General features: G+C 70.8%; 29 protein-coding genes and 2 pseudogenes. 18 read left to right on the forward strand and 13 right to left on the reverse strand.

Translation table 11 applies throughout. The annotated features are described in order from the left end of the window. Both ADK64_RS29145 and ADK64_RS29150 read right to left on the reverse strand, forming a co-directional pair. Positions 1-907, reverse strand: a 907-nt coding sequence (locus ADK64_RS29145; protein WP_199829736.1) for a beta-ketoacyl synthase N-terminal-like domain-containing protein, incomplete at its 3' end; no start/stop codon positions are given. Positions 908-942: 35 nt separating this feature from the next. Further along, positions 943-10,479 (reverse strand): type I polyketide synthase, encoded by a 9,537-nt coding sequence (locus ADK64_RS29150; protein ID WP_053663705.1) that lies wholly within the window; start codon positions 10,477-10,479, stop codon positions 943-945. A 351-nt stretch (positions 10,480-10,830) separates the two neighbouring features. Between ADK64_RS29150 and ADK64_RS29155 the strand changes: the two genes are divergently transcribed. Then, the gene (locus ADK64_RS29155; protein ID WP_053663707.1) at positions 10,831-11,868 is read left to right on the forward strand and encodes a 3-dehydroquinate synthase family protein; all 1,038 of its coding nucleotides are present in this window, start codon (positions 10,831-10,833) and stop codon (positions 11,866-11,868) included. 140 nt (positions 11,869-12,008) lie between these two features. Here ADK64_RS29155 and ADK64_RS29160 read toward each other — a convergent pair whose 3' ends face one another. From ADK64_RS29160 to ADK64_RS29175, 4 genes are all read right to left on the reverse strand, one after another. Beyond that, positions 12,009-12,896: an ROK family protein gene (locus tag ADK64_RS29160; RefSeq protein WP_234384742.1), complete on the reverse strand. Its 888-nt coding sequence runs from the start codon at positions 12,894-12,896 to the stop codon at positions 12,009-12,011. Positions 12,897-12,938: 42 nt separating this feature from the next. Next, entirely contained in the window at positions 12,939-15,473 is a 2,535-nt protein-coding gene (locus ADK64_RS29165) for an amino acid adenylation domain-containing protein (protein ID WP_053663711.1), read from the reverse strand. 45 nt (positions 15,474-15,518) lie between these two features. Then, entirely contained in the window at positions 15,519-16,445 is a 927-nt protein-coding gene (locus ADK64_RS29170) for a GNAT family N-acetyltransferase (protein ID WP_053663713.1), read from the reverse strand. A gap of 95 nt (positions 16,446-16,540) precedes the next feature. Further along, entirely contained in the window at positions 16,541-16,960 is a 420-nt protein-coding gene (locus tag ADK64_RS29175) for a type II 3-dehydroquinate dehydratase (protein WP_234384743.1), read from the reverse strand. Between the two features lie 368 nt (positions 16,961-17,328). On the opposite strand from ADK64_RS29175, the gene ADK64_RS29180 reads away from it, so the two are divergent. The 8 genes from ADK64_RS29180 to ADK64_RS29215 all read left to right on the forward strand — a co-directional run bounded on the left by ADK64_RS29180 (position 17,329) and on the right by ADK64_RS29215 (position 29,311). Beyond that, positions 17,329-18,492, forward strand: coding sequence for a DegT/DnrJ/EryC1/StrS family aminotransferase (locus ADK64_RS29180; protein ID WP_053663717.1), 1,164 nt, complete (start codon positions 17,329-17,331; stop codon positions 18,490-18,492). Further along, on the forward strand, positions 18,489-19,619 hold the full coding sequence (locus ADK64_RS29185; protein WP_053663719.1) for a Gfo/Idh/MocA family protein: 1,131 nt from the start codon (positions 18,489-18,491) through the stop codon (positions 19,617-19,619). Before ADK64_RS29180 ends, ADK64_RS29185 begins: the two co-directional genes overlap by 4 nt. Before the next feature lie 104 nt (positions 19,620-19,723). Further along, the gene (locus tag ADK64_RS29190; RefSeq protein WP_053663721.1) at positions 19,724-20,422 is read left to right on the forward strand and encodes an HAD-IA family hydrolase; all 699 of its coding nucleotides are present in this window, start codon (positions 19,724-19,726) and stop codon (positions 20,420-20,422) included. A 248-nt stretch (positions 20,423-20,670) separates the two neighbouring features. After that, complete coding sequence (locus tag ADK64_RS29195; protein WP_063789970.1) at positions 20,671-22,005, forward strand: 3-deoxy-7-phosphoheptulonate synthase; 1,335 nt, start codon at positions 20,671-20,673, stop codon at positions 22,003-22,005. Between the two features lie 83 nt (positions 22,006-22,088). Continuing rightward, positions 22,089-25,094: a 3-phosphoshikimate 1-carboxyvinyltransferase gene (gene aroA / locus ADK64_RS29200; protein ID WP_053663723.1), complete on the forward strand. Its 3,006-nt coding sequence runs from the start codon at positions 22,089-22,091 to the stop codon at positions 25,092-25,094. Positions 25,095-25,174: 80 nt separating this feature from the next. Continuing rightward, positions 25,175-26,344 carry an acyl-CoA dehydrogenase family protein gene (locus ADK64_RS29205; RefSeq protein WP_053663725.1) on the forward strand — a complete coding sequence of 390 codons (1,170 nt, stop codon included), beginning with the start codon at positions 25,175-25,177 and terminating at the stop codon, positions 26,342-26,344. Continuing rightward, positions 26,341-27,183, forward strand: coding sequence for an SDR family oxidoreductase (locus ADK64_RS29210; RefSeq protein ID WP_053663727.1), 843 nt, complete (start codon positions 26,341-26,343; stop codon positions 27,181-27,183). The genes ADK64_RS29205 and ADK64_RS29210 overlap by 4 nt, the downstream gene beginning before the upstream one ends. Positions 27,184-27,211: 28 nt before the next feature. Then, on the forward strand, positions 27,212-29,311 hold the full coding sequence (locus tag ADK64_RS29215) for an FAD-dependent oxidoreductase (protein ID WP_053663729.1): 2,100 nt from the start codon (positions 27,212-27,214) through the stop codon (positions 29,309-29,311). 57 nt (positions 29,312-29,368) lie between these two features. Here ADK64_RS29215 and ADK64_RS29220 read toward each other — a convergent pair whose 3' ends face one another. Together ADK64_RS29220 and ADK64_RS46185 are read right to left on the reverse strand one after the other, a co-directional pair. Further along, positions 29,369-32,158 carry a helix-turn-helix transcriptional regulator gene (locus ADK64_RS29220; RefSeq protein ID WP_053663731.1) on the reverse strand — a complete coding sequence of 930 codons (2,790 nt, stop codon included), beginning with the start codon at positions 32,156-32,158 and terminating at the stop codon, positions 29,369-29,371. A gap of 1,776 nt (positions 32,159-33,934) precedes the next feature. Then, positions 33,935-34,108: a hypothetical protein gene (locus ADK64_RS46185; RefSeq protein WP_159046359.1), complete on the reverse strand. Its 174-nt coding sequence runs from the start codon at positions 34,106-34,108 to the stop codon at positions 33,935-33,937. Positions 34,109-34,686: 578 nt separating this feature from the next. On the opposite strand from ADK64_RS46185, the gene ADK64_RS29230 reads away from it, so the two are divergent. The 4 genes from ADK64_RS29230 to ADK64_RS29245 all read left to right on the forward strand — a co-directional run bounded on the left by ADK64_RS29230 (position 34,687) and on the right by ADK64_RS29245 (position 40,985). Further along, positions 34,687-35,460, forward strand: a complete 774-nt coding sequence (locus tag ADK64_RS29230; protein WP_053663735.1) for an SDR family NAD(P)-dependent oxidoreductase — start codon at positions 34,687-34,689, stop codon at positions 35,458-35,460. A 975-nt stretch (positions 35,461-36,435) separates the two neighbouring features. Then, a complete protein-coding gene (locus tag ADK64_RS29235; protein WP_053663738.1) occupies positions 36,436-37,902 on the forward strand; it encodes an aldehyde dehydrogenase family protein in 1,467 nt (488 codons plus the stop codon). A 51-nt stretch (positions 37,903-37,953) separates the two neighbouring features. Then, positions 37,954-39,525: a GMC family oxidoreductase gene (locus ADK64_RS29240; RefSeq protein ID WP_053663740.1), complete on the forward strand. Its 1,572-nt coding sequence runs from the start codon at positions 37,954-37,956 to the stop codon at positions 39,523-39,525. Continuing rightward, positions 39,522-40,985, forward strand: coding sequence for an APC family permease (locus tag ADK64_RS29245; RefSeq protein WP_053663742.1), 1,464 nt, complete (start codon positions 39,522-39,524; stop codon positions 40,983-40,985). The genes ADK64_RS29240 and ADK64_RS29245 overlap by 4 nt, the downstream gene beginning before the upstream one ends. A gap of 169 nt (positions 40,986-41,154) precedes the next feature. Here ADK64_RS29245 and ADK64_RS29250 read toward each other — a convergent pair whose 3' ends face one another. Beyond that, on the reverse strand, positions 41,155-41,592 hold the full coding sequence (locus tag ADK64_RS29250) for an SRPBCC family protein (RefSeq protein ID WP_234384744.1): 438 nt from the start codon (positions 41,590-41,592) through the stop codon (positions 41,155-41,157). A gap of 356 nt (positions 41,593-41,948) precedes the next feature. On the opposite strand from ADK64_RS29250, the gene ADK64_RS48505 reads away from it, so the two are divergent. Then, a complete protein-coding gene (locus tag ADK64_RS48505) occupies positions 41,949-42,083 on the forward strand; it encodes a hypothetical protein (RefSeq protein ID WP_267888573.1) in 135 nt (44 codons plus the stop codon). A gap of 91 nt (positions 42,084-42,174) precedes the next feature. On the opposite strand, the pseudogene ADK64_RS47640 reads toward ADK64_RS48505, so the two are convergent. Both ADK64_RS47640 and ADK64_RS29255 read right to left on the reverse strand, forming a co-directional pair. Then, positions 42,175-42,372: pseudogene (locus ADK64_RS47640) on the reverse strand (IS5/IS1182 family transposase); the annotation flags it as partial. Between the two features lie 456 nt (positions 42,373-42,828). Beyond that, complete coding sequence (locus ADK64_RS29255; RefSeq protein WP_053663745.1) at positions 42,829-43,308, reverse strand: DinB family protein; 480 nt, start codon at positions 43,306-43,308, stop codon at positions 42,829-42,831. Between the two features lie 50 nt (positions 43,309-43,358). Between ADK64_RS29255 and ADK64_RS47645 the strand changes: the two genes are divergently transcribed. Next, positions 43,359-43,700: a helicase associated domain-containing protein gene (locus tag ADK64_RS47645; protein WP_420713051.1), complete on the forward strand. Its 342-nt coding sequence runs from the start codon at positions 43,359-43,361 to the stop codon at positions 43,698-43,700. 83 nt (positions 43,701-43,783) lie between these two features. After that, positions 43,784-44,062 (forward strand): annotated as a pseudogene (locus tag ADK64_RS29265) (N-acetyltransferase); the annotation flags it as partial. 168 nt (positions 44,063-44,230) lie between these two features. Here ADK64_RS29265 and ADK64_RS43630 read toward each other — a convergent pair. Next, on the reverse strand, positions 44,231-45,067 hold the full coding sequence (locus ADK64_RS43630) for a hypothetical protein (RefSeq protein ID WP_159046360.1): 837 nt from the start codon (positions 45,065-45,067) through the stop codon (positions 44,231-44,233). Here ADK64_RS43630 and ADK64_RS49145 point away from each other — a divergent pair. Then, on the forward strand, positions 44,991-45,434 hold the full coding sequence (locus ADK64_RS49145; RefSeq protein WP_078992903.1) for a transposase: 444 nt from the start codon (positions 44,991-44,993) through the stop codon (positions 45,432-45,434). The genes ADK64_RS43630 and ADK64_RS49145 overlap by 77 nt on opposite strands. A gap of 240 nt (positions 45,435-45,674) precedes the next feature. Next, positions 45,675-46,913: a DUF2993 domain-containing protein gene (locus ADK64_RS29275; RefSeq protein WP_078992904.1), complete on the forward strand. Its 1,239-nt coding sequence runs from the start codon at positions 45,675-45,677 to the stop codon at positions 46,911-46,913. A gap of 294 nt (positions 46,914-47,207) precedes the next feature. Here ADK64_RS29275 and ADK64_RS29280 read toward each other — a convergent pair. Next, positions 47,208-47,510: tectonin domain-containing protein (locus ADK64_RS29280; protein ID WP_324614446.1), on the reverse strand; the 303-nt coding region annotated here is incomplete at its 5' end.

Here is a 47,510-nt window from a genome sequence, read left to right on the forward strand (position 1 = left end):
CCTGATTCACCGCCGAACCCCGCACCACCGCCAACACCTCATGACCACTACGCCGCGCATCCGACAACCGCTCCAACAACAACACCCCCACACCCTCGGCCCAGGCGGTGCCGTCCGCCGCGGCGGCGAACGCCTTGCAGCGTCCGTCGAGGGCCAGTCCGCGCTGGCGCGAGAACTCCACGAAGGCGCCCGGGGTCGACATCACGGCGACGCCGCCCGCGAGCGCGAGCGAGCACTCGCCGGAGCGCAGCGCCTGTGCGGCGAGGTGGATCGCCACCAGGGACGACGAACAGGCGGTGTCCACCGTCACCGCGGGGCCCTCGAGGCCAAGGGTGTACGACACGCGACCGGACACGACGCTGCCCGCGCCGCCGGTGAGGACGTAGCCCTCGATGTCCTGGGAGCCGGTGCCCATGCGGGGCGCGTACTCCTGTCCGGCGACGCCGGTGAAGACGCCGACGCTCTCGCCCTTGAGGGTGGAGGGGTCGATTCCGGCGCGTTCCAGGGTCTCCCAGGAGGTCTCCAGGAGGAGCCGCTGCTGCGGGTCCATCGCCAGCGCCTCGCGTGGGGAGATCCCGAAGAACTCGGCGTCGAAGCCGGCGACATCGTCGAGGAAGCCGCCCTCACGGACGTAGGACTTGCCGGACGCGTCCGGGTCGGGGTCGTAGAGGCTGTCGAGGTCCCAGCCGCGGTCCGCCGGGAAGGCGCCGACGGCGTCGGTGCCCTCGGAGACCAGTCGCCACAGCCCCTCGGGGGAGGTCACCCCGCCCGGCAGCCGGCAGCCCATGGCCACGATGGCGATGGGTTCGGTGCGCCGGCCCTGTTCCTCGCGCAGCTTCTCTCGCGTCTGCTGCAGCTCGGCCGAGACCCGCTTGAGGTAGGTGAGCGCCTTCTCGTCGGTGGTCATGGAACCTGATCTCCTCTTCCCGGTTGCCTGGCGGGTCAGCCGAGCCCGAGCTCGTTGTCGATGAAGGCGTAGACGTCGTCGGCGGTGGCGGCTTCGAGTTGCCTGGCCCGGTCGGCGGTCTCGGTGGAGCCGTCGCTGTGCGCGGCCTCTTCGAGCCGCGATCCGAGGAACTTCAGCCGGGCGTGGATGCCGGAGTGCTCCAGTTCCTCCGCCAACAGGGCGTCGAGCGCCGCTTCCAGGGCCTCGAGCTTGGCCGCGACCGGGTCGGACTCCTGGTCGAGGGCCTTGAGCAGGTATTCGGCGAGCACGGTGGGCGCCGGGTAGTCGAACACGGCGGTCGTGGGCAGCCTGGTACCGGCGGCCTTGCCGAGCCGGTTGCGCAGCTCCACCGCGGTCAGCGAGTCGAACCCGGCTTCCTTGAACGCGCGGTCGGGTACGACCAGTGAGGCGTCGGAGTGGCCCAGGACGGTCGCCGCCTCCGTGCGGACGACGTCCAGGACGAAGGCGGCCTTCTCGTCCGCGGAGAGTGCGGCGAGCCTGTCGGCCAGGGTGCGCCCGGGGACCGTACCCGCGGCAGCGGCGCGGCGTGGAGCCCGGACGAGTGCGCGCAGCAGCGGGGGGAGCCCGCCGGATGCGGCCCGGCCCCGCAGCACGCTCAGGTCGAGCCGGGTCGGCACGAGGGCGGGTTCCCCGGCGGTGAGGGTGGCGTCGAAGAGGGCCAGGCCCTCTTCGGCCGACATCCCGAGCATGCCGTCGCGTTCGGTGCGCCGCAGGTCCGCCTCGGTGAGGTTGCCGGTCATGTCGCTCGCGTGCGCCCACAGGCCCCAGGCGAGCGACACCGCGGGCAGTCCCTCGGCACGGCGGGCGCGGGAGAGTCCGTCGAGGAAGGAGTTGGCCGCCGCGTAGTTGGCCTGTCCGGGATTGCCGAGGACACCGGCGGCCGAGGAGAACAGCACCCAGGCGGCGAGGTCGAGGCCCCGGGTCAGCTCATGCAGGTTCAAGGCGGCGTCGACCTTGGGCCGCAGGACGGTGGCCATCCGTTCCGGGGTGAGCGCGGAGAGCACGCCGTCGTCGACGACGCCCGCGGTGTGCACCACGGCCGTCAGGGGCGCGGTCGCCGGGACGGACTCCAGCAGCCGGGCCAGGGCGGCGCGGTCGGCGGCGTCGCAGGCCGCGATGCGTACGGTCGCTCCGAGGGCGGTGAGTTCGGCGGTGAGTTCCCGCGCGCCGGGCGCGTCGGGACCGCGCCTGCTGGTGAGCAGCAGGCTGCGGGCGCCGTGTTCGGTGACGAGATGGCGAGCGACGAGCGCACCGAGGGAGCCTGTGCCGCCGGTGATCAGGAAGGTGCCGTTCGGGTCGGGCCGACGCGGCAGGGTCAGAACGGCCTTCCCCACGTGGCGGGCCCGGCTGAGGTGCCGGAAGGCGTCCGGAGCCTGCCGTACGTCCCATGCCGTCACCGGCAGCGGGGTGAGGGCTCCGCGGTCGAAGAGGCCGCCCAGCTCGTCGAGCAGCTCCCGTATCCGGTCGTCGTCCGCCTCCGCGAGGTCGTAGGCGCGGTACCCCACTCCGGGGAAACGTTCGGCGACCTCGGTGGCGTCGCGGATGTCGGTCTTGCCCATCTCCAGGAAGCGGCCGCCCCGCGGCAGCAGGCGCAGGGAGGCGTCGACGAACTCGCCGGCCAGTGCGTCGAGGACGACGTCGACGCCACGGCCGCCGGTGGCGTCGAGGAAGTGCTGCTCGAAGTCGGTGGTGCGGGAGTTGGCGATGTGCGCGTCGTCGAGTCCTCGGGCACGCAGGGTGTCCCACTTGCCGGGGCTGGCGGTGCCGTAGACGTCGGCGCCCAGGTGTCGGGCGATCTGGACAGCGGCCATGCCCACGCCGCCGGCCGCGGCGTGGATCAGGACCGTCTCGCCGGTCCGGACGCCGGCCAGGTCGCGCAGCCCGTAGAGGGCGGTGAGGAACGCGATGGGCGCGGTGGCGGCCTGCGCGAAGGTCCATCCGGCGGGGACGCGGACCAGCCTGCGGTGATCGGTCACGGCTTCCGGGGCGAACGCCCCGCCGGGGAACAGGCCCATGACCCGGTCGCCGGGCGACAGGCCGGTCACGCCGGGGCCGGTCTCCAGGACGGTGCCGGCGGCCTCGCCTCCGATCGCGGCCCGGCCGGGGTACATGTCCAGGGCGATCATGACGTCGCGGAAGTTCATGCCCGCGGCGCGGACGGCCACGCGGACCTGGCCGGCAGCCAGAGGGCCGGAGGCGGTGTCCGGCACGAGGGCCAAGTTCTCCAGAGTGCCGGGCCCGGTGGTGTCCAGGTGCCAGGCTCCGGTGCCATCGGGAACGGTCAGGCCCGTATGGGTGGCACGGACGAGGCGGGGCACGGACACCTCGCCGTCACGCACCGCGAACTGCGGCTCGTCCAGGGCCGCGGCCACCGCCGGGATGCCGGTGAGCACGTCGCGTGAGGCGTCGTGTCCGTCGATGTCGGCCAGGACGAAGCGGTCGGGGTTCTCGGACTGGGCGGAGCGCACCAGGCCCCAGACCGCGGCGCCCGCCGGGTCGGTGACACTCTCGCCGTCGCGAACGGCGACGGCGCCCCTGGTGATCACCAGCAGCCGTGCGGTGTCGCCGCCGGGCTCGGCCGGCAGCGCCTGGAGGTTCTCCAGTACGCGGGTGGTGAGTGCGTGCACGTCCTCGGCCGAGGTGCCGACGCCGCAGCCGTCTCCGGTGGCGTCGAGGACGCGGACGCCGTCGAGTCCGTCCGCTCGCGCCGTGACCGGCAGAGTCTTCCACGTCGTACGGAACAGGGATTCGTGGCCCGCTTCGCCGGCCGGACGCAGTTGTCCGGCGGCCACGGGGCGCAGGACGAGCGAGTCGACGTCGGCGACCGGGGCTCCGGTCGCGTCGGTGATGCGCAGGGACACCGTGTTCTCTCCGGCGGGGGTCAGCCGGACCCGCAGGGTCTTGGCACCCGAGGCGTGCAGCCGTACGCCGTTCCAGGCGAAGGGGAGCAGACGGCTCCCGTCGCCGGGTTCGGCAATGCCGCCCAGGGCGCTGGGGTGCAGCGCGGCGTCGAAGAGGGCCGGGTGCAGGCCGAACCGGTCGGCGTCGGCGTGGTGTTCGTCGTCGAGGGAGATGTCGGCGAGGACCTCCTCGCCGAGGGTCCACGCCGCGCGCAGTCCCTGGAAGGCGGGGCCGTACTCGTAGCCGGACTCGGCTCGTTCCCGGTAGAAGTCCGTGACGGGCACGGGCTTGGCATGCGAAGGGGGCCACGGGGCCGGGTCGGTGCCGGGAGCGTCGTCGGGGTCCGTCCGTGCCAGGGTGCCGCTCGCGTGGCGTGTCCACGCCGCGCCGTCGCCGTCGCCGTCGCCGTCGGGGCGGGAGTGGACGGCGACGGGGCGGTCGCCGCTCTCGTCGGGGGCACCGACGTGCACGCGGATGCGCACCGCGCCGTCGGCGGGCAGGACCAGGGGCTCAGCCAGGACCAGTTCGCGGACGACTCCGTACCCGACCTCGTCGCCGGCCCGGACGGCCATCTCGACCAGGGCGGTACCGGCGAGCAGGACCGTGCCGCCGACCGCGTGGTCGGCGAGCCAGGGCTGGTCGGCCGGGCACAGGCGTCCGGTGAAGGTGACGGCGTCGGCCTCGGGCAGGTCCACCGCCGCGGTCAGCAGCGGATGGCCGGCCGCGGTGATACCCGCGGCTCCGAGGTCGCCGGGGCCGGCGGCGTCGAGCCAGTAGCGCCGGTGTTGGAAGGCGTATGTCGGTACGGCGGTGCCGCGGGCGCCGCTGCCGGCGAACAGGGAGGGCCAGTCGACGCGGGCGCCCCGGGTGTGGGCCCGGGCGACGGCCGTGAGCAGCGTCCTCGGCTCCGGCCTTCCGTCGCGCAGTGCGGCCACACAGTCGACGTCCTCGGGAAGGCAGTCGCGCGCCATGGCGGTCAGCACCCCGCCGGGCCCGAGTTCGAGCACGGTGGTGACGCCCTGCTCGTGCAGGGTGTGCAGGCCGTCGGCGAAGCGGACCGTGCCGCGGACGTGACGCACCCAGTAGTCGGGGGCGCACAGCTGCGCGGGGTCGGCGAGGGCGCCGGTCAGGTTGGAGACGACGGGCACGACGGGGGTGCGGTAGCTCAGTCCGGCGGCGACCTCGTGGAACGCGTCGAGCATCGGGTCCATGCGCGGCGAGTGGAAGGCGTGCGAGACGCGCAACCGCTTGGTCTTGCGGCCGCGGGCCGCGAACACGGCGGCCACGGCCTCGACGGCCGGCGCGTCACCGGAGAGGACCACCGCCTCGGGGCCGTTGAGCGCCGCGACGGCGACTGCCTCGGTCAGCTCGGCGGCGACCTCGTCCTCGGTGGCCTGGACGGCGATCATGGCACCGCCCTCGGGCAGCCGCTGCATCATCGCGCCGCGGGCGGCCACCAGCGCCGCGGCGTCCTCCAACGACCACACGCCCGCCACGTGGGCGGCGGCGAGTTCGCCGATGGAGTGCCCGGCGACCAGGTCGGGCCGCACGCCCCAAGACTCGACCAGCCGGTAGAGGGCCACCCCGACGGCGAAAAGGGCTGCCTGGGTGTAGGCGGTCCGGTCGAGCAGGTCCGCCTCCGGGGTGCCGGGTTCGGCGAGGACGACGTCGCGCAGCGGGCGGTCGAGCCAGCGGTCCAGGGTGGCGCAGACCTCGTCGAAGGCGCGGGCGTACACAGGGAACGACGCGTACAGTTCGCGGCCTGTCCCGGGGCGCTGCGCGCCCTGGCCGGAGAAGACGACGGCGAGCCTGCCGTCGGTGGCCGTGCCCGTCATGTCGTCGGCGGCGGCGAGGGCGGCAAGGTCGTCGCGGGCCTCCTCGGGGGAGCCGGCGACCACGACCGCACGGTGCTCGAAGGCGGAGCGGCCGCTGAGGGTGAGGGCGACGTCGGCCAGGTCGGGCGCGGGCTCCGCGTCGAGAAGGGCGGCGACGCGTCCGGCCTGGGCGCGCAGGGCCTCAGGGGACTTGGCGGAGAGGACGAGCGGGACGAGCCCGTCGGGCAGGGCGCGCTCCGGTGTGTCCGCCGGGTCCGCTCCGTCGGCGGAGGGTGTGGCGGGTGGCACGGCGGGCTGTTCGAGGACGATGTGGGCGTTGGTGCCGCTGATGCCGAAGGAGGACACGCCGGCGCGGCGCGGGCGCCCGGTCTCCGGCCAGTTCCGTGCCTCGGTGAGCAGTTCGACCGCGCCCGCGGACCAGTCCACCTCCGGTGTCGGAGCGTCGACATGGAGTGTCCGGGGCAGCACACCGTGCCGCATCGCCTGCACCATCTTGATCACGCCTGCCACGCCGGCGGCGGCCTGCGCGTGGCCGATGTTGGACTTGAGGGAGCCGAGCCACAGCGGGTGGCCGTCGCCGGGCCGTTCCTGACCGTAGGTGGCGAGGAGGGCCTGCGCCTCGATGGGGTCGCCGAGGGCGGTACCGGTACCGTGCGCCTCGACGGTGTCGACGTCGGCGGGGGTCAGGCCGGCGTTGGCGAGGGCCTGGCGAATGACGCGCTGCTGGGAGGGGCCGTTGGGCGCGGTCAGCCCGTTGGAGGCGCCGTCCTGGTTCACGGCGATGCCGCGTACGACGGCCAGGACCTCGTGGCCGTTGCGGTGGGCGTCCGACAGCCGCTCCAGCAGGAGCAGACCCACGCCTTCGGACCAACTGGTGCCGTCCGCCGCGGCGGCGAAGGCCTTGCAGCGTCCGTCGGCGGCGAGGCCGCGCTGCCGCGAGAACTCGACGAAGCTGCCCGGGGTCGCCATCACCGCGACACCGCCGGCCAGCGCCAGGGAGCACTCCCCCGCGCGCAGCGCCTGGCTGGCCAGGTGCAGGGCGACCAGCGAGGACGAGCACGCCGTGTCCACTGTCACCGCGGGGCCTTCGAAGCCGAACGTGTACGACACCCGCCCGGACACGACGCTGCCCGCGCCGCCGACGCCGAGGTACCCCTCGATCTCCTTCGCGGGACGCACCGCCCGGCTGGTGTAGTCGTGGTACATGACCCCGGCGAAGACACCGACGTCCGCGCCGCGCAGGGCGGTCACGTCCAGGCCGGCGCGTTCGAAGACCTCCCAGGAGGTCTCCAGGAGGAGCCGTTGCTGCGGGTCCATCGCCAGCGCCTCGCGCGGGGAGATCCCGAAGAACTCGGCGTCGAAGCCGGCCACGTCGTCGAGGAAGCCGCCCTCACGGACGTAGGACTTGCCGGCGGCGTCGGGGTCGGGGTCGTACAGGTCCGCCAGGTTCCAGCCCCGGTCGGCCGGGAACGGGGAGCGGCCGTCGGCGCCGTCGGCGACCAGACGCCACAGGTCCTCGGGCGAGGTGACGCCGCCCGGCAGCCGACAACCCATCGAGACGATGGCGATGGGCTCGTCGGAGACCGCCGCGGCGGGGGCGGGCGGGCCCGGGGCGTCGGCGGACTCGCCGTAGACCTCGCCCAGCAACCGGTGGGCCAGGGCTTCGGGGGTGGGGTAGTCGAAGGCGCTGGTGGCGGGGAGCCGCAGTCCGGTGGCGGTGCCGAGCCGGTCGCGCAGCGCGACGACCATGACGGAGGTGAAACCCAGCTCCTTGAAGGCCCGGTCGGCCGGGATGTCCTCGGTGTCGGTGCGGCCGAGGACTGCGGCGGTCTCGGCTCGTACGAGCCGCAGCAGGGTCTTCTCGCGCTCCTCGGCGGGCAGGCTCTCCAGTTGGCCGAGCAGCTCCGCGGTCGCGGCGGGCGTCCGCCGTGCCGAGGTGTCGATCAGGCCGCGCAGCGGTGCGGGGACCGGGCCGTCGAGCAGGGCGGCGTTGTCGAGGCGCATCGCGATGAACGCGGCCTCGCCCGCGGCGTGTGCGGCGTCGAACATCACCAGGGCCTGCTGTTCGGCGAGTTCGCCCGCCGCGAAGGGGACCGCGCTCCCGGCCGTGCCGTCCGGCCAGGGTCCCCAGGCCAGGGACAGCGCGGGCAGGCCGTGGGCGCGCCGGTGATGGGCCAGTGCCTCGAGTGCGGCGCTCTCGGCCGCGATCTCGCCGGCGCCGGGGGCGCCGAGGACGCCGAGGGGCGAAGAGCACAGGACGAACGCGGTCAGGTCGCGGTCGGCGGTCAGGTCGTGCAGGGCGTGTGCCGCGGCGGACACGGTACCGGTTCCGGTGACCTCCTCCGCGTGCACCACGGCTGTCAGCGGCGGCCGGTCGCCGTCCGCCAGCAGCCCGGCGAGCGCGGCTCGGTCGCCCGGGTCGCAGGCGGCGGCCGTGGCGCGGGCGCCGGCCCCGGCGAGTTCGGCGCACAGGGCCTGCACGCTCTCGGCACCGTCTTCGGGGCCGAAGGTCAGCAGCAGGTGGCGGGCGGCGTGCGCGGTCACGAGGTGGCGGGCCAGCGCGGCGCCCTGGGCGGTGGCCGCGCCGGTGACCAGGACCGTCCCGTCGGGGTCGAGCAGCTCGGGCGGCTGCTCCTCCCGGTCCATGGAGACACGGGCGAAGCGCGGCAGCAGGGCGACGCCGGAGCGAATGGCGAACTGGGGCTCACCGGCGTGCAGGGCGGCGACCAGGGGCCGGGCCCCGTCCTCGCCGAGACCGTCGGTGTCGAGGTCGGCGAGCACGAGCCGGCCGGGGTGCTCGGTCTGCAGCGCGCGGATCAGACCCCACAGCGGGGTGTGCGCGGGGTCCCTGACGTCCTCGCCCTCGCCGGCGGCCACGGCGCGCCGGGTGAGGACCACGAGCGTGACGTTCTCGTTGCGGTCGTCGGCCAGCCAGTCCGCGAGGGACGTGATGAACTCCTCGATGCCCGCCGCGGAGTCGTAGCGGGTCCGGTCCACGAGGAGGACACCGGTTCCGCCGTGGGCCGCGGGGCGGGCCGCCGTGCGGGCGGCGGCCGGGTCGGTGTGGACCTCGCACGGTATGCCGACGTCCGCCAGGGCGGCGGCCAGACCGAGCGAGTCGGTGCCCGCCAGTGCCCAGTCGTCCGGCTCGCCCGGGGCTCTGCCCAGGGCGAGCGGGGAGCTGGGTATCCAGTCGACGCGGAACAGCGAGTCGTACAGGCCGCTGCTGGTGGCGCGCAGCCGGGCGGGCGTCTCCAGCAGCCGATGCCGGATGATCTTGCCCGAGGCGGTACGCGGGATCGAGTCGATCTCGTACAGCTCTTCGGGCACCTTGAAGTAGGAGAGCCGGTCGCGGCACTCGGCGAACAGCTGTTCCGTGTCCGGTCCCTGGGGGCCGGGGACGATGAACGCGACCGGCACCTCGCCCAGCACGTCGTGCGGCTTGCCGACGACCGCGACGTCGGTGACGCCGGGGACGGTGCGCAGGACCTCCTCCACCTCTCCGGGGTGGATGTTCTCCCCGGCGCGGATGATGAGTTCCTTCTTGCGGCCGGTGATCGTGAAGTAGCCGGCCATGTCACGGCGGGCCAGGTCACCGGTGCGGTACCAGCCGTCGTGGAAGGCGGCCGCGGTGGCCTCGGGCTGGTTGTGGTAGCCGGCCATGACACTCGGCCCGCGTACCCACACCTCGCCCTCCTGGCCCTCGGCGACGTCCTCTCCGGTCCGGGTGTCCACCAGGCGTACGCCCAGACCCACCACCGGCAGGCCGCAGGAGCCCTCGATCCGGGCGCCCGAGGGCCAGTTGACGGTGATGGAGCCACAGGTCTCGGTGGAGCCGTAGGCGTCGATGAGGGGAACGCCGAAGGCACGCTCGAACGACCGACGCAGCGAGGCGGTGGTGACCGCGCCGCCGACCAGGGCCACGCGCAGCCGGGGAGCGGTGAAGCCGCGGTCGCGTGCCGCGTCGAGCAGGTAGTGCAGCAGGGTGGGGACGCCGGCCAGGAAGGTGGCGCGCTCCTCGTCCAGTGCGGTCAGCACGTCCTCGGCCGACAGGCCGTCGACGATGCGGGCGCTGGCGCCCACGGCCACCACAGAGAGCACGCAGGCGATGTGCGAGAGGCTGTGGAAGAGGGGCAGCGGCCAGACGACGCGGTCCTCGGGGCCGAGTCCGGGCACCGGCACGTAGCAGGCGGCCACCGACCACAGGCAGTTGCGCTGGGTGGAGAGCACGCCCTTGGGCCTGCCGGTGGTGCCCGAGGTGTAGAGCATCCACGCCAGGTCGTCCAGTCCGAGGTCGTCGCGGGCCGGGGTGGCGGGTTCCCGGGTCGCGAACGACTCGTAGGGCAGGAAGTCCGACGGCACCGGCTCGTCGCCGACCAGGACGGCCGTCAGGTGCGGGCGGTCCGGCAGCAGGCGCCGCAGCTGTTCCACGTGCAGGTGGTCGGTGATGACGATCCGGGCACCGCTGTCGTCAAGGATGTGGGCGAGTTCCGCGTCGCTGCTCTGCGGGTTGACCGGGACGCCGATGGCACTGGCCCGGGTGATGGCGTAGTAGCTCTCGACGATCTCGACGCGGTTGCCCAGGCAGATGGCCGCGCGGTCGCCCGGTTGCAGCCGCAACTCCGCAAGGTGTCCGGCCAGTCGCCGGGTCCGCAGTTCCAGATCGGTGTAGCTCACGCTCCGTTGGGCGTCCCGGTAGGCGACCTTGCCACCGAAGTGCCGAGCCTGGTGGACCAGCAGCTCGGGAAGCGGTCGGATCAGCTCCGTGCGCAACATGTGTCGTCATCCCTCCAGGGCGACAGCAGACGGGCAGCCCGTAATGGCTGATGGTTCGCCCTGCCCGGCACAGTCTTGCCATCCGACGCTGCCCCACACCCCCCTCATCACCCCCCTACACATCCCTAACTTGAGGAGTGACGAGAATTAATCAGCAGGTGTTTGGTGCGGCGGTCCGACGGCATTAGGCTCCGCCGCCGTACTAACAGTCATCTCGTTATCGGCTATCGGCCAGAAATACACCCGTGATGAGCGGCAAGCGCATTCCCGCGAGTGCCCGGGAAGCGGGATTCCTTTCCCCGACAGCCTTCCCTCCGCGGCAGGACCGCAGAGAAAGGGACATCAACTGAAATGACGGATTCCGCACACCATCACACCCGTGTCCAGGTGGATCTCGGCGACCGCTCGTACCCCGTCGACATCGGCCCCGGGGTGCGGCACTCGCTGTCCGGGATCGTCGAGCGGCTGGGAGCGCGGCGCGCGGCGGTGGTCTCCGCCCGGCCGGACGCCTGGATTCCCGACCCGGGCGTGCCCTCGCTCGTCCTGCGGGCCCGTGACGGCGAGCCGGACAAGACGCTCGCCACGGTCGAGTCGCTGTGCCGGGAGTTCGTGCGCTTCGGCCTGACCCGTGACGACGTGGTCGTCTCCGTCGGCGGCGGCACCACGACGGACGTCGTGGGTCTCGCCGCCGCGCTCTTCCACCGCGGGGTGCCCGTGGTACATCTCCCGACCACGCTGCTCGCTCAGGTGGACGCCAGTGTCGGCGGCAAGACGGCGGTGAACACACCCGAGGGCAAGAACCTCATCGGCGCCTACTGGCAGCCCAGCTCGGTGCTGTGCGACACCGACTACCTGGAGACCCTGCCCGAGCGGGAGATGCTCAACGGCTACGGGGAGATCGCGCGCTGCCACTTCATCGGCGCCGGCGACCTGCGGGAGCTGCCGCTGCGGGAGCAGATCGCGGCGAGTGTGGCGCGCAAGGCACAGATCGTGTCCGCCGACGAACGCGACACCGGCCTGCGTCACCTGCTCAACTACGGCCACACCCTCGGCCACGCGCTGGAGCTGGCGACGGACTTCAGGCTGCGGCACGGCGAGGCAGTGGCGATCGGCACCGTGTTCGCGGGGCGGCTCGCACGGGCCATGGACCGGATCGACGAACAGCGGGCGGTGGAGCACCTGGAGGTGGTGCGCCACTACGGACTCCCCCACGAGCTGCCCGCGGACGTCGCACCGGCCCGGCTGATCGATCTGATGCGGCTGGACAAGAAGGCGACGTCGGGGCTGACCTTCGTGCTGGACGGCGAGAACGGCGCCGATCTGGTGGCGGACCTGCCGGAGAACGTCGTCGCGCGGGTGCTGGCGGAGATGCCGCGCACGGCGGCCTGAGAGGGGTCGCATGCGACAGGCGGTCCGCGCCGGTCCGGACGAGGGATTCGTCCGGACCGGCGCGGACCACGTCGTTTCCGGCCGGGGGGGGCGGGACACCGCCGGCCATGGCGGACGTCGGCCCCCTGACCCGCCCGGCCTCAGTGCTCCAGTGGCCGCCCCTTCGCCAGCAGGACGGCCCCGTACAGTGAGGAGAGTCCGCCGAGACGGGCGGCCTCCACGGGAGGCAGAGGGTGGCCGGAGCGGGCCAGCCGCGCCATCTGCCCCGCAACCGTGGCGGTGAAGCCGGGCAGGCCGTCGGCGAATCCGCCACCGACCACGACCAGGGCGGGGTGGAGCAGTTCGCTCACCCCGACGGCGGCCGTGGCCAGCGCCGCGCACCCCTCGCGCACGGCGTCGGCGGCCCACCGCGTGCCGTCGGCGAGGGCCTGCGCCAGCTCGGCGAAGCTCACCTCGGTGCCGCGGGCGCGAGCGGCCCGGCGCAGTACGGCGGGGCCCGAGGCCACGGACTGCACACAGCCGCGGCGCCCGCAGTCACAGCGCTCCCCGGACCGGTCCACGACCAGGTGGCCGATCTCGCAGGAGCCCCGGGACGGGCCGGGCATCAGCCTGCCGCCAAGGACGATCCCGCCGCCGACGCCGGTGCCGACGCCGAGGTACAGCAGATCGGGACGGCCCGCCGCGTGTGCCTCGGCGAGCGCGGCGAGGTCGCCGTCATCGGCACAGACCACCTCAGTGGTGCCGAAGATCCCGCGCAGGGCGCTGCCGAGGTCGACGCCGGTCCAGCCCGGACGGTTGGGCCAGGCGGTGACGACTCCGGCCGCGTCCAGGGTGGCGGGCATGGCCACCCCGACGCCCGCGCACGAGTCCGGGGCGCCGCCGCACAGCTCCCGGACCTGCCGAGCGAGCAGATCGAGGTCCGCCGCCGCGTGCGCGGGCCGGTCCGCGGCCCGCGGCCACCGGAAACCGGCCTCGCGTACGGTGCCGTCCGGGTACTCCGCACGCAGGGCGACCTTGGTGCCGCCCACGTCGATGCCCAGGTGGTAAGGGATGGCTGCCTCCTGGCCGGGTCAGTCCCCGAGGTGATCGGTGACGATCTCTGCGACCCGGCGGAGCACGCGCGGGCTGCTGAGCATCTCCTCGTGACCGCAGCCCAGTTCGTGGCGCACGATCTCGCCCACGACGTACGGCGCCCAGGCCTCGCTGGAGGCCGCTTCGGCCACCGGGCTGGGATCGGCCGCGAACAGGTGCATGGCGCCGCTGTACTTCTCGGGCGTGTGGGCCTTCCAGGCGCCGAGGTCGGTCAGCATCGTCTCGACGAAGGTCTCGGCCGCGCTCTTCCGGCCGTGCCAGGCGTAGTTGGTCGCCATGTCGGCGAACTCGGCGATGTCCTCGTACCTGAGCGGGCGCTCGTACTCGGTGAGGTCCTTGCCGTTGATCAGCAGGATCAGCTCGATCAGGCCCTGTTCGTCACGGTCCTCCTTGTCCGTGATGTGCGGGTTGGTGTTGAACACGCCGAGGAACTCGATCTCTTCACCGCGTTTCTGGAACTCGGCGGCGACGGCGTGGGCCAGGATGCCGCCGAAGGACCAGCCCAGGATGCGGTAGGGGCCCTCGGGCTGCACGCCGCGGATCCGGTCCGCGTAGTCCGCCGCCATCGCCGCGATGCTGTCGACGGGCGTGTCGAACTCCTGGAAGGTGTGCGACTGGAGGCCGTAGATCGGGTAGTCCAGGCTGAAGTGCTGGGCGAGAACGCCGTAGCACCAGGCGGTGCCCCCGAGGTGGCGCATGCAGAACAGCGGCCGGGCGGAGCCCCTGGTCATCAGCGGCAGCAGGACGTCGAAGGAGTCCTGCGGTTCCTCACCGGTCAGCCGCCTGGACAACTCGGCCGGCGTCGGGGACTCCACGAGCATCCGGATCGAGAGTTCCAGCCCCATCTCGGAACGCACCCGAGCAAGCAGCCGTGCCGCGAGCACCGACGAACCGCCGAGGTCGAAGAAACTGTCACGTGGTCCGATCTGCTCCACGCCGAGCACCTCGGCGAAGAGCCGGCTGAGCATCAGCTCCGACTGCGTGAGGTGCGTCTCGACCATGGCTGTCTGCGCGACGACGGGTGCCGGCAGCGCCTTGCGGTCGAGCTTGCCGTTGGGGGTGAGCGGGAAGTCCTCCAGGGCCACCACGGCGGAAGGCACCATGTACAGGGGCAGCGTGTCCGCCACGAGGTTCCGCAGCTCCTTGACGTCGGGCACACGGCCGGAGGCGGCTGTCACGTACGCCACGAGGCGCCGGTCGCCGGGCCGGTCCTCCCGGACCGTCGCGGCCGCCTGGCCGACGTCCTCGGACCGCTCCAGGGCGGCCTCGATCTCGCCGAGTTCGACCCGGAAACCGTGCAGCTTCACCTGATGGTCGGCACGGCCGACGTACTCCAGGGCGCCGTCCGCGCGCTGTCGCACCACGTCGCCGGTGCGGTACATCATCGCGCTGCCGTCCCCGGAACGGTCGGGCAGGAAGCGCTCGGCGGTCAGCTCCGGCCGGTTGAGGTAGCCACGGGCCACGCCCGCGCCGGCGATGAACAGCTCGCCCTCGGTGCCGGGCTCGACGGGCACCAGTTCCTCGTCGAGGACGTACAACCGGGTGTTGCGCAGCGGCTTGCCGATGACGGCCGCGTCCTCGGGCCCGGCGACCGGGTGCACCGTGGACCACACGGTGCTCTCCGTGGGCCCGTACCACTGGATGACCTCGGCGCCGAGGTCGAGCAGTGTCGCCGCCAGCTTCTCCGACAGCGCCTCGCCGCCGATGAGGATGCGCAGGCCGCGCAGCACCTCGGGGCAGACGGTGGCCAGCATGTGCCAGTGGGTGGGAGTGGCCTGAGCGGTGCCGATCTCCCCGCGGACGATCAGGTCGCCCAGCGCCTGCGGGTCCTGCCCGGTGGCACGCGGCGCGATGACCGCGCGGGCACCGGTGTAGTACGGCAGGAACAGCTCGGGCACCGACATGTCGAACGTGGCGGTGGTGACCGACAACATGCGGTCGCCGGGTCCCAGGGAGAGCCGCTCCCGCATCGCCTCCAGCAGGTTGTGCAGGGCGCGCACCGGGATCTCGACGCCCTTGGGGGTGCCGGTGGAGCCCGAGGTGTAGATGACGTACGCGAGGTCTTCGGGCTTCGGCGGGGCGGCCCGCTCGGCGTCCGTCAGATGCCCGGCGGGCAGCGCGGCCAGCGTCGCGGCCGTCGCGGGATCGTCCAGCACGATGCGGGGAACGCCCACATCGGTGCGGTCGGCGTCGATGCGGGTCGACGTCACCAGGGCGACCGGGGCGGCGTCGCGGACCTGGAAGGCCACGCGCTCGGCGGGGTGTTCCGGGTCGAGCGCGAGGTAGGCACCGCCGGCCTTGAGCACCGCCAACAGCGTCACCAGCAGTTCTGTGGAGCGGGGCAGCATCACCGCGACGACGCTGTCGGGCCCCACTCCCCGGGCTACCAGGTGGCGGGCGAGCCGGTTGGCCTGCTCGTGCGCTTCCCGGTACGACAGCTCCACACCCTCGCATTCGAGGGCCGTAAGGTCCGAAACGGAGTCGGCCCGCTCCTCCAGCGCCTTCACCAGCATGTTCCCCTCCACAGGGCTCGTACGTCATTCTCGCCAGGGGGCCGCTCAGGCGGCCGGGGTGCGCATCCAGCGGTTCCAGTACGGCCGCCAGCCGTGGCGGTGCCAGAACGGCGTGGAGATCGGGTTGAACATGGCGTGGTAGCCGACCGCGGCACCGATGCCTATGGCGTCCAGATCGGCGTGCACGTGGTGGGCGAGGGAGGTGCCGATGCCCAGGCTGCGATAGCCCTCCTTGACTGCCTGGCAGACCAGGTGCGCGACCGGGGCGGCGGTGATCTTCGTCGCGAGCCATGCCTGCTGCGGCTCGGAGAAGTCCTCGCCCCGGTGCATGCCGACGATCGCGCCCTCGTACTCGGCGACCCAGATCAGCGGTTCGTCGCGCTTGAACGACGCGGTGATCTCCTCGCGCAGCAGCGCCTCGGTGGTGGCGCGTTCGACGGCGCCGCTGACCGCGGCGTCGAACCGGGTCTCCACCATCTGCAGTTCGAACACCGCCTCGCTGTCCTCGACGGTGGCCCGGCGCACGCGGACCCGGCCCGACTCCGGCACGAGTTCGGTGCCCTTGAGCCGACCGATCATCACGAACTCGGGAACGAACCCGAAGGCGCGCAGGACCCGGGTCATGGCGACGTCGCGGCTGGGCCACTCGACGGCGGCCATGGAGTCCGCACCGGGGCGTTCCGGGTGGCTCTCCATGTACTGCCGCCAGCGTGTGAGCAGAGCGGCCATCTCGTCGGGCCCTGAGACCTGCGGGGTGAGCTCCCAGCGGTCCAGTGGGCCGAGCACCGCCTCCAGCGCGTCGGCGTCGACGCGGGTGTGCGTCAGCAGGCCACGTGCCCCGTTCACCTCCAGCAGCTCTTGGCCGTCGGAGGGCTCCGGCAGCGCTTCGGCCGCCGGAATCATCCGGTCGACGGCGCGCAGCCGGTCGCGGTGGGCGGCCAGTACTGATTCCGCCGTCTGTCCCTGGAGCATCGTGTCGTGTCCTCGGCTTTCAGTCGTATCGTGGCGAAGTCACGGAGGGGCGGCTCCGCGGGAACAAGGGGGTCTGTCGCGGCGGGTGGCACCGCTCAGCGGTCGGTGACCTTCTCCAGCAACGCGCGGGCCGCGAGCCGATAGCCCGTGGCGCCGAGGCCGAAGATCACTCCGGCGGCGAGCGGTCCGGTCACCGATTCGTGCCGGAACTGTTCGCGGGCCCAGACGTTGGAGAGGTGGACCTCGATCCACGGGCGCGGGTAGTTGGCCAGCGCGTCCCTCAGTCCCCAGCCGGCCATCATCAGGGCCGCGGGATTGATGATCGCGCCGACGGTGTCGTAGTTGCCTTGAACGGTGCGGATCATCTCCGCCTCACCGTCGTGCTGGAACGCTTCAACTTTCCAGCCGCGGTCGGCCACTTCCTCGGCGACCCATCCTTCGATGTCGGCGAGCGTGTCCGTTCCGTAGATCTCGGGCTGACGGCTCCCGAGTATGCCGAGATTCGGTCCGTTCATCAACAGGAGCCTGCTCAATACACACCATGCCTTATACGGAGCCACTGGGAAGTCGTTTTTGTAGCACGCACATTGACAGGTAAACACCGGCACTCGGTATGCCCGCAGTCACAAGGGGGAACATAGGGGGGTCACCAGGGGAATGACGCCTCGCCAACCACTGGGTTAGCGTGCTAATCGCGACGACCGACCCCGCCCGGAGACCGCCGGCCTGCCCGGCCGGGCCCGCGGACCGCACCGAGGTCGTGTTCCGGTGCCGGCGTCCGCGTGGACACGCCGGTCCGTGAGGAGCGGTTCCGTGTCGTGCCTCCGTGACGATCGGTGCGGCAGCATTCGCACGCGCATAGACCGAAGGAGCAAGGAACAGCATGAGCAGTGGTGTGCAACTGGGCTCAGACCTACCGGCCTGGCCGCAGTACGACGACGCGGAGCGGACCGGCCTGATCCGTGCGCTGGAGCAGGGTCAGTGGTGGCGCATGGGCGGCGCAGAGGTCGACGCCTTCGAGCGGGAGTTCGCCGAGTACCACGGCAGCAAGCACGCACTGGCGGTCACCAACGGCACGCACGCCCTCGAACTGGCCCTGGAGGTCATGGGTGTCGGCCCCGGCACCGAGGTGATCGTGCCGGCCTTCACCTTCATCTCCTCGTCCCAGGCCGCTCAGCGCCTCGGTGCTGTCGTGGTGCCGGTGGACGTGGACCCGGAAACCTACTGCATCGATCCGGCCGAGGCCGCGAAGGCCGTCACCTCGAAGACCCGCGCCATCATGCCCGTACACATGGCGGGCCAGTTCGCCGACATGGACTCCCTCGACAAGGTGGCCGCCGACTCCGGCGTGCCGCTGATCCAGGACGCCGCCCACGCGCAGGGCGCCACCTGGAACGGCCGGCGGGTCGGCGAGCTGGGCTCGGTCGCCGCGTTCTCCTTCCAGAACGGCAAGCTGATGACGGCCGGCGAGGGCGGTGCGGTGCTGTTCCCGACCGCCGAGATGGCGGAGCACGCCTTCGTACGGCACAGCTGCGGACGCCCGCGCAACGACCGCGGCTACTTCCACCGCACGTCGGGCTCCAACTTCCGACTCAACGAGTTCTCCGCCTCAGTGCTGCGCGCCCAGCTCGCGCGCCTGGACGGGCAGATCCAGACGCGCGAGGAGCGCTGGCCGCTGCTGTCCTCACTGCTCGCCGAAATCCCCGGCGTGGCACCTCAGCGGCTGGATCGCCGGGCCGACCGCAACCCGCACTACATGGCCATGTTCCGGATCCCGGGCATCACGGAGGAACGGCGCGCACAGGTCGTCGACACCCTCATCGAGCGCGGTGTCCCCGCGTTCGTCGCGTTCCGCTCGATCTACCGCACGGACGCCTTCTGGGAGATGGGCGCGCCGGACCTGTCGGTGGACGAACTGGCCCGGCGCTGCCCCCACTCCGAGGCACTGACGTCCGACTGCCTGTGGCTGCACCACCGGACGCTGCTCGGCACCGAGCAGCAGATGCACGAGGTCGCCGCCGTCATAGCCGACGTCCTCGGCTCATGAGCACGGCACACCACGACGGCCGGCCGGTCCGCACCGCCGTGGTGGGGCTCGGCTGGGCAGCTCGGTCCATCTGGCTGCCGCGGCTGCGTCACCACCCCGACTTCGCCGTGAGCGCGGCGGTGGACCCCGACCCGGCCTCGCGCGCGGCCGTCACTGCGGACGCCCCTGATACCCCGGTCCTGGCAGCCGTGCACGATGTGGACCCCTCAGAGGTGGACCTGGCCGTCGTGGCCGTCCCCAACCACCTGCACTGCGAGATCGCCGGAGACCTGCTCCGCAAAGGCATCCCGGTCTTCCTCGAGAAGCCGGTGTGTCTGACATCGGCAGAGGCGGAGCAGCTGGCCGAGGCCGAACGCGTCGGCGGTGCGCGGCTCCTGGCAGGCAGCGCCGCCCGCCACCGTGCCGACGTCCGGGCCCTGCTCGCGAGCGCCGGCGACCTGGGCGCCGTCCGCCACATCGAACTGTCCTGGGTGCGTGCCCGGGGCGTGCCGGACGCGGGCGGCTGGTTCACGCAGCGTCGCCTGTCGGGCGGCGGAGCGCTGGTGGACCTGGGATGGCATCTGTTCGACATCGCCGCGCCCCTGCTGGGCTCGGCGGAGTTCGCGCAGGTCACCGGTGCGGTCTCGGACGACTTCATCGCGCGGGACACCGCACGGGTCTCCTGGCGCGCCGAGGGGACCGCGGAAGACCAGGAGAGCGAGCGGGCGACCGTCGGCGTCATCGACGTCGAGGACACCGCCCGCGCGTTCCTCGTCACCGATGACGGTGTCTCACTGTCACTGCATGCGAGCTGGGCCTCGCACGAGGAACGCGACATCACCCGGATCCGGATCGACGGCAGCGCGGGCAGCGCGACCCTGCGCTGCACGTTCGGCTTCAGTCCCAACCGCCTGGAGCACCCGGAGCTGACGCGCACCGACGACGGGCGGACCCGAGCGGTCACGGTGCCCGAGGAGCCCATCGGCACGGAGTACGACCGGCAGCTCGATGAGTTGCTCGCCCAGCTGCGGGACCCGGCCGGTCCACGCCGGGCCATCGAGGAGGCGCGCCGCACCATCAGCGCCATCGAGCGGATCTACTCCTCAGCCCGCGCCGCGCAGCAGAAAGCCCAGCCGCACCGGGTGTGACCGGCACGACCGACCGCCGAATCGGCCCGGGCTGCCGCCCGTATCGGGCGGCAGCGGTCCCGCACCCGAAGCCGTCGCCCCACGAAAGAGAGCGTCACAGCGCCATGGACAGTCTTGGAACCAGCCAAGGCCTCGCCGCCTGCGACAACCGGGCGGAACCGATCAATGCGGTCGTCTTCGACCTCGACGGGGTGCTCGTCAACAGTTTCGGCGTGATGCGCCAGGCGTTCACCGCCGCTTACGCCGAGGTGGTGGGCGACGGCGATCCACCGTTCGAGGAGTACGAGCGGCATCTGGGCCGCTACTTCCCCGACATCATGCGGATCATGGGGTTGCCGCTGGAGATGGAGGCCCCGTTCGTCCGTGAAAGCTACCGGCTCGCCCACCTCGTCCCGGTCTTCGACGGCGTACCGGAGATGCTCCGACAACTGCGGGCGCACGGTGTCCCGCTCGCCGTCGCCACCGGCAAGAGCGGACCACGGGCCCGTTCGCTCCTCGCACAGCTCGGTCTGCTGAACCTGTTCACCGTTGTCATCGGCTCCGATGAGGTGGAGCGCCCCAAGCCGGCTCCCGACATCGTGCTGAAGGCCCTGGGCGTGCTCGGCTCCGACCCCGCGCGGACTGTCATGGTCGGCGACGCGGTCACCGACCTCGCCAGCGCCCGGGGCGCCGGCGTCACCGCCGTCGCCGCCCTGTGGGGCGAGACCGACGAGGAGATCCTGCTCGCGCAGAACCCCGATGTCGTACTGCGCACACCATCGGAACTGCTCGAGATGTGCGTCGGCAGGTCCCGCACGCCCTGATCCCGCACACTCACGCGCCGACCCGTCCTTCGGGCTTCAATTCGTCCGTTCCGTACAGGGAATCCAACCACAGATGATCACCGTTCCAATAATCCGACGGAGGAGAATCCGGTGGGATTCACGAGGCTGCGGACACAGACCGTTCCCTACCCGTTACGGCGTCCAGCAGGGGCTATCGGAGAGTTTTCGACCATGTTTCTCCAATGTTCTCAGTCATATCTCGACCGATATTTCACCGGAGACTCGACGTGGGAAACGCCGTGACGGAAATCCGTAAGCCTGCCCTGCAACAGCCCGAGTGGGACGACCCGTCACAGGCCCGGCGCATCCGGGAGGTACTGGCCGCACGTCCGCCGCTGGTCAAGGCGGAGGACGTGCGTGCCCTGCGGACGCTGCTGGCCCACGTGGCCCGTGGCAACGCCCTTGTGGTGCAAGCCGGTGACTGCGCCGAGAACCCGGGTGAATGCGACGCCGAGTACGTGTCGCGCAAATCCGCAGTGCTCGACATGCTCGCCGCGACGCTGAAGATGGCCACCCACAAGCCGGTCGTACGGGCCGGACGCATCGCGGGCCAGTTCGCCAAGCCGCGCTCCAAGCCTCTCGAACGGATCGGAGACCTGGAACTACCGGTCTACCGGGGCCACATGGTCAACGGTCCGGAGCCGACTCCGGAATCCCGTCGGCACGATCCGCTGCGCCTGCTGACCTCGTACATGACGGCCAGCGACGTCATGGAGCATCTGGGCTGGCGCGGCCCCGCGCGCTCCGGTCACCAGCCGCTGATCGAACCCCGGATGTGGACGAGTCATGAGGCACTCGTCCTCGACTACGAGTTGCCCATGATCCGTGAGCTGGGAGACGGACGCCGCTGGCTCGGCTCCACCCACTGGCCGTGGATCGGCGAGCGGACCCGTCAACTGGACGGCGCCCACCTGGACCTCGTCGCCGACATCGTCAACCCGGTCGCGGTGAAGGTCGGTCCGACCACCACCGTGGAGGAGATCACCATCCTGTGCGAACGGCTCGACCCGCTGCGGGAACCGGGCCGTCTCACCCTGATCGCTCGCATGGGCGCCGAAGTGGTCTCCGGCAGGCTACCCGCGCTCGTGGAGGCGGTCCGGCTGGCCGGCCATCCCGTGATCTGGCTCAGCGACCCCATGCACGGCAACACCGTTGCAGGACCGGACGGTCACAAGACTCGCCTGCTGGAGACCATGGCACGGGAGATCCGGGGATTCCTCGTGGCCGTGACCGACGCCGGCGGCACGGCGGGCGGACTGCACCTGGAGACCACGCCCGACGACGTCCTCGAATGTGCCACGGACGTCTCCGAGTTCGAGGGGCGGCCCGTCCGGCGCACCAGCCTGTGCGACCCCCGGCTCAATCCGGAACAGGCCGTTGCACTCGTCTCCGCCTGGACCGGCGCAGGCACCCGGGCCACCGCGCCTTCAGATGGGGCACGAGCGGTCGAGGAAACGCACGGAAGCCCGAGATCCCCGGGCGACCGGGAACTCCTGTCCGCGCCGGAATATCGAGAGTTCAGGACCCGGAACCCCTCAGAGTTGCGGCTCAACCAAGCCTAGGGCAACTCAGCTGCCGTCGGAATTCTGGCCATTTCCCATTCCTGTCTCGGCCTCCTGCCCATTGCCAGGGAGTAGTAGGACCCATGCACCTTCTCGTCAACGGAATTCAGCACCGGGTCACCGGTGAGATTCTTGTCCCGAACTCGAAATACCACGCGCACCGTGCACTGATTCTCGCCTCGCTCGCCGACGGCGTCAGCCGCGTCCACGGTCTGTCCGACGCCCGGCACGTCGAGTACACGGTGCGACTGCTGCGCGACCTCGGCGTGAAGATCACCAGGGACGGTGACACCTACGTGGTTCAGGGGCTCGGCGGGCGGTACAAGCCGCGCCGGGAGGCCGTGTCCGCCGGCAGCTCCGGCACCACCCTGTACTTCATGATCGGTCTGGCCTCACTGTCGGACCGCGCCGTGTCGGTGACCGGGCAGAAGTACTTCAGGCGACGCCCGGTCGGCCCACTGCTGCGCGCCCTCGAACAGATGGGTGTCCAGCTGGAGTCGGCCGACGACTGCCCGCCCGTCCACGTGCAGGGCCGCAGGCCCACGGGCGGCCACGTCACCATCGCGGGCACCCTGTCCCAGTGGATCTCAGGCCTGATCCTGCTGGCCCCGTTCGCGACGCGGCACACCACCATCGAGGTGGAGGGGGAGCTCAACGAGCGTCCCTACCTGGAGCTGACCGTGGCGATGATGCGGCAGTTCGGCCTCGAGGTGACCGTTTCCGAGGACTGGCGGCGCTTCGACATAGAGCCCGGCCAGCGGGCCTGCACCGTCGAGCTGACGCTGCCCCCGGACATCGGCTCGGCCGCGTTCGGTATCGCAACCGCAGCGCTGCACCCCAGCGACGTGCTGCTGCGCGGGATCACCACGCTGGAGGGCGGCCCGGCCGACCACCCCGAGTTCCACTTCCTCGACGTCGCACGATCCATGGGCGTACCGATGGAGATCGACGAGGCGGCCGGCGGTGTCCGCATCCGGCAGGACGTGCCGCAGCTCACCGCGGTCGACGTCGACTGCCGCGACATCCCCGACATGCTGCCGATCCTGTCGACCCTCGCCACGTTCGCGCGCGGCGAGTCGGTGTTCCGCAACATCGCGCACACCCGGCTCAAGGAGTCCGACCGAGCCGCAGCCATGCTCCAGCTCAACTCCATGGGCGGCCGCCTGGAACTGTCGGACGACGCGTTGCGGGTACGGGGCGTGGAGGGCCTGACCGGCGCCAAGCTGTCCTCGTTCAACGACCACCGCATCCTGATGTCGCTCGCGGTGGCGTCCTCGCGGGCACAGGGGCATTCGACGCTGACGTTTCCGAACGCCTACCGCATCTCGTACCCGAGCTTCCTCGACGCGATGAACACGCTCACCGTGCCCATGTCGGTGCTGGGCGGCTCGGCAGGTCCCGCCCCGGACGGTGCCCCGGAGGCGGAGCCCGAGTCCGTCGACCCCGAGGAGGCCTCGCGGGTCACACTGCCGCAGTGGCTGCGTCGACGGGCCGAGGCCCGGCCCGAGGACACGGCCGTCGTGGACGTGCGCTCCGACCGCGACGAGGTCACCACCTGGAGCGAGCTGGCCGAGCGGGTGGACCGCGCGGCGACCCTGCTGCTGCGGCTCGGCGTGCGACCGGGCGAGAACGTGGCGTACCAGCTTCCGAACCGTACCGAGTTCGTGGTGCTGTCGCTGGCGGCTCTGCGCATCGGAGCCGTGTGCTGCCCGGTCATCCCGTTCTTCCGCAAGCGGGAGGTCGGTTTCGTCCTGCGGCGCTCCAAGGCACGGGTCCTGGTCGTGGCGGACCGTCACCGCTCGCGTATGCCCGCCGAGGAGGCACTGGAGCTGATCTCCGAGGAAGGATCGGACCTGAGGCTGGAGCACGTGGTGGTCCTGGCCACCGCGGGCGGCTCCGCCCAGTTGCCCGAGTCCCCCGCGGGCGGGGCGACCGTGCACGACTGGGAGCAGGCCCTGTCGGCGACAGCCATCGACCGGGCGTCACTCGACGCCCTCGCGCCGACACCGGAGATGACGGCGCAACTCCTGTTCACCTCGGGCACCACCAGCGAGCCCAAGGGCGTCACCCAGCCCACGCGCAACCTGGTCAGGGCCACCGCGATGGAAATCGGACACCTCGGGCTCGGCAAGCAGGACGCGATCTGGGTGCCGTCGCCGCTCGCGCACCAGACGGGCTTCCTGTACGGCATGGTGCTCGCCCTGGTACTGGGCGTGCCGCAGATCCTGCAACCCGACTGGGACGCCAAGCGGGCACTTCAGTCGCTCAACGACCACCGGGCGACGTTCGTACAGGCCGCGACACCGTTCCTGTCCGACCTGGTGAAAGCCGTGGAGGAGAGCGGCGAAACGCCGCAGCACCTGCGGATATTCGTGGCGACCGGGGCCATGGTGCCGCGCGGTCTGGCGGAGCGCGCCGGGCGGGTGCTGGGCACTGGCGTGTGCGGGGCCTTCGGCACCACGGAGACCTGCCTGGGCGCGCTGTCGTCACCCTCCGACGAGCCCCGACAGCGCTGGGGCTCCGACGGCCGTGCACTGGACGGCATCGAACTGCGGATCACGGACGATGACGGAGTGGTGCTGGCCGCGGGCAAGGAGGGCAACTTCGAGTTGCGCTCCCCCACGGTCTTCGAGGGCTACCTCGAGCGTCCCGACCTGACGTCCCAGGCGTTCACCGAGGACGGTTGGTACCGCACGGGCGATCTGGCCACGATCGACACCGAGGGCTTCCTGCGGATCACCGGACGCGTGAAGGACGTGGTCAACCGCGGCGGCGAGAAGATTCCCGTCGCGGAGATCGAGCAACTGCTGTTCGGACACCCAGCGGTGGACGACGTCGCGGTGGTGGCCATGCCGGACGAGCGCCTCGGCGAACGCGCCTGCGCCTTCGTGGTCCCGGCGGGTGGAGCGGAGCTGACCTTCGAGGAGATGCGGCGTTACCTCGACGGGCACGAGGTGGCCAAACAGTACTGGCCCGAACGCCTGGAGCGGATCGACGTCCTGCCGCGCAACCCGATCGGCAAGGTGAAGAAGTTCGAACTGCGGGCGCTGGCCCGTGACTTGAGGCCCCACGACGAGAACACCGTCTGAGAGCGCCCGTCCCGTCGCGGTGCCCGCCGGCCCCGGGACGGACAGCAGACCGGAACGACGAACAGGAACAGAGGCAGCACATGACGGACGAGCAGCAGTTCCACGAGCTGCGCACCCAGGTCGAACAGTGGGTGGAGGGGCCCGGTGAGCGCTGGGCCGAACGCATCGAGGAGACCGGGCAGGTGCCCGAGGAGCTGTGGGCCGAGCTGAACGGCCTGGGATTCCTGCGCATAGCCGCTCCCGTGGCGTACGGCGGCCGGGGCGTAGGCTTCGCGCACTGGATGGAGCTGATGGAGGTCTTCTCCCGCTCACACGGCTCCGTGCGCATGATCGTGCACGTGGTCAACGGCATCTGGCGGTCGATGGACGGCCACGCCGACGACGAGCAGCGCAAGCGCTTCGTCATCCCCTCGGTCACCGGCGAGATCAAGATCGCCTTCGCCCTCACCGAGCCGGGCAACGGCACCGGCGCGGACATCACGACATCGGTGGTGCGCGAGGGCGACACGTACTACCTCTCGGGGCGCAAGCACCTGATCACCTTCGGGGTGCGCTGCGACTACTACCTGCTGGCCGCCCGGGTCGAGGGCAGCACCGGGCACGAGGGCACGGTGGCCCTGCTGGTGCCGCGTGACGCCCCGGGCGTCACGGTCGAGGACACCTCCAACACCATGGGCGTCACGGGTACCGACCATGCGTCGCTGGCCTTCGACCGCACCCCGGTGCCGGTGGACCACCGGCTGGGTGTGGAGGGCGAGGGCCTGGAGGTGTTCCTCGGTGGCTTCCTGACTCCGTCCCGGGTCTCCGTGGCGATGAGCTGTGTCGGGCTCGCGCAGCGCGCTCAGCAGCTGGCCGTCGAGTACGCCCGCAGCCGCGTCACCTTCGGCAAGACGCTCACCCAGCGCCAGGCCATCCAGTTCATGCTGGCCGAGAACGCGGCGGACATCGAAGCCGCACGGCAGCTGGTCCTGTACGCGGCCCGCCGCTTCGAGGAGGGGGCGGACGACGCCTCCATGCTGTCGTCGATGGCGAAGATGCACGCGGTGACGATGCTGACGAACGTCACCGACAAGGCACTGCAAGTGCACGGTGGACTCGGTTACTGGAAGGCGCAGAAGATCGAGCGCGTGTACCGCGACGCACGTGCCCAGCGCTTCGAGGAAGGCACCAACGAGGTACAGAAGGCCGTGGTCTTCCGCGAGCTGCTCCAGCGTGCCGCGTCCCGCGACCCGGAAGGAACGATCCGATGAGCAGCCCCCACGACCAGCGGACACCCGACCGCGAGCAGGTCTCGCTGATCACCGGGGCCTCACGCGGTATCGGCCGCACCCTGGCCCTCACCCTCGCCAGACGGGGTGGCACCGTGGTCGTCAACTACAAGAAGAACGCCGACCTGGCGCAGAAGACCGTCGCCGAGGTCAAGGAGGCCGGTGGTCAGGGCTTCGCGGTCCAGGCGGACGTCGAGACCGCCGAGGGCGTCACGGCGCTGTTCGACGAGGTGGCGCAGCGCTGCGGGCGGCTCGACCACTTCGTCTCCAACGCTGCGGCGAGCGCGTTCAAGAACATCGTCGACCTCGGCCCGCACCACCTGGACCGGTCGTACGCGATGAACCTGCGGCCGTTCGTGCTGGGGGCGCAGCAGGCCGTCAAGCTGATGGACAACGGCGGGCGGATCGTCGCGCTGTCCTCCTACGGCTCGATCCGCGCCTACCCCACCTACGCGATGCTCGGCGGCATGAAGGCCGCCATCGAGTCATGGGTGCGGTACATGGCGGTGGAGTTCGCTCCCTACGGCATCAACGTCAACGGGGTCAACGGCGGCCTGATCGACTCGGATTCGCTGGAGTTCTTCTACAACGTCGAGGGCATGCCGCCCATGCAGGGCGTCCTCGACCGCATCCCCGCGCGCCGTCCGGGCACCGTGCAGGAGATGGCCGACACCATCGTCTTCCTGCTCGGCGAGGGGGCGGCCTACATCACCGGTCAGACCCTGGTGGTCGACGGCGGGCTCAGCATCGTCGCGCCGCCGTTCTTCGCGGACGCGGGGGAGGCGCTGGAGTTGCCGCCCCGGCCGACGCGGGACGCCTGAGCGGAACGACCGAGAAGGGGGATGGCGGGTGTTGGACCACGTCTTCAGGCCCTGCGTGATCGGTGGCCTGACGGTGCCGCACCGCATCGTCATGGGTGCCATGCACCTGAATCTGGAGAACCTGGACGATGGCGGTGCGGCTCTGGCCGCCTTCTACACGGAACGGGCGCGGGGCGGTGCCGGCCTGATCGTCACCGGCGGCTCCGCGGTGAACTCGGCGGGTTCCGGGGGCCCCGGATACGGTGTGCTCGACGACGAGGGCCACAGGTCGGCGCTCCGCCGGGCCGCCCGTGCGGTGCACGATGCCGGGGGTCTCATCGCCCTCCAGCTCTTCCACGCGGGGCGGTACGCGCTGCCCGGCACCCCCGGTACGGACGGCGCCGTGCCACTCGCGCCGTCCTCCGTGTACAGCCGCTTTTCCCGCACCGCCCCCCAGGCGATGACCGGAGAACAGATCAGCGAGACCGTCGCTGCCTTCGCCCAGGGTGCCAGGGCGGCGTACGAGCTGGACTTCGACGCCGTCGAGGTGATGGGCTCCGAGGGCTATCTGATCAACCAGTTCACCGCGCCCCTCACCAACCGCCGCGACGACGCCTGGGGCGGTGACGCCGGGCGGCGGCGGCGCTTCCCCGTCGAGGTGCTGCGGGCCGTACGGGCCGCGGTGGGACCGGGGTTCCCCGTGCTGTTCCGGATGTCGGGCGCCGACCTCGTCGTCGACGGCACCCCGTGGGAGGAGACGGCCGCACTGGCCGTCGCGCTCGCCGGAGCCGGTGCCGACGCGCTCGCGGTGGGCGTCGGCTGGCACGAATCCCCGGTGCCGACCGTGCAGGCGCAGGTGCCGGCGGGGACCTGGGCCGTGTACGCCCGGCAGGTCAAGCGGGCGCTGCGGGCCGCGGGGCACGACGCGGTACCCGTCATCGCGTCAAACCGCTTCAACCAGCTCGCGCAGGCCGAGGAGGTGCTGGCCTCCGGCGACGTCGATCTGGTGGCCATGGCCCGCCCGTTCCTCGCGGACCCGGCCATCGTCGCCAAGTCCCGTACGGGGTCGAGCATGTCGGTCGACCTCTGCATCGCCTGCAACGAGGCCTGCATCGACCGGTCCTTCGGCACCGAGCGGGTGTCCTGCCTGGTCAATCCGCGGGCGGGCTACGAAATCGACTTCCCGGCCCGGCAGTCCCCCGCGCACCGGGGGAGGTACGCCGTGATCGGCGCGGGGCTCGCGGGACTGGAGGCGGCCCGCACCCTGGCGAGGCTCGGGCACGAGGTCGAGGTGTACGAGGCGGCGCAGGAGCCCGGCGGTCAGTTCCGACTGGCTGCCCTGGTGCCGGGCAAGGCTGACTTCGGCGCGACCGTACTCCAGCGCGCGCAGGAACTCGAGGATCTGAAGGTGCCGATGTACTTGGGGCACCGTATCGGTTCGCGGGACGTGCCCATGTTGCGCACCATGGACGGCGTGGTCCTCGCCACCGGGGTCCGCCCCCATCGACCGGACCTGCCCGGCATCGACCTGCCGCATGTCCTCGACTACGCCCAGGCGTTCGCCGGCCCCGCCGCGCTCGGCCCGCGCGTCGCCGTCATCGGCGGCGGCGGAATCGCCGTCGACCTGGCCCGTCTCCTCACCAGCGGCTCCTCCCCCGCCCGCACCCCGGAGGAGTTCCTCGCCTCCCACGCCGTCACCGCGCCGTCGAGGGCCGTCCCGGTGTCACGGAGCGCCACTGCCCCGGCCGGTGGTTCCCGTCAGGTCACGGTGATGCGGCGCAGCGGCAGGATCGGCACCGGAATCGGCCCGTCCACCCGGTGGGTGGTCATGGAGGAACTGCGCGCCGGCGGAGTGCGCTTGGTCACCGACATCGCGTACGAGGAGATCACCCCGAACGGTGTCGTCGTCATCGACGCCGAAGGGGAACGGCAGTTGGTCGCCGCCGACCATGTCGTCCTCGCCACGGGTCAGGAGAGTCAACGAGACGTCGTCGCCCTGCTTCAGCAGACCGGAGTCCCCTTCGAGATCGCCGGTGGCGCCGCCGACGCCCGGGCGCTCAACGCCGTACGGGCCACCGCGCAAGGACTGCGCGCCGCGCACCGCATCGTGGAACGGGTCGCGTCGAGGGAGTCGGGGCGAGCCGGGTAGTCGAGGATCCCGGGGCCCTCGGCCGATGCGGAGCGCGGCGCCGTCGGGCCTGGCGGATCAGCCGGAATCGCTGCGCAGGTAGCCCGGCAGACTCTGGCGGTTCTTGACGGCCAATTTGCGGTAAACCCGGGTCAGATGCTGCTCGACCGTACTGGGCGTGATGAACAGCTTCTCCGCGATCTCGCGGTTGGTGTACCCCATGACCGCCATCGAGGCGATCCTCCGTTCGGAGTTGGTCAGCGAGGCGACGGCCGTCGTCCTCTCCTCGTCGTCCGCCAGGCCCACCTCACCGCCGGTGTCCGGCAGCAACTCCCTGCACAGGGGCTCCGCCTGGCAGAGGTGTGCCACCCGCCAGGCGCGACGGACGATCACCCGCGCCCGACGGTGCTTGCCCAGCGCGTGGTAGGCCCGGCCCAGGTCGGACAACGTCCTGGCCAGTTCGTAGGTGCAGCCGGCCGCCTCCAGGAGGTCGGCGGCCTCGCCGAGCAGACGCGGGCGCTGTCCCGGCGAACTGAACACGGCCATCAGTCGCAGAGCGAGCGCCCGGCTGACGGTGTCCTCTGGCCCCGGCAGGGTCAGCTGCTCCTTTGCCAGGCGCTTGGCCTGGTCCCGGTTGCCCTGCAGCAGCCACGCCTCGGCTGCGCTGGTCCGCCAGGGCACGATGCCGGGCAGGTCCAGGCCCCACTTGCACATGAGCTCGCCGCAGGAGAGGAAGTCCCCGAGCGCCGCGCGGGTCCGGTTCATGGCCAGGTAGTAGTGCCCGCGGGCATACAGGTAGTGCAGTCCGTACCGGCTCTGGAACATCTCGTCGGGGATGCCCTGGGTGACGAGCGCCGTGGCCTCGTCGAACTCCCCCGTACGGGTGTGAGCCAGGATCAGTGTGCCCAGTGGCAGGCCGACGGCGGTGCCCCACCCCTGGACGGACACATGCTCCAGGGCCGACGTGCCACGCTTCACCGCCTCCCGGAGATCGCCCCGGCGCAACCGGATCTCCGCCTCGGCGGCGTCCAGGACGCCTTGCCACATCGGGGAGAGGCGCCCGTTGTGTCGCTCGTCCAGGCTCCGGCACCGGTTGGCCGCGTCGCTCAGCCGGCCGCTGTAGACGAGGGACATCAGCGCGAGGAGGGTCGCTTCCTCTGCCCAGGGGGCGTGGTGGTTGAGGTCGAGCTGGCCGAGGACGTGCGAGGCCCACTCCTGCGTCTCGCCGCTGCGCCTGCGGACGAGGCCGCCGGAGAGAGCGCCGATCGACTGCAGCCAGAAGGTCTGGCCCCGGGTGGTGGGCGCGCCCTCGGGACCGGTGAGCACGGGCCCGCTCTGCACCCGTCCCGCGAGCGGCGGATAGGTGCAGGCCAGCCATACCTCCATGTCGTGCAGTTCGGCCGACTGCTTCGGCGTGCCGGATACGGGGGCGATTCCCGCGGCGGGCAGACGCGCCGCCCGCTTGCGGAGCAGCGAAAGGATGTCAGCGGCCTCCTGCGTACGGTTCAGCCACAGCAGTTGCCGTACGAGCAGCATCGTCTCGTGCGGGTCCAGTTGATCGTTGCGAACAGCCTCTGTGAGCGCGATCAGGTGCCGCAGCGATGCCGAGGGGTTGAGCTGCCATTCGGCCTGGGCGAGCCTGGACCTGACCTCCCAGCGGTCCCTCTCGTTCGTGCAGGACGGTTGTGCCGAGTTCAGGTACCGCAGGGCGCGTTGCACTTCACCGTGCAGCAGTGCCTCCGACGACGCCTCCAGCAGCACACGCAGCGCCCAGGGCTCCGACACCTGGCCGGCCTCGGCCAGATGACGGGCGGCGTCGCCCGCCGCAGCACCTTGGTTGTAGAGCAGTCCGGCGGCCCGGTGGTGCAGTTGCACCCGGTCCGCGGAGGGCATGTCGTCCAGCACGGTGCGCGTGGCCAGCGCGTGCCGGAACCGGCCGCTCCTCAGCAGCCCGGCCTCGGTCATGGTGCGCAGCGCCCGCTCGACGGTGGCTGCATCCGCGTCGACCAGCACCCCGAGTTCCTCTGGTGAGGCACCGTCGCCGTAGACCGCCATGGCGCGAGCCACCCGCAGTGTGTGGGATCCACTGCGGTACAGGCAGTTCAACAGCGCGCGCCCGTAACCTTGTTGGCGCACCTCTCCGCCAAGCCGCTCGTCGTGGATCAGAGCGTCGAGCAGCAGGGGGTTCCCGCCGCTGTAGGTGACGAAGGTATCGCTCAGCTCCCGCGCCGCCCCCACGCCGAGGCGCTGACTGATCACGGTGCGCACGGCCTCCGGAGAGAGCGGTGTGAGCCGGACGGACACGACGGAAGACTGGCGCAGGAGTTCGGCACGGAAGGGGCGGTGGGCCCCGCTCGGCTCGGCGAGCTCGGTGAACACCATCAGGAGCGGTGCCGAGCTCAGTCGGCGGACCAGGTACAACAGGCACTGCCGCGATGCCGCGTCCATGTGGTCGACGTCATCCACGCACACCACGACCGGTGTGGTGGAGGCCAGTTCGATGACGGGCAGGAAGAGGTCGTACCAGATTTCGGCCCAGTTGCGCTCGACGGCCTCCTGCACGCTCTCGGCCCGGGGCGCCCCCATGAGTCCGCGCAGTACCGGTGCGACACGTCTGCGCAGTTCCATCGGGAGCGCCGGGTTGTCGAACAGCTGGCTGAGAGCACCGAACGGCAGATCCCGCTCCTCGGTGGAGCAGACGGCGTTCAGCGGCACGACCTCGACGGACTGGGCGTACTCCGTCACTTCGCGCAGGAACTCCGTCTTGCCCGAGCCCACGGTCCCCTCCACCAGGAACACCTGTCCCGCCACCGACTGGGGAGCAGCCAGCCAGGCCCGGACGTGGGCGATTTGATCCTCGCGTTCCATCAACGCGGTTCCCCTCGTCACATGCGGATCGGAACCGGCAGAGGGGATAGCCGGCGGCAGCTCCCGTGTCATGCCTCCTCCCGCGTCGCATTCGGACTGTAAGCATTCCGCCCCGCCGGAGCGGACATCACGGGTAAGGAGTTCATGCATCTCCCTGAATGGCTGATCACGCTGTTCCTGGTGCCACGTTAACCCGCTCAACAACCTTTTCGGTAGTGTCGCATTTTCCACGCACGACCATCACGCAGGGGAGTCGTCACCACACCGACCGTTGAACCACGGCCCGTTCACGCTGCCAGAGATACCATCTTCCTCGAATTTTCAACGAGATGGACGGGGTGTTTTCGGACTACGGAACACGAGGGCGGAGCCGACGTTGAAATGAACCATGGGGAAATAGGGCCCCAGGAGACAGTCAAGATCGAAAAGATTGAACACGCTCTCAACGTGTCCGGGATGCGCAATTTTCAGTCACTTAAGGATTTTTTTGTTCTGGCGAGGTTGATTGGCCCTAGGCTTGGTGTCGCACCGGTTCGGGGTGGATTCGCGGGAGAGTCCGTGGCTTATGAGGTCGAACAACGTGACGTGGATTATGGTTTCGGAACGGTGGGGTGAGTTGCGTAGTCGCGGACGCCGCCTATGCTGCCGGAGAAGCCGACGGCCGTGGCCCGCGACGGCCAGCCGCGATCCGCGTGTTCCACGCCCAAGTGACGCCTGCGCCCTGCGATGTTCCTGCTCCGAACCGGTGCGGGCTCTGTCCGCCGACCGCCCCGAGCTCGCCGAGCAGCGGCTCGCGCCGCGGCGGGAACTGGCCGCAGAGGGGGTGCGGACGGAGACCGCGTATCCGGGACGCCAGGGCACCGGTACGGGCTTCACTGCGGCTGGCCACTCGCACCCTGGGCCTGACCGACCAGCTCGACGTGCATGTTTTCCGGCGAACGCGGTCCGCTGCGTCGGCCCCGCCCAGCCCAGCGCCGGACGACCGACGTGCTTGACGCCGCCCAGCTGCTGCGGTCCGTCGACCGCCGGCATCTGGACAGCTCCGAACGGTGGTTGCAGGACCCGGCCGCCATGACCACGGCCACCGCGCGCATCGGGCCACCGGCGACGACCCAGCCCGGGCCGTCCGGCTGCCGGCCGGGACCGAGGTCACCGGCCAGTGCGCCAGGGCCGGTGGACGACGTCGATGGGGCCGTTCCTCGTCGCCGGCCAGTTCGAGGCGAGCGGGTCGGCCGCGCCGGAGGACCGCATCCGCCCACGGACGCAGTCGCAGGTCGATACCGAACCGGTCGGCCGCATCTGCCAGTTCCTCGCGGGCACGCAACGGGACGCGGGCGACGACGGCCCCGGCACGGTGCGGCGGCCGAGAGCGTGCAGGACGGCCAGGGTCGTGGCAGCGGTCGCGCCCGCCCGGGCAGGCAGGCCGACTCAGCCCGGTGGTCCGGACGCCGAGGCGAGAGAGCGGCGCAGTCCGTCGGCGCCGGTGTTCTCGCCCCGGAACTGGCCCTCCTGAATGATGACGCCGCTCGCCCCACCGGTGACCGGCACCGTGGCGGAGACCTCGTCGAGCGCGGAGACAGCGGCGCGCCTGAGCGTCGTGGTCAGCGCCGACCGTGCCCCGTTGCCACCAGGCCGACGAGGAAACCCGTGACCTTGTGGGGGTGCGGTCGATCGCGCCGTAGCGCCAGTTCAGGCCGAGCGCGGTGCGGGCAGCACGATGCAGCACCGGTGAGCGGGCCTGGCCGACGGGTGGGCCGAGGACGGCGGATTGCTCGGTCACGGCCTGTGGTGGAGCATCGCGACGATGCCCTCGTCGGCGAGTTCGTAGGCGATGGCGCCCGGGACGGCGACCGGGGCACCGCGACCGCGCCGGCCGAGGATGACCCCGACCGCCACGTCGACGAGGTCGGTGAACATCTCCTCCTGCCCCTCGCCGCCGTGCTCTGCCACCTGACATCCCTGCGGGCAGCCTGAAGTGACGTGGCGTCAGGGAAGACCGACGCCGAGCAGCCGTGACGGGCACCGTGTCCCGGCGACCGACACACGGCATGGGGCATGCGCGGCCCTCGTCCTCCTGCGGGCCGAGGCCTGGCACGCCCGGCCCCCGAACACCTCCAGCGGCGGGCCGTCGCCGTGCTCGCAGCGGTCGGGCGGGCACCCGCGCCGCCGCGCCCGGTCCCAGAAGCACCAGGCCTGAGCGTTCAGAGACAGGCCCTCCAGCCGGACCTCAGTCGACGGCCTCGCCCTGTCCGCGAGCGGGCCGGGGCGGCTTCAGATGCTGCGTCAGACCCTCGTGCCCGGGGAGGAGTTCCGGACGGACGCCCGTCGTCCTGTACCGGATGACCGACGGGCAGGCGCAGGTACCCGGCGGCGTCCGAGGATCCCGCGCGACTGACCGCGTCGGCCGAGCGGGGCGCGGTCGGCACGACGTCCGTGCCGACAACGACTGTGACACGGCACGCGGAATCGTATGTCGCCATATCCTGTTGTGATGTGACGTTCCATCACGAGACACATGGGGAGCGACAATGGACGGAAACCGATTCGCCGACAAGGTCGTCGTCGTCACCGGTGGCGGGTCCGGCATAGGCGCCGCCACCGCGTATCGCCTTGGGCGCGAGGGCGCCACGGTGATCGCCGTCGGGCGGACCGAGGACAGGCTGAAGAGCGCTGCTGCCGACGCCCCCGCTGGTTCGACGATCGTCACCCGCGTCGCGGACGTCTCCGACGAGTCATCCATCACCGCGCTGATCGCAGGTGTGGCCGAGGAATACGGCCGGCTGGACGTGCTGGTCAACAACGCGGGCATCGGCGCGCCCGGAACCGTCGAGCACACCGACACCGCCACCTGGCGGTCCGTCTTCGCAGTGGACGTCGACGGGGTGTTCTTCGCGTCCAGGGCCGCGCTGCCCCATCTGCGTCGCGTCGGGGGCTGCATCGTCAACGTCGGCTCGGTGTCCGGCCTCGGTGCGGACTGGGGCCTGGCCGCCTACAACGCCGCCAAAGGGGCACTGGTCAACCTGACCAACGCCATGGCACTCGACCACGGCCATGAAGGGGTGCGTGTCAACGCCGTGCACCCGAGCCTCACCCGCACCCCGGTGGCCGCACCCATCGTCGAGAACGAGGGCATGCTCGCCGCATTCCGTCAGCGGATCCCCATGCAGCGCCCTGCCGAACCGGATGAAGTGGCCGATGTCATCGCTTTCCTGGCCAGCTCCGACGCGCGCTTCGTCAACGGCGCCCACGTTCCCGTGGACGGCGGACTCGGTGCTTCCAACGGTCAACCGCGTATGTTCTGACGCCTCGACCGCCTTCGAGAACGGTTCTCCCGTACTCCGACAGCCTGCCGCCTCCGCCCGTACGACACCGTGCCGGCCTCGGACCTGTCGTCCCCAGCCCCGGCGCGGCCAGGACGCCGGCCGCCAGGTACTCGCGGAACCAACGGGGCCCGGGATCGGCCGAGTTGCACGGGTCCGGCCATCCCGGAGCCCAGCGCTGCCAGGTCCAGGGGGACGGGGAAGGCACACAGCCCAGTGCCCCGGTGGTCTCAGGGAGCCAGTCGCCGGGGTGAGGTCCTGGCCGCGATGCTCGAGGTCGACGCCGGCCTGGTCGCCCGGCGTGGACGATGACGTCGGTGTCCGGGTGCTCCGGCAGCACGGTGCGTCGCCGCCCGCTCGGCCCAGTCCACGGTCCGCCTCGGGTGCGGCAGCGTGTACGGCGGGCGTGACCTGGCTCCCCACTGTCGCCGGTCAGTGAATCCGCGCAGCACTCGACCAACCTGCACGACCCACCCGGATCTACCAACGCCGCAGGCCAGACAGTCGACGAGCCCAGAGCCTGCGCAGCATCAGCGACCTGAACACAGCACCAACCCGGCCGACCGGACTGCGCCACCCCAGGTCAGAAGGACGGTGACGGCACAGTCCGGCTGACAGGGAGTATGCCCGAGGAGACCGTGTCCGGTACCTCCCGCACGGGTCGACTCGGGATTGTGGTGGTCATCGGCGGCAGCGCGGGTACCGGACTCGAAGCAGCCGCCAGGTGCGCGCGGACGGGGGCCGGGTGATCCTGGTCGGCCGCGATCCGGCCGGGCCGCCCGCTTCCCCGTCCGGTCGTTGGGTCCGTCGGACCGGCCTCCGGTTAGTCCAGCCGGGTCCCGTGCGATTGCAGGACGACCTCGCAGCGGTGTGCCCCCGTGGCCGCCGCGCCCGGATGGGCCATGTTTCTGACCGACAAGCCGATCGGTTCGGGTGGGATGCGAAGGAGACCCTGCGGTGGGCGAGCTGTACATCGACGGCGAGTGGACACCGGCGGCAGCCGGCGGGAGCAGGGAGGTGGTCAACCCCTACGACGCCTCCGTCATCACCTCCGTCGACGAGGCCGACGCCACCGACGTGGACCGCGCGGTCCGCGCCGCGCGCCGTGCCTTCGAGGAGGAGGACTGGGCGAGCGCGCCCACCCGGCGCCGGGCGGATCTTCTGCTGCGCGTGCACGACCTGCTGCTGCGCGACAAGGAGGAGATCGCCCGCACCGAGACCCTCGACACCGGCAAGACACTGAAGGAGGCCCGTCTCGACGTGGAGGACGTGGCGAACGCCTTCCGGTATTTCGCCGAAGTCGCGGGCAAGGACGGCGGACGCGTCGTGGACGTAGGACCGGACGTCCTCAGCCGCGTCGTCTATCAGCCCGTCGGGGTCTGCGCACTCATCGCCCCCTGGAACTACCCGCTGTTGCAAGCCTCCTGGAAGGTGGCGCCGGCGCTGGCCGCCGGCAACACCTTCGTCCTCAAGCCCAGTGAGATCACCCCCCTCACCACCATCGCCATGATCCGACTCATCGAGGAGGCCGGTGCCCCGCCCGGCGTCGCCAACCTGGTCCTGGGACACGGGGCGACCGTGGGCGCGGCCCTGACCGCTCATCCGGAGGTCGACCTGGTCTCCTTCACCGGGGGCCTGGCCACCGGGCGGGCCATCATGGCCAGCGCTGCGGAGGGGCCGAGGAACATCGCCCTGGAACTCGGCGGCAAGAATCCCAACGTCGTCTTCGAGGACGCCGACTTCGCCGCCGCCGTGGACCACGCGCTGGACGCCGCTTTCCTGCACTCCGGACAGGTGTGCTCCGCCGGCTCGCGCCTGCTGGTCCAGGACGTGCTGCACGACCGGTTCGTCGACGCCCTCGCCGACCGCGCCCGAGCGATCCGGCTCGGCAACGGCCTGGAGGAGGGTACGGAGAGCGGTCCGCTCAGCTCCGCCGGGCACCGCGAGAAGGTCGAACGCCACATCGCCATCGCCCGGGAGGAAGGCGCCCGGCTCGTCACCGGGGGCACCCGGCCCGACGACCCCGCCCTGGAGAGCGGCTTCTTCCTGCTGCCGACCGTCTTCGCCGACTGCGACCGGTCCATGCGCATCGTCCAGGAGGAGGTCTTCGGCCCGGTGGTCACGGTCGAGCGCTTCCGTACCGAGGACGAGGCCGTGGAGCTGGCCAACGACACTCGCTACGGCCTGGCCGGCGGTGTGTGGACGTCCGACGCGAGCCGAGCCCAGCGCGTCGCCCAGCGGCTGCGGCACGGCACCGTATGGATCAACGACTTCCATCCCTATGTGCCGCAAGCCGAGTGGGGCGGCTTCGGCCGCTCCGGCGTCGGGCGCGAACTGGGCCCGACCGGGCTGCGAGAGTACCAGGAAGCCAAGCACATCTACCAGAACCTCGCACCCGCCCCCTCCGGCTGGTTCAAGGGCTGAACCGGCAGAGCGCCCCGCACGCGGCACGAAGGCACCGAAGAAAGGCACCGCATGCCCCCCACTACAGCCCGCGGCGGCGAGCACGCCTACGACTACGTCGTCGTCGGCGGGGGCACCGCCGGCTGCGTGCTCGCCGCCCGTCTGAGCGAGGCCCCCGACTGCCGCGTCTGCGTCATCGAGGGCGGCCCCAGCGACGTCGGCGACGACCGGATCCTGCGCCTGCGCAACTGGATCAACCTGCTCGGCTCGGAATTCGACTACGGCTACACGACCGTCGAGCAGCCGCGCGGCAACTCCCACATCCTGCACTCACGTGCCCGCGTGCTCGGCGGCTGCTCCTCCCACAACACCCTCATCAGCTTCCTGCCGCTGCCGCAGGACCTCGACGACTGGGTGGCCCGCGGCTGCACCGGCTGGGACCCGGCGACGCTCCTCCCCTACCGCACCCGGCTGCACACGCAGATCCGCCCGGTGGCCGAGGCCGACCGCAACCCCATCGCGAAGGACTTCGTCACCGCCGCCCACCGTGCCCTCGGCGTCCCCGTCGTCGACGACTTCAACGCCGAACCCTTCGCCGACGGCGCCGGCTTCTTCTCACTGGCCTACCAACCCGAAGGCAACCTGCGGTCCTCGGCGTCCGTCGCCTACCTCCATCCCGTCATGGACCGGCCCAACCTCACCCTCCGGCTGGAAACCTGGGCCCACCGGCTGCTCACCGATGGATCCGGGAGACTGACCCGCGTCGCCGTACGCGGCCCCGACGGCCAGGAGACCACCGTGCGCGCCGAACGCGAACTCCTGTTGTGCGCAGGCGCCATCGACACCCCGCGCCTGCTGCTTCTGTCCGGCATCGGACCGGCCGACGACCTGCGCAGCCTTGGCCTGGATGTGCAGATCGACCTGCCCGGCGTGGGCGAGAACCTGCTGGACCACCCCGAATCCGTGATCGTCTGGGAGACCGCGGGCCCGCTGCCGCCGAACTCCGCCATGGATTCCGACGCCGGCCTCTTCCTGCGCCGCGACACCGGCCAACCACGCCCGGACCTGATGTTCCACTTCTACCAGGTGCCGTTCACCGTCAACACCGAGCGGCTCGGCTACCCCGCTCCCGAGCACGGGGTGTGCATGACGCCCAACGTGCCACGTGCCCGCTCGACGGGCCGTATGTGGCTGCGCAGCGCCGACCCGGCCGAACACCCGGCGCTGGACTTCAGGTACTTCACCGATCCCGAAGGCCACGACGAGCGCACCATCGTGGACGGTCTGAGGGTCGCCCGCGAGGTCGCCGCGACCGATCCGCTGCGCGACTGGCTGGTTCGCGAGGTCGCTCCCGGCCCGGACATCACCTCGGATGCCGACCTGTCGGAGTACGGACGCCGTGCGGCCCACACCGTCTACCACCCGGCGGGCACCTGTCGTATGGGGGCCTCTGACGACCCGATGGCCGTCTGCGACCCTCAGCTGAGACTGCGCGGCGTCGAGGGCGCGCGCATCGTCGACGCCTCCGTGTTCCCGACGATGCCCACCATCAATCCCATGGTGACCGTCCTGCTCGCAGCCGAGCGCGCCGCCGACCTCCTCACCGGCCGTCCCGGCCCCGCCGATCAGGAGTCCGGACGGTGACCGGCCCACAGCCTGCCGCACCGGTGGCCGGAGGGGCCGAAGGCGAACCGGGCTCGGAGTTCCGCAAGGACATGGGCCCGTGGGCCAACTTCGCCCTCGGCTTCACCTACCTCTCCCCCGTGGTCAGCACCTACACCCTCTTCGGGACCGCGCTCGCCACCGGCGGACCGCCGATGATCTGGGCGTTCCTTCTCGCCGGCTGCGGGCAGTTCCTCGTCGCGCTGATCTTCGGCGAGATCGTCGCCCAGTACCCCATCGCCGGCGGTGTCTACCCCTGGGCGCGCCGGCTGTGGGGCAAGCGCTGGGCGTGGATGACCGGGTGGGTGTACATGTGGGCGCTGCTGGTCACCATCACCTCCGTCGCCTACGGGGCCGGCCCCTACATCGCCATCCTCTTCGGGTTCAGCCCCACCGTACACACCACCGTGCTGTGCACCGCCGTGCTCATCACCGTCGCCGTGCTGATCAACTATGCGGGCACCAAGGCGCTGTCCGCGGCTGCCGTGATCGGCTTCACCGGTGAGCTCGTCGGCGCCCTCGTCGTCGGGGTGTACCTGCTCTCCACCCACCGCGCCCACGGCATCGGCGTCATCGTCGACAGCTACGGCACCGCAGGGAACGGCTCCTACCTGCCCGTGTTCCTCGCCGCCGCCATCATCGGCTTCTACCAGTACTACGGCTTCGAGGCCTGCGGCGACACCGCCGAGGAGGTCGCCCACCCCGGCCGCGTCATTCCGCGCGCGATGCGCCGCACCATCTACATCGGCGGTGCCGCGGCCACCTTCACCTGTCTGTCACTGCTGCTATCGGTCACCGACTACCGCGCGGTGATCTCGGGCCAGGACTCCGACCCGGTGGTACACCTGCTGTACCGGACCATGGGCGAGGTCGGCGCCCGGCTGGTGATGGCCGTCGTACTGATCTCGTTCCTGTCCTGCACCATCAGCCTCCAGGCCGCAGCCGGGCGGCTCATCTACTCCTACGCCCGCGACCAGATGATCGTCGGGCACCGGCTGCTGCGGCGGTTCTCCCACGCCCGGGCCGTACCCGGCTACGCACTCCTCGTGGCCGCCGTGCTGCCGATGGTCATCGCCTTCGGCTCGCTCGTCTCCAACGACGCCCTCACCAAGATCGTCTCCTTTGCCATCCTCGGGATCTACGGTTCGTTCCAGATGGTGGTACTGGCCGCGCTGCGGGCCCGGCTGAAAGGGTGGCAGCCTCAAGGGGAGTTCACTCTGGGGCGCTGGGGTCTCGTGGTGAACGCCGTCGCACTGGCCTACGGAATCTTCGCGATCATCAACATTTCCTGGGCCCGCAACCCGCAGGAGCCCTGGTACGACAACTGGATCGTCCTGCTGTGCGGCGCGGTGGTGGTGGGGTCCGGCCTGCTGTACATGTTCACCACCCACCACTACGGCCGCGGGGACGCGCCGGCGGGAGACGCCGTACCGACGCCGTGATCCCCGTGTCCCTCCACGCCGGTCCGTCTGCGGCAACGGCTGCCGATCGGGCCTGCTGCAGCAGCGATTCACTGGAGGCGTGAACGGCGTGTGCGGGGACGGGAATTCGCCAGCCGTCTTGACGGTGGACACCGAGAACCACGGGGCGGCCCCCGGCCGGCCGGCGACATCAGCACGCCTCCGACGAGTGGTCCGTCGCCGCCTCGGCGTAGCCGGCCAGGCCATCGGCCATCCGCTGCATGAAGCGCCTCAGGTACCAACGCCAGAACCGCCCCGAAAGACGGAGCCTTGGCTCGAAGACTGCCGACCAGGTGATGTCGGTGCCACCCTGTGGCACCTCGGCGAGTTCGACGGTGCCCCGGTAGGACCGGAACGGACCGCTCAGGTTCTCGTATCCGAACCGGCGGTCGGTGACGAGTTCCACGATGCGTTCACGGGAGGTCGCCCGGCCGGTACGGAAAACTCGCGTGTCACCAACCTGCTGCGGGCCTTCGGGATCGCCGCCCTCGACCTCGACGGTGTCGATCGGCGACCACGACGGCCAGGTGGCCGCATGAAGGAGAACAGTGAAGACGTCGTCGGGGTTCGCCGACGAACGTGAGGTCACGGCATAGGCGTAGGGCACTCCGCCAAGCTAGGACAGTGCGGACGGCTCTCGACATGCGCAGGACTGCCGCCTGTCGATGAAATCTTGCGACGTACCGACTGAGTCTGATCCTTCGGAGACTCTGCTGGCGAATGCACGGACCGGTCACGGTGCCTCTCGTCCATGAGGGACAGTGGGGGTGAGCCGATGCTGTGCGGGGAGCCTTCGGGGTGATCCGTGAGGTCGTGATGGCCTCGGTCTGGCTATGAGATTCCTGCTGTTACAGCCCGGGTGGCACAGGGGGCGCTCCCGAGAGGGGTCTTCGGCGATCCGGACCCTGGAGGCGCTCGGCGAGCTGTTCGCGGACGCCGTGTTCAGTGACTGGCTCCCGCCGCGCGCACTGGGAATTCGCTCTCGGACTCGAGCTGGTGGACCTCGGGGTCGACGTGCCGGTGCTCAGCGAGTTCCGGTCCCGGCTCGGCGAGAGCGCACACCAGACGGAAGACACCTGATGCCTGCTGGCTGCGCGAACTGCCCGCCGTCCGGGTTCTGCGCCGAGTACGGATCCAGCAGGCTCATCGTGATGGCGAGCCTGTCCGTTCACGTGGCCGGGCCGTGCCACTGCTCGCGCCGGTCAACACAGCGCTCGACCACGTTGCGCTGCTCGTACGCCTCCGCGTCGAAAGCCGGCGGTCGGCTTCCGGCGCTGCCTCACCGCAGCCCGTGGCCTACCTGGTCGGACGGTTGGGGGATGGCGGCATGGAGCCTGCGCCGGCGGAGGGCTGCCGAACTCGGCGCACGGAAACGTCTGCGTCATCAGATGACAGGCTGACGGGGCTGCGGACAGACCAAGAGGGGCGGGACTTACGGGGCAGGGGGCCTGCGGCAAAACGGCACGGGGGCGACACGACAGGCCCACACGAGTGGCACATTGCATGTCGGCTCGGGGCCAGGGGAAGCAAGATCAGGACGCGTCCACCTGAACGGAAAGAACAGAATTCATGCGCCGTATTGCCGCTGCCGTCCTCGGAGCCGTCGCGTTCCTCGGAATCCTTGCCGTGCCTGCCAGCGCCGATGGCTGCCGGGGCATGACGCCCACACTGGTTGGCATCGGTATCGGCTGCTCTCCGATCTCCGTGCTCTGAAGCGAAGGAGCACCTACAGCGAGGGCAGCATCTCTCGCTCCGGGGACCGAGCACGGGGGCGGGCGGGGTCGTCGGGGCCGGGGGATCACCTCCTCAGGGGTGGTCCCGGGTCTCAGCCGGCGAGTACCTGCTCGCGCAGGATGTCGGCGTGCCCGCAGTGGTGGGCCAGCTCGCGCAGGACTTGCAAGTACACCCAGCGCAGCGTGCGCGGCCCGGTCCGGTGGCCGGTCACGACGGCGTCCAGCGGCAGGTCGGCGACCACTGCCCGGGCCGTCGCGCAGGCTTCACGGTGGGCCGCCGTGACGGAGGCGACGGTGTCGTCGTCGGCGAGCCGGAAGGACTCGTCCGGGATCTGCACCAGGCCGAGCTCCCGACGGGACGTGCCGCCGACGCACTCCTCGAACCAGATCCGCTGCATCCAGGTGACATGCTTGAGCAGCCCTAGCAACGTCGTCGCCGACGAGACGAGCCGACGGCGCGCCTGCTCCTCGGTAAGACCGTCGAGGGTTGCCTCGATGGCGCTCCGGTACTCCTCGACGAACGCATCGAGCTGGATGCGTTCGTCCTCCAGCGGCACGTCGAACGAGCCCATCAGAGTCTCCCATCACGCCGCGGGCGATTGCCACAGCAGTTCGTGAGCTCGTGCGAGCGGTGGCCCACGGCGGCGTCTACGATCCCAAGACCTGGTCTCAGGACTCCTGCTGCACGAGTCAACGCAAGTTAATCAGGACGCGGGGCGAGCTGTGTGCGCTCGTGGCGCAGGCCGACGAGCGGGCGCTCGACTACGAGGCCGCCAAGCAGTGCCACCAGCGCGAGGAACACCTGCGAGTTCCGCGCAAGCACGTCGAACGGATCGTCGGCCAGGACGAGGAGGAACGGGAGCTCCGGCTAGCGGCATGGATCGGCAACCGGCGCAGCAGGGCCGCGACGCCGGCACCTGAGCGAGTGGAGCAGCTCTCCGCCATCGGTATGCGCTGGACATAGCCGTCTGTGCGGACAGCAGGGACGGACGGGGAGGCCAGGCCTATGGAGTTGACGTCCGTGGCGTCCTCGGGGCTCCTGCTGCGATGTCTGATCTTCGTATCCAGCGGCCGGACGGCGACGCCATGCTCAAGGACTGGCAGTACGCCCACAACGTGATCGTTCCCACCCATCCCCTGTCCCTGGATGAGGTACGGGAACGTGCCCGGCGCAACGATCTGGAAATCGCCTATCTCGATGGCGATCTCGTGGGCTGCAGCACGGTGCGCCGGCCGACGGACGAAACGTCGACGGCCACAGTCATCGCCCGCGTGCTCGGCACTCACCGCGGGCGGGGGTTCGGCGAGGAACTCTATACGCGCGGGTCGTAGCAGTGACTCGCGGTGACGGCGACGCTGGCGGAAAACGGGAAGGAGCCCCAACCAAACGTGCCTGGTGATCCAGTTGTGGATCGCGATCTTACTGGTCGGGTAGCTGGTCCCGGGCCGAAGTGATCCCCGGCTGGATTGGTCCGGTCCGATGCGCTTGCCGTCTCAGCTGGACTGGTCAGTGGAGGGGTTCGCGGTGGTGTCCGTGCCGTAGAAGCGGACCTGCTCGCACAAGGCGTCGACCTCGGCGTTTTCCTCCTCGCTCAGTTGTGCATCCAGCGCGACGCTGATCACGTGTCGGGCGCGGGCCAATCGTCGAGCGACATCCCGGTCGGCGATGAATTTCCCGACGGTGTACTCGTCGGCAGTTCCGGATGCCTGGCGGGATCCGAGCCGGTCGAGGGAAACGACGAACTCGTTCAGGTCCTGCAGCACCGTGACGACCTCGCTGAGGGGCATGCGGATCTCTCGGGAGGACATGTCCATCAGCCGGTTCAACTCCATGATGAGCGCTGGGGACCAGATCCTGATCTTGCTGGTCGGGGTGGTCCCGGAAGGGGTGCCACCACCGGTGATCATCGGCGTGTGAAGACAGAAGATCAGGTGGAGGCCGCAGGTCACAGCATAGATCCTGCCCGCTGGCAACAAGCGTTCGAGGTCCTGGTGGGCCGTGTCGCGGGGACGGTCCGTCCGGGTCGAACCCCGCCGCCTGGCACAGGCGTTCATGACATCCGAGGCTTCGTTCGTCGACCACCTGCACCGCGAGGATGCGGTGCGTGCTGGTCGTGGATGACACCGGCGACCTGAAGAAAGGACGGGCACGGAGGGGCGCGGCGTCAGTACACCGGCATCGAGAACTTCCAGGTCGCCGTCCACCTTGCCTACTCGACTCCGCTCGGGCGTACGGCGATAGACCGGCAGCTGTATTGCCCCGCGTTCACGGACCGAGGACACGGCCCGCTGCCAGGCCGCCGGGACACCCGGCAACGTCGTCTTCGCCACGGAACCCGCCCTCACAGTCCGTATGACCACCCGCGCGCTGGACGTCGACGTCCCCGCATCCTGCGTGCCCGGCGACGAGCTCTACGGAGCCAGCCCGCACCTGTGCACCGCCTGGAGAAACACCACGCCGGCTACGTACTCGTCGGCGCCCGCGACCACCAGATCACCACCCACGCGGTCACGTTCCGCGCCGACACCCCGATCACGAAACCGCCGCGGAGAGCCTGCCAGAAACCCTCCACCGACGCCGGAGCCAAAGGTCACAGTTTCTACGATTGCGCCCTGGCCGACCGCGTCGCCGTCCGCCCTGACCTCCTCGACCCTCACCGGCGCCAGATGGGACAAAGCCGTCTCGAATGTGCCGTAACCACGCGAACACTCGTCGTTGCAGCCACATGTGACGTGACGTCACTTCTCCACAAGAAGCGGTCAGAACCACGACCGGGCTGTCGATCCTCGGCCTCGGCGGGGTCCTCGCCGTCGACTCGTTCCTGGACGCCCTCAACGTGTGAGTGAGAACACAGAGCGGGTCGCGAAGTGACTCATATCTTCCCTTGGTTCAGGTAGGACTTGCGGACCGGGTGTGAGTATGTGATGAAATCTGCCGATGCGTACCCCCCACATACACACGCATCAATCTGCCCAGTCGGACGGGCCACCCACCGCTCAGGTTCCGTCCGGCCGCAATCCATACGACGAATTGGCGTCGCTGGCGGACAATCCGCTGGACGACTTCCTGACCGAGGGCGGAGTGGAGGCCCATCAGGACGACGAAGAGCCCTGGCGGCCACCCGATCACCGGCGCGGTAGCCGCCGTCGTAATCGCGCCACCGGTCTGCCCACCATCGTCCGGTTCCTCGTCTGGGCGCTGACCCTTGTCTGCCTCGTCGTCCTGGCCGACCGGTGGGCGCTGCTCTACGCCGAGCACAAGGCTTCCCAACGGCTCCAGGACTCGATGCATCTCGCCGCGGCCCCCGAGGTCTCGATCGGCGGATTCCCCTTCCTGACCCAGGTGGCCGCGGGGCGCCTGGACTCGGTCCGGGTCACCGTCCCCGACATCCCGGCCCACCGGGTCACCCTCACTCAAGTCACCGCGACCGCCGACGACATACGCATCGACGGCGACGGGCCGACCTCGGTGCGCGGCGCCCTCGTTCGTCAGGTGCACGGACAGGTTCTGTTGTCGTTCGCCGACATGAACCGTGAACTCGGCGCCTCCCAGGTGTCCTTCACAGCTCAGGGCCCCGACCGTGTTCAAGCCAAGGGCACTTTGCGCATCGCGGGCCGCGACCTGAGTGTGCGGGCCGATGCCGCTATCCGACGCGAGGGAGAGCGCGGCATCGCGACCTCCGTGGACGGCATACGGCTCGACATCGACGACCTCGCGACGTACCGGCCCGGCACCAGCCCCTCCGAGGGCCTCCACCTCACCCCAGCCTCAGCACGCCGAATCACCCGCGAGACTGATCAAATCAAGTCCATGCTGACGGTCCCTGCGATCGTGCACCGGCTGGGGGTCCCCGACAGCGTGGTGAGCGCCGCGCTCCACGACGAGGACAAACTCCATCAACTCACCGGCGCACCGCGCTTCTTGCGCGATCTGACCAGAATCAACCTCGTGGACGTGGCGCTCGCCCACCCGAGCCTGCTCAAGCGGCTGGGCCTCGACCCGTCCCTGCTCACCACCCTGACCAAGGTCACCCGCCCCCAGATCGCCGACCGCTTCTCCTTCGCCTTCCAGCTGCCGAAACCTCCGGGAGGCACGTTGCGTCTGCAGCGCGTGACCGTGGACAAGGACGGCATCCGCGCCGAGGTGTCGGGGACGGGACTGCTTCTGGGCCACTGACGTCACCGTTCGTACGAGCGGACACCTCGTCCGCACCCGACGGCATCCCGTCGCCGGGGAGCTCGGCGCGGCAGCGATGTCGACGACGGAGCCTCCGCCAACTTGAAGCAGCAGGTCAGGGGGCTGGTGTGACGGGTCTCTGTAGCACTCAGACTGGCTGTGGGCTGCAGTCTCCGGCGTAGATCGTCTGACCGGGAGGTCGGCTCGCCGGTTGCTGTTTGTGCCAGGGCCGGTCACGCCCTGGGGGACGTGACCGGCCTGACTTCCGGCGGCGGGATGCCGAGTGACCGGGGGTCAGCCCGGCAGATCACCGGTGTAGCGGTAGATGTTGCCGGCCGAGTTCACGCCCCAGACGGTGCCGTCCACTCCTGCTCCGACGTCGGTGAGCGCGCCGGGGATCTGCACCCAGGGGCTGGCGTCGTTGTTGGTGTAGCGGTAGATGTTCCCGCCGGCGTTCGCTCCCCAGACCGAGGTGCGGGAGCCTGCTGAGATCGCCTTGAGTCCGCCGCTGATCTGCTTCCAGTGGCCGCTTTCCTGGTCGCCGGTGTAGCGGTAGATGTTGCCGGCGGAGTTGACGCCCCAGACGGTGCCGTCCGC

It is taken from the genome of Streptomyces sp. MMG1121 (genome assembly GCF_001280015.1).
Taxonomy (GTDB): Bacteria; Actinomycetota; Actinomycetes; order Streptomycetales; family Streptomycetaceae; genus Streptomyces.

Coding starts and splice junctions, on each gene's coding strand:
- ADK64_RS29150 (WP_053663705.1), bottom strand. CDS start 10,479: ATGTTGCGCACGGAGCTGATCCGACCGCTTCCCGAGCTGCTGGTCCAC.
- ADK64_RS29155 (WP_053663707.1), top strand. CDS start 10,831: ATGACGGATTCCGCACACCATCACACCCGTGTCCAGGTGGATCTCGGC.
- ADK64_RS29165 (WP_053663711.1), bottom strand. CDS start 15,473: ATGCTGGTGAAGGCGCTGGAGGAGCGGGCCGACTCCGTTTCGGACCTT.
- ADK64_RS29170 (WP_053663713.1), bottom strand. CDS start 16,445: ATGCTCCAGGGACAGACGGCGGAATCAGTACTGGCCGCCCACCGCGAC.
- ADK64_RS29175 (WP_234384743.1), bottom strand. CDS start 16,960: ATGAACGGACCGAATCTCGGCATACTCGGGAGCCGTCAGCCCGAGATC.
- ADK64_RS29180 (WP_053663717.1), top strand. CDS start 17,329: ATGAGCAGTGGTGTGCAACTGGGCTCAGACCTACCGGCCTGGCCGCAG.
- ADK64_RS29185 (WP_053663719.1), top strand. CDS start 18,489: ATGAGCACGGCACACCACGACGGCCGGCCGGTCCGCACCGCCGTGGTG.
- ADK64_RS29190 (WP_053663721.1), top strand. CDS start 19,724: ATGGACAGTCTTGGAACCAGCCAAGGCCTCGCCGCCTGCGACAACCGG.
- aroA (WP_053663723.1), top strand. CDS start 22,089: ATGCACCTTCTCGTCAACGGAATTCAGCACCGGGTCACCGGTGAGATT.
- ADK64_RS29205 (WP_053663725.1), top strand. CDS start 25,175: ATGACGGACGAGCAGCAGTTCCACGAGCTGCGCACCCAGGTCGAACAG.
- ADK64_RS29210 (WP_053663727.1), top strand. CDS start 26,341: ATGAGCAGCCCCCACGACCAGCGGACACCCGACCGCGAGCAGGTCTCG.
- ADK64_RS29220 (WP_053663731.1), bottom strand. CDS start 32,158: ATGGAACGCGAGGATCAAATCGCCCACGTCCGGGCCTGGCTGGCTGCT.
- ADK64_RS29230 (WP_053663735.1), top strand. CDS start 34,687: ATGGACGGAAACCGATTCGCCGACAAGGTCGTCGTCGTCACCGGTGGC.
- ADK64_RS29240 (WP_053663740.1), top strand. CDS start 37,954: ATGCCCCCCACTACAGCCCGCGGCGGCGAGCACGCCTACGACTACGTC.
- ADK64_RS29255 (WP_053663745.1), bottom strand. CDS start 43,308: ATGGGCTCGTTCGACGTGCCGCTGGAGGACGAACGCATCCAGCTCGAT.
- ADK64_RS29275 (WP_078992904.1), top strand. CDS start 45,675: ATGCGTACCCCCCACATACACACGCATCAATCTGCCCAGTCGGACGGG.